Here is a 51045-nt window from a genome sequence, read left to right as displayed (position 1 = left end):
CACGCGCCGCACCACCGTCTCATGGACCTGCCGACACTTCGATCCGCATTCCTCGCAGTACATTACCTTGCTGACCGGCTTCAGGTACAGCGCCAGCGTACGGCTTTCCCCTTCTGGCCATACCACCAGATCCAGCTTGTAGCCATCCCAGCAGCCCAACGCCTGCAGCGTCTTCCGATCCAGCATCCCGTTCCCTATGACCGTCTTAACGGCCATTAGGATACGGAATGTGGCAAATCAGGCCCCGGAATTCTTCGAAGAACCTTTTTTTTGGGGCGTTGTCTTGGCTGTGTCTTTGCGGAACTTCGTTGACGCTCCGGCCCTCACCCCGACCCTCTCCCGCAAGCGGGAGAGGGAGCAGGCAATCGGTGTCGAAAGGGCTGCGGTATTTCGCCTTGCCGCAATTCGATGGCGCTCGCGGTGGCCCTTACGAAGCGGCAAGCGCACGCCGGCTGGCCCTGCCGCGCCACACCAGCAGCAATCCGGCCGCGGCCAGCAGGGCACCGGCGACCGGCACGGCACCATAGCCGAGTCCCAGGCTGATGACCCCGCCCCCGAGCGCGGCGCCGAGCGCATTGCCGAGGTTGAAGGCGCCGACGTTGATCGACGAGGCCAGTCCCGGCGCTTCCGCCGCGGCTTCCATCACCCGCATCTGCACCGGCGGCACCACGGCGAAGGTCGCGGCGCCCCACAGCAACAGCCCAAGCGCGGCGGTGACGTGGTGGGCGAAGGCGAAAGGCAGCACCAGCATGATGACCGCCAGCGCCGACAGCACGATCTTCGTCGCGCCATCGAGCGACCAGTCGGCAAGCCGTCCGCCCACATGGTTGCCAAGGGTGAAGCCAACCCCGATCAGCACCAGCGCGAAGGTGACAAAGCTGCCCGATGCGCCAGTGAGCTCCGCCAGCACCGGCGCGATATAGGTGTAGAGCGTGAACATCGCGCCCGCGCCCAGCACCGTTGTCGCCAGCGCCAGCAACACATTGGGACGGGTAAGCACGGCCAGTTCCCGGCGCACATCCGGCGGCGTGCCGCGCTCGCCTTGCGGCAGCGCCAGCCAGAGCGCGACGATGGCGACCAGCCCCAGCACGGCGGTGCCGGCGAACGCCAGGCGCCAGCCGACCTGCTGGCCGATCCAGGTTGCCGCCGGTACGCCGCCAATGTTGGCGATGGTCAGGCCCATGAACATGGTGGCCACGGCGCTGGCCTGCTTGTCCTTCGGCACTACGCTTGCCGCCACCACCGCGCCGAGCCCGAAGAAGGCGCCATGGTTCAGGCTGGTGACCAGGCGCGACGCAAGCAGCGTCGCGTATCCCGGCGCGAGCGCCGACAGCAGGTTGCCGATGGTGAAGATCGCCATCAGCGCCATCAGTGCGGCGCGCTTGCCGAAGCGGCTGAACAGCAAGGTCATCACCGGCGCGCCGACCATCACGCCCATCGCATACGCGGTAATCAGCATCCCCGCCGTGGGGATGCTGACGTCGACGCCTGCGGCGATCACGGGGAGCAAGCCCATCGGCGCGAACTCGGTGGTGCCGATGCCAAAGGCGCCGATCGCGAGCGCGAGCAGTGCGGTATTGGATTTCATCGTGGCAACCCGATCAGGCCGCGGCCCGGCCGTCGTAGGCGGGATAGTCGGTGTAGCCCTCGGCGCCGCCGCCGTAGTGGAGCGCGCGGTTCGACGCGGCCAGCGGCCAGTCGTTCTGCAGCCGTGCGACGAGGTCGGGGTTGGCAATGAAGGGTTCGCCGAATGCCGCCATGTCGATGACGCCGGCGGCGATCAGGTCCTCGGCGCGCGCGCGCGTCATGCCGCCCGCAAGGATCAGCACGCCCTGGAAGCGGCGGCGGAATCTGGCGAGGAAATCCTCCGGCATGGCCGAGCTGCCGCGCGTGCTCTGGTCCATCAGGTGCACGTACGCAATATTGCGCCGCGAAAGCGCATCGGCGAGATGGAGGTAGGTGTCCTCGAGTTCGGCGTAGTGGCCCATGTCGCCCAGGCCGCCATAGGGAGACAGCCGGATGGCGGTGCGATGCGCACCGATGCGCGCCGCCACCGCATCGATGGCGGCCAGTGCGAAGCGGGTGCGGCTTGCCAGCGTGTCGCCGCGGAATTCATCGGTGCGGTCGTTCACGGTCGGGTTCAGGAACTGTTCGATCAGGTAGCCATTGGCGCCATGCAGCTCGACCCCGTCGAAGCCGGCCGCGACCGCATTGGCCGCGGCTTCGGCAAAATCGGCGATCACGCCATAGACCTCGCCGGTCGTCAGAGCGCGCGGCACGGAGGCATCGACCGCACCGGGCGTGCCGTCGGCGGTATAGCCCCAGGCCTTGGTGTCTTTCGCGACCTGGCTGGTGGCACTGACGGGCTGGATGCCGCCGGGCTGGATCGACACATGGCTCACGCGGCCGACATGCCAGAGCTGGGTGAAGATGGTGCCGCCCCTGGCATGGACGGCGTCCGTGACCTTGCGCCAGCCTTGCACCTGCTGCGGGGTGTAAAGGCCGGGATTGAACAGGAAGCCCTGCGCGCTGGGAGAGATCACCGTACCTTCGGTCACGATCAGTCCGGCGTCGGCGCGCTGGCTGTAATAGAGCGCGTTGAGGTCGTTGGGCACCCCGTCCGGGTTGCGGGAGCGGGTCAGCGGTGCCATGGCGATCCGGTTGGCGAGCTGGCGCTCGCCCAGGGCGAAGGGCTTGAACAGCAGAGTCATTGGAGAACCTCGATCAGGAAAGGCACGGCCCGCCGGCCACGTGGCCGCGGGTCCCGGGCGTTCATCAACAGACCGAAGTTTGCGCGGTTTATATTTGTTGAGTAAGCCTCGTATCGGTCAAATACTTTTGAATTCGCCGCAAAAGTAGACCCCCTTCCTCCAGCTGCGTGGCCATGCGTTTCAACTCGGATACATACTTTTTCCGGCCGTTCTCACGGGCCTGGCTTGCCGCTGGTTGGACCAGAATCTTCCGCGGGCCTGGACCGTTTGCCCCAACGTCGGCCTTGCCTCGCTGGCCAGCGCGCGCAGCGTCCGGCCGCGGCATTTGAAAGGCCGGCGCCCCTTGCCACACAAGCCTTTGCAGGTTTTCCGCGCTAGCGTGGCGCCGATCGTTCCTCGCTTCGCGCGGATGCGTCGAACCCCCTGCGCAAGCGCTGACGCAGTGCAAGGCTACCCGCGCGCGGAGGCAACGCTTCGATCCGGCGGGTCATCCATCGAGCCGATTTTCCATTCCATTTCCGACAACTAGATTGGGTGCATCGATGGCGCCTTCGCCGCCGTCGACCTTTACGACCGCAGAGTCCGAGGAAGGGGAGCCCATGAAAATCGCCCACATCAGAATGGCCGCCGTGCCATACGCCTGCCTTGTCATCATGCTCGCCGGCTGCGGCGGTGGCGGAGGGGGCGACGCCCCGTCCACCAGCGCCGCCGCCAGCCCGGGCACATCGACTGGCACTTCGACAGGCACGTCGCCAGGCACAACCACCGCGCCGACTACGCCCGCGCCGGCCGCGGCGACCAGCAGTGCCATGCTGTCCGGCACCACCGATCCGGGGCCCGAGATCGGCAAGGACGGCGACTACTACCTGAACACCGTGACGTGGATGATGTTCGGGCCCAAGGCCAATGGTGTATGGCCCGCGGGGGTTTCGCTGGCGGGTCCGGGCGGCAATACCGGTGCGGCGGGGAGCACCATCCTGTCCGGCTCGGTCGATCCGACCGACAGCGTCGGCAACAACGGCGATTACTACATCAACACCTCGACCTCGACGCTGTTCGGCCCCAAGGCCAACGGCACGTGGCCGGCGGGCGTGCCGCTCGGCAGCGCCACCGGCACGCCGCCCCCCAGCGGCGGCACGGTGCTGTCGGGAACCGGCGCGCCGGACAACAGCCTCGGCAACAACGGCGACTACTACCTCGACACCAGCACCTGGACGCTGTACGGGCCGAAGGCTGACGGCGTATGGCCGGCCGGGGTCTCGCTGGTCAGCCAGCCAGGCGGCAGTGGCGGCACGGGCGGCACCGGTGGCACCACGGTCGGCAATGGCGGCCATGTCCTGTACGGCAGCGGCGCACCGACCGACGACATCGGCGTGGACGGCGACTTCTATTTCGACACCACCACGTGGACGATGTACGGGCCCAAGCAGGACGGCAAGTGGCCAACCACGGGTGTGACCATGGCAAACGGCACCGTCTACAACGGCAACTTCAACGTGCCGGATACGCTCAGCCGCGGCCGCTATGCCATGACCGGCGCCGGCGGAGCGGTAGCGTTGCCGTCGGACTTCGGAGTCGTGATTCCCTACGATTGCACGCGCGTCACGCTCACGGCGAGCACGCTGGGCAAGGTGCAGGGCACGCTCGACATCTCGGTGCACAAGGTGAGCGGCTCCGGTGCCGCCGTGACGCTCGCACCGGTCAACGACCTGAGCTGCAAGATCACCAATGGCCAGCAGCATTGCAGCAAGGAAGTGCCGGCCGGGACGGTCACGCATGGCGACAAGCTGCAGGTACAGGTCGACAACAACCAGGCTACCGACTGGGGCGGCCTTGCCGTGAACCTCGCCTGCATCAAGTAGGCGGGACCCGGCGGCGGGGGCATGGGCTCCCGCCGCCATCCCCTGCGCAGACCCCAGGCGGCCTGAATTCAGTGAAGGCGTGGCCAGCTGGCGCCATGCCGGCAGCTCACGCCGCTTCTGCACGCCGATCCGCGCCCGGGCGGCGAAGCGCGCTTCGCCTGATCCCGCACGCCAGGCCGGCCCCGCGCGAAGCGCGGTTCGCCGCCGGCCCCGGAGGACTTTCCCAATATCTCGCCTTTTCAGGGACTTAGACGTTCTGTGCGGGGTGGCACGCCGCGTGCACAAGGTGGGCACGCGAGTTCCGCTGCGGCTCGCCAACCTAACCTGAAAGGAGCTGCAAATGCACGATATCGGGACTTCCAGGCCGGGCGGTTGGGGCACCGGCTACAACGAGCTCGAACAGGAGCTGGCCTCGGAGCTGATGGAGGCTGGCGAGCTGGGCCAGGAACTCGGCGGCATGGCGACCGAGTTCGAAGGCGAATTCGAGGGCGAGGGGGAATTCGAGAACGAGTTCGAGCAAGAGGTCTCCGGCGAGATGCAGGAGATGGAACTGGCGGCCGAGCTGCTGGCCGTCAACAGCGAACAGGAAATGGAGCAGTTCCTGGGCGGCCTGGTGCGTTCGGTGGGACGCGCCGCCAGCAGCTTTGCCAGGTCGTCGGCGGGCAAGGCGCTGGGCGGCATCCTGCGTTCGGCGGCCAAGGCGGCACTGCCGGTGGTCGGCAGCGCGCTCGGCAACCTGGTGGTGCCCGGCGCGGGCGGCGCGATCGGCGGCAAGCTGGCCAGCATGGCCGGCAGCGCGCTCGGCCTCGAGCTGGAGGGCCTGAGCAACGAGGACCGCGAGTTCGAGGTGGCGCGCCGCGTGGTGCGCATCGGCCAGCAGGCAACCCGCAACCTGCTGACCATGCCGCGCAACGTGCCGCCGTCGCGCGCCGCGCGCGCGGCGTTCCTGCAGGCTGCGCGCCAGGTGGCGCCGGGCCTGCTGCCCGCGATGCGCACGATTTCGCAGAACGGCGTGGCGGCGGCGCGGCAGATGGGTACGCCGATCTTCGGGCCGGCCGCCAGCGGCGCCGCCGCGGCGCAGCCGGTGGCCAGCCTGGCCGCGGCGGTGCGCGCTCCGTATGCGGGCTATGCCAACGGTGGTACGGCGCCGTGCCCGTCATGCGGCAATGGCGTGGCCGCGCAAGGCGGCCCGGGCGCGGCGGCGCTGCCGATGGGCGGGCAGTGGCGGCGCTCGCGCAACGGGCGCGCGCTGATCCTGTACCTGGCACCGCCGCGGCCGATGTTCTGAGCCGCCCCCCGTCTGCTTTCGACATTCGCGCTACCACTCCGAGGCCGCCGCCATGAACGCTTGCGCCCACGCCCTGCGGTTGCTGGAACAGGAGGTGCTCGGCATCCGCGCCCGCCTGGACGCGCAGCTGCCCTACGCGCTGCAGATGCCGATGGTCCCCGCCGCCAATATCAGCGACGAGGCCATGGGCGCCATCGAGCGGCACATGCAGGCGGCACGGCACCAGCTGCGCCGGCGCATCGCGCGCTTTCTTGGCGCACTGCGCGGCGCGCGGCCCGAGCCCGCCGCGGTGGCGCGCGCCCAGCAGCGCTACGCCATGCTCAAGCTGTATTTCCACGCCGCGCTCACGCATTTCGAGATCTTTGCCGAAGTGCTGACGCAACGCAGCCAGCATGGCACCGGCGTCTGGCTGGCGGGGCTGGACGTGGCCGCGCGCGACGGCCTGCGCCAGCGCGGCGTGGCGATCGACTTGCCGCAGGTGATCTGCTATGTCGAGCGCGGCCATGGCGGCGCGATCCGACGGGCGCGCACGCGCTTGCCCGGTGGCGGCGCCAATCCGGTGGCGGTGATCCGCATGCCGCGCGAGCGCATGGTCGGCACCGGCCTGGCGGCGTCACTGTTCCACGAGGTGGGGCACCAGGCGGCGGCGCTGCTGGACCTGGCCAATGCGTACCGCCGTGCCGCCGCAGGCGACGGCCAGCGGAGGCTGCTGCTGGTGTCGGGCGGCGCCGGCGCGACGCCTGCCGCGATGGCTGCGGCGCCGGCGCCACCGCAGGTCTGGCGCGCGTGGGAGCGCTGGATCAGCGAGATCGTCGCCGACCTGTGGGCGGTGTCGCGGGTGGGCATCACCGCCACCTGCGGGCTGATGAGCGTGGTCAGCCTGCCGCGCGCGTTCGTGCTGCGCATCAACCTCGACGACCCGCATCCGGCGCCGTGGATCCGCGTGAAGCTGTCGGTGGCGATGGGGCGGGCGCTGTATCCGCATCCGCAATGGGATGCGCTCGAGCAGGTGTGGGAACGGCTCTACCCGCGCTGGCAGATGAGCGCGGCGCAACGGCGCGCGTTCGCGCAGCTGGACCAGTCGATCCCGGCGTTCGTGGCCAGGCTGCTGGCGTTGCGGGCGCCACGGCTGGGCGGGCGCACGCTGGGCCAGGCGCTGCGGCTGCCCGGTCGCGATCCCGCCAGCCTGTTGCGGCTCTGGCGCCTGGTGCGGTCGCGCCCGCACCAGTACCTGGCCGATACCCCGACGCTGGCGTTCGCGGTGCTGGGGCAGGCCCGCTACAGCGGCCTGCTGGCGCCCGACGTCGAATTGCGCACCATCTCGGCCTTGCTGCAGCGCTGGGCACTGGCCGGCTATCTGCCCTGGAGTGCCGGCAGCGCGCAGCTGAGCGAGGCGCTCAACCAGCGACGGCAGCCGCTGCGCATGCCGGTCGCGGCCTACGCGTGATTTGCTGAAGGAGAACGTGATGAACACGAACACGGAGTCGGGTCGCGTGGAATACGCGCTGGTGCCGACGGGCAATACCGACGGTGACTGGCACTATGACTTCACCAGGCTGACCGAAGGCCACAAATTCCTGAAGCTGGCGGTCTACGCCCGCGAAGGCGAGCCGCGCGAGATGGAGCAGCTGCGCCTCAAGCCCGGCACCGAGGCCAGGCTGGAGATCCGCGTCGGGCCTTCGGACGCCTGGAGCCAGAGGGAAGACGGTCTGTCCGCGGCGCTCGCCGAGGTGGCGCGCACCATGCGCAAGCTGGCGGCGCTGGGCATTCCCGACGATGTGCTGTTCGACGCTGCCGCGAAGCTGGGCGGCCGGCGCGAAGTCACCGTGCCGGGCCGACTGAAGGCGCCGCCGTACCCTGACGCCGGCGAGGACGCCGAACCGCAAGGCGACGATGCGAGCGTCGCCGAGGTCGACCCCATCGGGGCGCGTTCCGGCCCGGTGGGCGTGAAGGATTACCACGAGCCCTCATTCAGCCTCAAGCGCACCTCGCGCGACCTGACGGGGGACTGGGCGCTGTGGCTGCTGATCAAGCGCAACGCCGACATGCTGAGCTGGGACAACTATGCGCGCCAGGTGGACCTGCTGTTCTTTGGCACCAGCCCGCTGCCGGCCCGCGCCGGCGCACCCGGCGGCCCGGCGCTGTACGACGAGGCCGCGCGGCTGAGCCGGCGCCGCTTCCTGCCGTTCTCGGACACCGATGCCTACCGCGCGCTGAAGGTGGCCACCGAGGCCTTCGTGGTGACGTGGGGCGCCGTGGTGCCGTCCCCGCACGACAGCGGCGCCATCGCCAGGCTGCTGCGGACCGATGAAGCGGCGATCCGGCTGGCCAACGAACGGCTGGGGCTGCGGCTGGAGCCGGCACAGGTCGAGGACGTCGCCAGCCAGTATTTCGGCAAGAACGGGTCGCCCACGCTGCCCTACCTGGAGCGCGTGGTGCAGGGCCTGCAGGGCACCGACGCGGGGCGTGCCGTCGACGGCATGCGCGAGTCCATCGCGCGCTCCGGCGCCACGGAACATCCCGCCACGCATCCCGCCGAGCCGCTGTCGAGCTCGCGCGAGCTGGTGCCGCGCGACGACGGCCCATGCGGCGACGGCTGCCTGTGGCTGCAGCACTGGAACAACGACATCTCGGCCAAGCTGAGCGCGCCGCCGCTGATCGAACTGATCTGGAGCTACTGGATGGAGGAGCTGCAGCTGGTGCAGACCATGAACGCCATCTCGCGCCGCTTCCAGAATCTCTCCGGCGGGCCCGGCGATCCGCTCAACCAGCTCGAGCTGGATCCGCTGCGGCCGGTGAGCAACATCATCTGGGGCTGGGTCCAGGATGAGCAGCACCGGCTGCCGATCGAGCGGCGCGCGGCCGAGTACCTGCATGAGTATGGCTTCCGCCTGTTCGGGCGCGCGGTGCCGCGCATCCAGCCGGCCGACAGCCGCAGCAAGTTCCTGGGCGCGTTCCATACGCTGCTGAACCTGTGCGTGCCGTTCTTCCGGCAGGCCGACGATACCACCGTGGTGCCGGATGGCTTCCCGCTGCTGAACGCACTGCGCGAGGTGCACCTGATCCTGTCGGAGGGCGCGCATAACCAGTTCGGCGACCTGCCGACCACCTCGCGCATCGAGATGATGATGCAGCAGTGGATCCTGGCGCGGCCCGAGTTCCGCGAGTTCCTGCCGCGGCGCTCGATGATCGCGTATCCCGAGCCGTGGATGCACTCGGTGGAAAGCATGCGCAAGCTGCAGGGATGGGGCGACACCAATACCTACCAGTTCTGGCAACTGGCCACCACCGGCGAACAGATCGTGTCGTCGATCCGCTGGAGCGACTGGAATTCGGTCACCGATCCGTCCAACGCGGCGAACTGGGCGGCGTATTTCCGCCCCGAGATCCAGACCTATATCCATTCGTACCGGGCCGTCACCGGGGTCGACATCGGTGCCGAGCCGGTCGATGTGCAGGTGCCGGGCATGCACCTGCTGCGCCGGCTGCAAGAGCACCGAGGTGCGCGGGTGGCCTGAGCGTGGCACGGCGCGAGCGGCAGGGACAGCGGGCACAGGGGAGAGGAGGGGCAGGCGGCCATGATCGATTTCGCGTCGGCGCTCTACCTGGGCATGTCGCATCCCGCCGCGCAACTGGGCAGCTATGCGGCGCTCACGACCGGCACGCCCGCCGCGCTGGCGGTGTCGCCGCTGGCCGGCACGCTGGCGGCCCAGGCCGCGGCGCTGCAGGGTTGCGAGGCCGGCCTGGCCGGGCCGTCGACGCTGCACCTGTCGCTCGACCTGTTCGACCGGCTCGGGCGCACCCATGCGCTGGTAGCCGATGACACCCTCTATCCGGTGATGCGCTGGGGGCTCGAGCGGGTGCGCGGGCTCGGTGCGCCGGTCACGCTGTTCCGCCATGCCGACCTGGCCGACCTGGCGCGGCGATTGCGCCAGGGCACCGGCACCCGTCCGCCGGCGGTGGTGACCGACGGCACGCGCCGCGAAGGCGCGCCGGTGGCGCTGCGCCGCTATCTGGCGCTGGTGCGCGAGCGTGGCGGCCTGGTGGTGGTCGACCACACGCAGCTGCTGGGACTGGCCGGCGCGCAGCCGGGGCCGGGACGGCCGTGGGGCAGCGGCGGGGGCGGGCTGCTGCGCTACGCGGGCCTGGCGCCCGCCGAGCCGGTGCTGCTGCTGGCATCGTGGGCCAAGGCCTTCGGCGCGCCGCTGGCCACCTTGTGCGGCCCCGCCGCGCTGGTGGGCGAGATCGCCCGCGACGGCCCGACCCAGGCCCATTGCAGCGCGGCATCCCAGGCCGCGCTGCTGGCCGGCCTGAACGCGCTGGCGCGCAACGGTTGCGACGGCGACGCGCTGCGGGCGGCGCTGCTCGAGCGCGTGCGGCGCCTGCGGCGGGGTTTGCGCTGGCTGGCGCAGCACCGCTTGCCGGACCTGCAGGTCAGCGTGCCGCTGCATCCCATGCAGCAATTGCGGCTGGGGTCTGCCGGGCGCACCCGTGCGCTGCACGCGGGGCTGCGCGCCGCGGGCTTCCGCACCGCGTTGCTGCGGCAGGCCGAAGGGCGCTGCGCGGTGGCGGTGGTGGTGCGTGCCAGCCATGCGCCGCAAGAGATTGACGGCCTGCTGGCGGCGCTTGCCGCGCTGGCGGGCCAACCGGCCGTGCCGCGCGGGCGGGCGCCGCCGGCCTATCGGGAGAGCTTCCATGTTCAAGACTGCGGAAGGTGAAACACTGGAACTGGCGCCATGGCGCATGCGCCGGCTGCTGCGGCTGCTGGCGGAGGTGCGCCGCTATCCGGCCGGCACGCCGCCGCAGGCACTGCTGACCGACCTGCGCCAGCTGGTGGCGCGCGCACGGCGCATCGGCACGCCCTCTCGCCGCGGCACGGCGCGCTACGAGAGCCGGCTGGAGAGCGGCAACGCTTACGGCGGCGCGTGCTGCCGCGCCTGTCTGCTGGCCCGGCGCCAGGCGGGGCGCCTGTCGCTGGTGGGTCTCAGCCTGGAGCGGTGGCGCGCGCCGGCAAGCCGGTATGAGGGCGGGCCTGCGCTTGCCGAGCTGGCGTTCGAGTCCGCGCCCAAATCCGCCGACCTGACGCTGCAATGGCGGCGCTGGCCCAGCCTGGACGCCGCCGCGCGCGCCACGCGCGGCGGCGGCGTCTACCTGTTCCAGCGCGGCGCGACGCCGGTCTATGTCGGCACGGCAGCCAGCCTGCCGGCGCGGCTGGGCGTGCATGGCTGGTACCACGCGCGCCAGGGCAGCGCGCGCGCCGGGGCCTCGTGCGCTTGCGCGCCGCCGCTGACGGTTTGGACGGCCAACGTGGCCAGCGCCGGCGAACGCGCGGCGGTCGAGCACGCCATCGTGCGCACGCTAGCCAGCAAGGGCTTCGCGCTGGCCAACGACAAGCTGCGCGGCACGGTCACCGTCGGCAGCGGCCTGTCGATCCGCAACCTGGTCCCGGCTGGGATCCTCGGCGCCGTCAATGACCTGAACTACGGCCCCGGCCAGCGCTTCGAGCTGTCGCGATGATCGTCGATTTCCATGTCCATGCCGGGCAGGGCGACGGCATGACGGGCCCGTGGGACACCACCGCGCCGCTGGCCGACTATGTCCGGCGCGCGCGGCAGGCCGGCATCGCGCATGCGGTGCTGCTGCCCGTGTTCCAGTCGGACTACCTGCGCGGCAACCGCGACGTGGCGGCGCTGGCGCGCGCCGATCCCGGGCGCTTCACCGGCTTCGCCATGATCCATGCCGAGCGCGACCGCGACCGCGTGCATCGCATGATCGACGAAGCCGTGCTGCGGCTCGGCCTGCGCGGCATCAAGGTGCACCGGCACGATGCCCCGATCCACCGGCAGGTCTGCGATGCCGCGCGCCGCTGGCGGCTGCCGGTGCTGTACGACCCCGGCGGCGAGACCGGCGCGCTGCGCCTGCTGGCACAGACGCATCCCGAGGTCGCGTTCGTGTTCGCGCACCTGGGCAGCTTTGCCGACGACTGGGCGGCGCAGCGCCAGGTGGTGGACCTGATCGCGCGCTATCCCAACCTGTTTGCCGATACCTCGGGCGTGCGGCGTTTCGACGTGCTGGAGGAAGCGTTCCGGCGCGCCGGCCCCGGCAAGCTGCTGTTCGGTTCCGACGGGCCGTGGCTGCACCCCGGCCTGGAGCTGGCCAAGCTGCGCGCCCTGCGCCCCACGCCCGCGGCCTTTGCGCGCATGGCAGGTGGCAATGCCTTGCGCCTGCTGGCGCGGGTAGCGTTGCCGCCGCCCACGCCGGCCAGGAACAGCGCGCGCATCGGCCCGCGCATCACGCCGGCGGCGCGGGCCGCACCTGCCGCCGCAACTGCAGCGCCCGCGGCGTGACCTGCAGCAGCTCCGCCGCGCGGCTGGTGCACCCGTGGCGGCCCTCGGCCACCTGCACCGCCATGGATTCGGCGACCTGGCCGATATGCTTCAGGCCGAGGCCGGCGTCGAGCGCGCCTTCGATGGCATGCCGCAGCGCTTCCGGCCACGGGTTGACGATGTCCGTCGCGAGCCCGTTGCGCATCTCGGGCACGGGGCCGTCGAGCCCGAAGGTGCTGATCACCTGGAAGCCGCGCTGGCGCTCGGCCAGGCGCGACACCACATTGCGCAGTTCTCGCACATTGCCCTGGTAAGCGCGCGTCACCAGGTAATGCATGACCTCCGGCATCACCAGCGGCAGGCCCGGCCCGCTGCCGGCCAGGCTCTCGGCAAGGAAATGCCGCACCAGCAGCGGGATATCCGCGCGGCGCTCGGCCAGCGTGGGCGCCCGCACGGTCCACTGGGTAATGCGGAAGTACAGGTCGCTGCGGAACCGGCCGGCCTGCACCTCGGCCTCGAGGTCGCGGTTGGTGGCGCAAGTCAGCCGGAAATCCGACTTGCGCCAGGTATCCTCGCCCACGCGCTTGTACATGCGCTCCTGGATCACGCGCAGCAGGCGCGCCTGCAACGGCAATTGCAGCTCGCCCACTTCATCCAGGAACAACGTGCCGCCATCGGCCATTGCCACCGCACCGTCGCGTGCCGATACGGCGTGGGTGAAAGCGCCCTTGGCGTGGCCGAACAGTTCGCTGCCCGACAGCTCCGGACTGAGCGTGGTGCAATCCACCACCACGAACGGAGCGCGATGGCGCTCGGGGTCGAGATCGTGGATCAGCCGTGCCAGCAGCTCCTTGCCGCAGCCGCTTTCGCCAAGCAGCAGGCAGGTGCCGCGGCCATAGCGGCCCACCTGCGCCACCGCGCGCAAGGTGGCGCGCCAGGCCGGCGAGTCGCCGACGGCGCGCTCGCGCAACCATTGCGCGTCCAGCACATCCTCGATTTCGGCCAGGCGGCGCAGCCGCAAGGCCAGTTCCGTGAGCAGCGCCTCATGGTCCGGCGCGCAAACCAGGTCGTACAGCGCGGCCGGCCACCACGCCTCGGGGATGCAATGGCAACGGGTGGCGGCAGTGCACCCGGCAATAAAGGCGTCGGCGCGCGGCTCGGCGCGCAGCCAGCGCTGCGCCGCCTCGGTGACGCGATTGCCGTCCGCCACTACCAGCACCGCCAGCATGCCGCGCGCGCTTTCGTCGAGCGACACCTGGTCGGGCAGGCCATGCTCGTGCAAATCGCGCTCGAGCCTGGCACGGTCGTCGTGATACAGCACTACGCGCATCTTGCCCCCGCACGAAAGGGAGATCATCGGCAGCGGGGCTGCGGTGCCGGCGCGCTATCTGCGCATGCCATGCGCCGCGGCGCTGCCGGCCCGGATCAGGCGGCGGGCAGGGGATGTCGGTAGCGTTGAGGCCGTCGGCGGCGTGACGCCGCGGACGCGTCGGAGAGGATCGGCGGGACGTGGCGAACCTGTGCATGCAACCAGTTGCCGGAGCATCGCCTGCCTGCGAGGGAAAGCTGGTATGGCCGCATGGAATCCCCCCTTGGTTTTTTGTCTCAGAATACTAGTCAGCGGCGGCGGGGCAGGCAATATGAACTTAATTTAAGACTGAGATGCCGCGGCGTTACTGGCGCGCGCAGATGCGCAGTGCCGTGGTGGCCGGACCGGCGTTCGTTGCCACCTGCAATGCCTACGGCAACCGCAGATCCCACAACACCTCCAGTACGTGTTGCGTGGAACGCTCAACGTGCCCCGCACGATAGGCAATACCGAGCCGTCGCCACAACGCCGGACGCAGCGCACGCATGACAATGCGACTGTCGGGCAAGGGCGTGGTGGCCTCATGAGGCAGCAGCGCGGCGCCGTAACCTGCCGCTACCAGGCTCTTGATCGCGTCGTTGTAGTTCAGCTCGATGCGCGCCGCGGGGTGATGCCCTGCGCTCGCGAACCACTCCGCGGTCAGGCGCGACAGGCGCGTGGTCGTGTCATTGAGAATAAGCGGTCGCGTAGCGAGCCATTCAGGGGTAACGCGGGCCGGACAGCGCCAATGCGCCGGCACGAAGGCCATCACGGGGTCGCGGCGCCAGGGCTTTATCACCAGTCCGGCCACCGGGGGCTGAGGCAGCGCGACCACCCCGACATCCAGCCTTCCATCCCCCAGCCGGGCCAGGGTTTCTGCCGAGGTATGCACGGCAATCTGGATGTCGATGGCGGGATGGCGCTCGCGCAGGGTCTGGAGCGCTTGCGGCAGCAGGTGCGCGATCACGCCCGTCGACGCGCCCAGACGCGCACGCCCTTCCAGCCCGTCTACCTGCCGTTGGATATCGTCCAGCGCCTGCTCCGCGTCGGCCAGCAGCCGGCGCGCGCGTTCCACCAGCACCGCGCCGATCGGCGTCGGCCCCACCTGGCCGCGCTTGCGCAACAGCAGTGGAGCCCCGATGCGGCCTTCGAGTTCGGCGATGTGGAGGCTGACCGTCGGCGGCGCCAGGTGCAAGGCGCGCGCTGCCTCGGCAAAGGAGCCCAGGTCGGTAACGGCGACCAGGGTGCGCAGTCGGTCCAGGCTGATCTCTCGCATGACGAAATCCTGATTCAGGAAAACTGAATATCGGCGTTATGAAATTCAACTTTCTCTATTCTAGTCCTGGGCGCAACATAGGGTTTCGATTTACCCGTTCAACCCCACAGTCAGCGGAGACTTAAACACATGAGCGCTCCCGTAGTTTTCATCGACGGCGACCAGGGCACCACCGGGCTGCAAATCCATGACCGGCTGCGCGACCGGACCGACATCCGGCTGTTCACGCTTGCCGCTGCGGAGCGCAAGGATGCGCGGCGGCGCGCGGAAGCCATCAACGCCTGCGACATCGCCATCCTCTGCTTGCCCGACGCCGCCGCGCGCGAGGCAGTGAGTGCGATTGTCAATCCCGCCGTCCGGGTGATCGACGCCAGTTCCGCCCACCGCACCCGGCCGGGCTGGACTTACGGTTTTCCGGAAATGGCGCCGGAGCAGGCCGGGCAGATTGCGAACGCATCCCGGGTCAGCAATCCCGGTTGCTATCCGACCGGTGCCGTCGGCCTGCTGCGTCCGCTGGCGCAGGCCGGACTGATACCGGCCGATTACGCGATCAGCATCCATGCGGTATCCGGCTACTCCGGACGCGGGCGTGCCGGCGTGGAGGAATACGAGGGGCCGGGCGCCGCCAATGCGCCTGCATACCAGGTCTATGGCCTGGAACTAGCGCACAAGCACGCGCCCGAGATCCAGCAGCACGCCTGCCTTGCGCAGCGTCCCATCTTCGTCCCCGCGTACGGAGCGTTCCGCCAGGGCATCGTGCTGACGGTGCCGCTGGCGTTGCGGCAGCTGGCCCCCGGCGTGGACGGCGCCACGGTGCATGCCTGCCTCGCACGCCACTATGCCGGGGCCAGGCACGTACGGGTCTTGCCGCTGCACGAATCGGCCGCGCTGACACATCTGGATCCGCAAGCGCTGAACGGGACCAACGACATGCACCTGGGCGTATTTCACCACGTTGAAAACGGGCAGGTGCTGCTGTCCGCGGTGTTCGATAACCTTGGCAAGGGCGCATCCGGAGCTGCGGTGCAGAACCTGGACCTGATGCTCGCGCGGCAATAGTGGCCGGTGTGGTCGAGTCGGCGTTCGGTGCACGGGTGCCGGATGCGTAGGCAATCATGATCTTTGGAAGGTACCTGGGCCGCGGCGGGCCGTGACGACCGCGCAGCGGTCCGGTGGCGCCCGGAAAAAGGTCAACAGCGGGGCATTGCGCCGGAAATGCTTGCATGCCCATGTTGGCCTGCTAGCGTAGAGATACCGTACAACGCTCTGCGTGCACGGCGGCAATCCTGCCGCTGCCATAGCGCCGAAAGCACTCCATGAGGTGATGCACCATGCCGGTTTCAATGGCTGTCCACGCTCACGCCGATGACCTGCCCATTGTGGCGGTGGGCGCGTCTGCCGGCGGTATTGGTGCCTTGCGGAAACTGGTCGGATCGCTGCGGGGAGACGTTCCGTATGCCATGGTCGTGCTGCAGCACTTGCCCCCGAATCACCCGAGCCGCCTGGCCGACCTGCTGCGCGTATGGACACACCTGCCCGTACTGGAGGCGCGCGAGGGATTGCAACCCGAGCCCGGCCACATTTATGTACCGTCGCCCGACAGTATCCTCATGCTCGAGGCCGGGGTGTTCTGCACGCGACCGGCCGCTGGCGGCGCAAGGCGCCCCGGCATCGATACGATCGATGCGTTCTTTGAAAGCGTCGCGGCCCGGCACAGCCCGCGCGCCGTCGCGGTGGTGCTGTCGGGAACGGGCATGGACGGGACCGCCGGCGCAGTGAGCATCCGCCAGGCTGGCGGTGTGGTCATCGTTCAAGATCCGCTGACGGCGCAGCATGACAGCATGCCGACATCCGTGATCCAGCGGGGTATCCACGATCACGTGCTGCCGGTGAGTGCGATCGGGCGACAACTGCTGGCCTGCTTTGAAGAGGGCTATACGAGACCGGCAGCGTCCCAGAACTGGGAGTCCACCGTTTCCGCCACGCTGGATCGCATCTTGTCGCTGATTCGCCGCGAGGCTGGCTTCGATCTGAGCGGGTACAGGCCATCCCCGTTGCTATGGCGGATCCAGCAGCGCATGGACGTGCGGCGCGTCCGTTCGTTTGAAGACTACGCGTGGCTGGTCGAGGATGAACCGGTCGAGCTCGAATCATTGGTACGTGGTCTGCCCATTCACGTCACTGAATTCTTTCGTGACGCCGACGCATGGACCGCTTTCAGACACGAGGTTCTCGAGCCATTGATAGATGAAAACAATGGCACGCCGCTGCGCTTCTGGACCCCCGCTTGTGCGACTGGCGAAGAGGCATACTCCTTGGCGATCCTGCTGGACGAAATTGCCCATGAGAGCGGTCATGATGTCAATTACCAGATTTTTGCGACGGACGCCGCGCCCGAGGCAGTAGTACGAGCGAGCCGGGGTTGCTACCGGGCTGAAACCTGCTCCACCATGGATCCGTCGCGGTTGTCACGTTACTTTTATACCGTCGACGGCCGCTGTCGCATCAAACGCTTCCTGCGCGAACGCATGGTATTCGCGGTACAGGACGTCATATCGGATCCTCCCATTGCGGCGGTAGATGTGGTGACCTGCCGCAATCTGCTGATTTATCTGGAACCCGACACCATCAGGAAGGTTCTGCGCACGCTCAACAGCGCCTTGCGTATGGGCGGCTACCTGTTCCTGGGAGCCAGTGAAACCCATGCCGCGGACAAGCTCGGCTTCGCCGTCGTCTCCAGAAGGTGGAATATCCACCGGAAAGTCGAGAGCCTGGGGGCGCTCAAACAGAACCCCGCGCCGAGCAGGGGCACCGTCCTGGCTTCATTGGTTCGGACGGCGGCAGAGCGCAACCATGTTCCCGCGGTGCTTATCGACGAGGAATGCAATCTGCTCCGTCTGTATGGAGATACGGCGGGCATTCTTCATCTTCCTGCCGGAGAGCCCAGCCTCAATCTTCTTCGGCTGGTCGACCGCAGCTGGATCGGCCAGCTCAGGGCAGCGGTAAGTCAGGCGCTCGGCTCCGCGCAGGCGTGTGCTTTTGACGGTGGCGTAACGCGCGACGGCAATCTTTCACACGTCACCGTGAGCGTGACGCCGCTGGAACCCGCCTCCGATGGAACCCTTAACCGGGCACTGGTGTCGTTCAGCACCCGCGATAACGGGGGCGAGCACCCGGTTCCGGCCAATCTCGGTGACGCAGGCCTCCACGAAGGCCAACGCCCATGGACAGAGTGGGAGGAGGACCTGCGCATCTCGCGCGAAGAGCTGGATGCCTCACGCGAGGAACTGCAGGCGCTTAACGAAGAACTCAAGGCTGCGAACGCCGACTTGAATGCGAGCAACCAGGAGCTTAATGAAGCGAACGTAGATCTCAAGGAGAAGATCGCCGAAATCAAGATGCAAAGCGATGTATTGTCTTCCGGCGCGGTCATGACCGTGTTCCTGGACCGGGACCAGAAGATACGCTGGTTCACGCCTGCGATCTCACAGGTCATCCCCATTCAGCCCAAGGATGTCGGACGATGCGTCTCCGATCTGGCCCCGTCCTTTCACGATCCGCTCTTTGCATCGGATATACACGCCGTTCTGGCTACCGGCGCTCAAAGCGATGCAGTCGTCAGCCGCAGCGGGGATCGCTGGCTACTGCGGCGCATCTACCCGCATCGCTCGTCCGAAGGCGTGATGCTTGGCGTCGCCATCACGTTTGCCGATGTGACAGACCGGACCCGGGCCGAGCATGGCCTTGAGCGCAGCAAGATCTGGCTTTCCGCCCAGAAAGAAGCGTTCCAGTCGGCCATGAACGGCGACTCGCTGGAAACCTCCCTCGGCTTCCTGCTTCAGAGCTTGCTGGACCAGGCCGAGGACGACCGGCGCTGCGCGTTCTACATTGCCCAAGGGAAAACATTGCACCATGTAGTGGGCATGCCCGAGGAATATGCGAAATGCGTGAACGGATTCGAGATCTCGCCGGAATCGATAGCATGCGGTCTTGCGGTAGCGACCGGGATGCCGGTCATCACCCCGGATGTGCTGCAGGAACCCAGGTGGCAGCCGTGGACCTGGCTGGCGCTCCGCTTCAACTATCGCGGTTGCTGGTCGTTTCCGGTGGAGACGTCCGCGGGCCATCTGGTCGGGTCATTGGCGATGTACTTTGAGCGGCCGCGCGAACCCACGGCGCTGGACCTCGAGCTGGCAACCGCCTTCACCCACACAGCGGGCATCATCATGTCGCAGCATTACCGGGCCGAACCCGGCGCCTCGTGATGGCATGCGGCACGCCGGCCACCACCCCGGTAGTCTGCCGGGTGCCGCGACTCCTGCGGACATTCGAGCCGGCGTCAGCGGATGAGGCGGTTATCACCACTTTTTCCCCGGGACGCCCGCATGACCTGGTCAGGTCGTTGCAACGATTTGCGTTTTGACGCCGACGGTTCCCCTGGGGGCCGTGCCGATGCCAGCGCCGCAACTTGATGCCGATGCTAGTAGCGGCTGGCGACGGCCGCGTTGATTCGCGCTGCCTCGGCGCGTGCGTCGGGCACGCCGATCACCAGGCGGGCCCATTCATTTCGGGCCAGCTCGATCACGATGGTCTGCAGCTTGCGCGAGGTGTAGACGAACTGCCTGTCGCCGCCTTTGATAAAGGTGCCGGCGGCGATCAGGCCCGGGAAGTAGGTGCCCGGCAGGCGCAGGCCTAGCGCCTTGCCATCGAAGCCATTGTCTTCGGTAGCGCCGCGAACCTGCGCAAGCGGCACGCGAAAGCCGCGGCGCAGCGACCAGATCGATTCCCACGGGCTCAGGTGGACAACGAGTTCGCGGTCGGTCAGTTCGAGTCGAGGCATCGCTACTCCTTGTGGGAATCGTGCGTGGGCAGATGATCGAGCAGACGCGCGCCGAGCAGTTCGGCAGCGTCGTCCCCATAAGCCTGCAAGGCGGCGCGGCAACGGGCAGCGACCGGCAGATCCGTTGGCGCGAGTTCGCGCAGGGCGGTGATAAGGAGGTCGAGCGCGGCCGGGTCCCGGTACCATGCGCCGACAAGGACTCGGTCCAGCACCTGTTCGAACAGACCGCGCTTGGAACCGAATGCCTTGTACAGACTGCCGCGATGCAAGGCCGTTGCCTCTACCAGGTCGTCGACCGAGCAGGCGTTGTAGCCAATGCGAGCGAAAACCTCCGCCGCGCGGGCAATGACAACGTCTTCGTCGAACGTCCTTGGCCTTGCCATGCGACTCTCATTCGCCAGTTATGGAACGATTGTTCAATAACGCCAGTGTGCAGGTTTTTGAACGACCAGTCAACAATGCTGCGAGCGAATGCTATCGTCTCGGGCGAAGCGTGTATGTTGAAGGTCCGGGCATGGCCGTGCTATGCCACCGACTTCTCCGCGGCTGTGGCATGCTTTCGTTTCGAATAAGAAAAGCAAGGTGGGGTCAACATGTACAAGAGCTTGCTCCTTGTCGGAGCTGCCGCGGCGGCTTTCCTCTACTACAAAACGCACGCGCCGCTGAAGAATCCGGTAGCTGACGCCGAGCCACCGCCCATCGCGGTTTCCGTTGTGACAACAACGCCGGAATCAGTATTCCGCTGCGAGGGCAAGCAACACTGCAGCCAGATGGCTTCCTGCGCGGAAGCCCGCTTTTACCTGAAGCACTGTCCGGCTGTGAAGATGGATGGCGATGGCGACGGTATTCCGTGTGAGACGCCGCCTCTGCAGTGTGCGTTTTGACGCGCTGGCAAGGGCCGTCGAGCGGGGTAGAAGGCGGCGAGCGCCCCTACACCATCTCGCCAGCAGGCTTTCAGCGGCGCATGCCGCTCAACGCCCTTCTTCGATGTTGAGGATTTTCCCCAGGCCCAGAAAATAGTTCGCAAAGGCAAGCACGCTGGCGGTCACTGCAATATAGACGACTGACAGTGCGGCCAGCGTCGGATCCGCGAACTCCCGGACATAGTTGTACATGGAAACGGGCAGGGTCTGCGTGTCTTGCGTGGTGACGAAAAGCGATGCGGTGAATTCACTGAACGACATGATCGCCGCAAACAGCCAGCCGCCAAACAGCCCCGGCGCGAGCAGCGGAATCGTAATCGTGAAAAGCACCTTCAGCGGCGGCGCACCGAGGCTTGCTGCCGCCTGTTCCAGCCTTGCGTCCAGGTTCTCCATGGAAACATAGACGCTCTTCAGCACGAACGGCAGCACCAGCATCACGTGACACAGGATGACGACGTCATATGAGCGGTGTATTGAGGCCTGTGACACCAGGATCAGCAGGCCCAGCCCCAGCGTGAAGTGCGGCACCACGAGCGGAGAATGCAGGATGGCCAGCAGCGTCTGCTTGCCGCGGAATTCCAGCCGTTTGACGGCAATCGACAGGCAGGTCCCGATCACCAGCGCAATGAACGAGGACCATCCGGTGATGACGAGGCTGGCGCGGAATCCATCCTGGAAATCCGGATAACTGAAGACGCGTGCAAACCATGTCAGCGAATAGGATTCAGGCGGGAATGTGATGATCGCCTTTTCATTGAAGGCGGCGATCGTCACCACCACGACCGGCAGCAGCACGAATGCAAGCAGGATGGCGACGAGCAGCGGGCCCGCGACGCGCAGCGGCAAGGGCAGAGCGCTTTTGATTCTCATTTTAGTGTCCTCCCACGGCTTTCAGCCGCTTGGTGAACAGCCCCAGGGAAAAGAGCGCTGCGGCCGTCAGCAGCAGGCCCATCACACTCAGGCTGGCCGCCAGCGGGAAATTCATGGAAGCAAAGCCAAGCTGGTACACCAGCGTCGAGACCGTCGGCACACGGCCTCCGCCAATCATCTGCGGCGTCGCAAAGGCGCTGAAGGTCCAGGCGAACGCAGTTGTGATGCCAGCCAGAATACCCGGCATCGAAAGCGGAAGCGTGACCGTGAGGAAGGTCCTGACCGGGCCGGCACCCAGGCTCTGGGCGGCTTTTTCGTAGTCGCGGTCAATATGCGAGATTGCCGTGGCCAGCATCAGGACCACGACGGGAATCGTCACGTGCACCAGCGCGACCAGCACGCCCAGGTGTGTGAACATGAGTTCCAGTGGCCAGTCGATCAGGCCGAGCTTTCGCAGCGTGCCATTGATGAAGCCATTGCTGCCCAGGACGGCGATCCACGAGTAGGTCCTGACGATTTCCCCCAGAAACAGGGGCGTAATGGACACCACGAGGATGAAGGACTTGAGCGCCCGGCTCCTTACGCGCACCAGGGCATAGGCCAGCGGGTACGCAACGAGCAGCGAAAACACGGTCGTCTCGACGCTCAGCCACAAGGTGTTGGAGAACGCGTCGAGATAAATCGACTTGGTCAAGTCGCTGAAGTTGGCGAACGTGAATCCGCCGACATCGAGCGAGCCGGGCACATACGCCCGGAAGCTGAACTGCAGGACCGCAATCAACGATACTGCAATGCACAGCGCGACAAGTACTGCCGGGGAGACCAGCCAGGCTCGTGAATCGGGGCGCATTCTTAAACCTTATTCCAGATGCTCAATCGGCGAGGGAGGATCGGCGCGATGCATGGCCGCGGCGACCCTCCCTCCATACGCTTACGGTCCGGTTCAGTTCATGACGTTTTCAGTGAACCACTTGCGCCATTCCGCGGTCTTCTCGGCGCGCAGCTTGTGGTCCACGAGGATGGCCTTGTCCCACTGCTCCTTGGTCGTGAACACGCCGGGCAGCCTGGCGTCTTCAGGCGAAACCTTGGCGTCGTCGACGACGGGGCTGGCCTTCTTCAAGGCCACGATCTTCGACTGGACCTCCGGTGACAAGGCGATGTTCATGAACTTGTAAGCCAGATCGGCCTTGGTGGAGCCCTTCGTGATGGCCATGGTATCGATGCCGAGCACGGCGCCTTCCCTGGGCGTGGCCAACTTGACCGGCACGCCCTGGCTGATCATGTGATAGGCGTTGATCGACAGGATGACCTGCACGGGCGTTTCGCCGGTGGCGATCAACTGCTGCGCATTGGCGTCATTGGTATAGAACGCCTTGAAGTTGGGCTTGAGCGCCTTGAGCTTGTCCTGCCCCTTTTCCCAGCTTTGCGCGTCGCCACCCGACAGCATGGCGGAAACCGCGACCACGTGGCTCGGATCGAAATCAGGCACGCCGATCTTGCCTTTCAGCGCCGGGCTCCACAGGTCGTTCCAGCTGTCGAACTTGACGCTGGGCGGCACCAGGTCGGCGCGATAACCGATGGTATAGACATAGGCCCAGCTGCCGATGTGATACGGACTGATCCTGGCGCGCTCGACCAGATGCTTGTAATTCGGAATCTTGCTCGTATCCAGCTTTTCAAAGAGATTGCCGTTGGCGTAGAGCCAGCCGACGTGGGAAGTCGTGAAGGTAACGTCGCTCTCGGGCTTGGAGGCAAGCTTCGCCTTGTTCAGGCGGTCGATGGTACCGCCCGTGATGTACTTGACCGGCACGCCGGTTTGCCGCGTGAACTCCTTGCCGATGCTTTCATCGATGAGGTCGCGGAAACTGCCGCCCCAGGTGCTCACCACCAGGGCTTCCTGGGCCCATGCCGCGGTACTGCCAAGCGTGGCGGAGAGCGCGCAAAGTGCCAAAAGCTTGCGAATCGTCATTTACTAAAAACCCCCTATCGAAAAGATAAACATCTGATAGAACTGGAAATACGCTGGAACGTGCCCCGGGAAATGCAATCACAAGCAGCGCCAGGTTGCTGAGGCAACGACGTTGATGCAATGACGTCGAATTACGGAGCCTATGATGTGAAAGTCGTACCAGGCGGCCAAGTCGGCTTTTTCGTAGGGGTGCCTCACATTTCCCGATGGGGGTGTGGATGGTTCCGCCGTCTGGAGCAGGTTAGCGGCCGTGTGAGGTTCGGTGGTATTCGGAAATTCCTAAACGGCCGGCAGGAAAATACAAATGGCGCCGCCAGCGGCTGCACCTGACCATGCAGTCGGGTGCATCGCCCCCATCTTCCGCCACCTGCCGAATCGATCCGAATCGACCATGAAGCATACCCGCATCCGTACCTTCAACACCAAAGTCACCTACCCGGAACAGAACCTGGACAACGACCTTTGCCAGGCCGTTGTCGCGCGCGGCCGTACCGTTTTTCTGCGAGGGCAGATCGGCCAGAACCTCGACACCTCGGAGAGCGTGTGCATCGGGGACGTCGCCGGGCAGGCGGAGCAGGCCATGGCCAATATCGCGATGCTGCTCGGGGAAGCCGGGGGCGAGCTGGAGGACATCTGCAAGATCACGATCTACATCATCGACCCGCGCTACCGCGAGGCGGTGTATCGCGTCGTGGGCCGCTGGCTGAAGGGTGTCTTCCCGGTTTCGACCGGCATCGTCGTATCGGCTCTGGCCCGCCCCGAGTGGCTGGTAGAGATCGACGCCACCGCTGTCATCCCCGACTGAGCTGCCATGACCTTTTCCATCATTGCACGGTGCCCCGCCACCGGCCAGTTCGGCGCCGCCGTGGCGTCCTCGTCACCGGCGGTTGCCTCGCGCTGTATCCGCGGCCGCAAAGGGGTCGGCGCAGCTGCGAGCCAGAACATTACCGACCCGGACCTGGGGCCCCTCGCCCTGGACCTGATGGCCAGCGGCCTGACGCCGGAACGCGCCCTCGCGGAACTCCAGCAGCGCCCCCATATCGAGTATCGCCAGCTCATGGCCATCGACGCGCACAACCCGCCAGCGGTTTTCACGGGCGCCAGGGCGCTGGGCACCCTGGCCAGCGTGGTCGGCACCCATGCCGCATGCGCGGGCAATATGCTGGCGACGCGTGACGTGCCCCAGGCCATGCTGTCGGCTTTCGAGCAGACCGAAGGCGCGCTCGCGCAACGGCTGATGCAGGCCATGCTCGCCGGCCAGGCCGCCGGCGGCGAGGAGGGCCCGGTGCATTCGGCAGGCCTGTTGGTGTACGACGCACAAAACTGGCCTGTCGTGGATCTGCGCCTGGACTGGATAGAAAGCGATCCGGTCGGGGCTCTCCATGCCGCCTGGCAGGTCTATGCGCCGCAGCTGAAGGACTATGTCAAGCGGGCGCTCGATCCCCGTGCGGCGCCCAGCTTTGGCGTTCCCGGAAACCTGTGACCAGTCCGACGCATCGAATGAAGCGTGGCAGCGCCGGTCAGGCGGCCGGCACTCGAAAGGGCAAACCTTCTCCAGTACACTGGACCGTTCCCCTTTTCCTGATCTCGACATGCTCAATCGCATTTCCCTGCGCCAGATGGAGTATTTCGTCGCAACGGCGAAGCATGGCAGCATCGCCGCTGCGTCGACGCAAATCCACATCTCCTCGCCCTCGATCTCCGCAGCGATTGCCCATATCGAGGCCGAACTGGGCGTGCAGTTGTTCGTGCGCCATCCTTCCAAGGGCATTGGCCTGACCACCATCGGCAAGCTGGTCCTGCAACACTGCGAAGACATGCTCGGACGGTCGTCCCAACTCTATGAAATCGCCTCCGATTCGGGCGACGTCATCCAGGGCACCTTGCGGGTGGGAAGCTTCCAGTCGCTCACGGCCATGATTGCGCCCGAGGTCATCTTCGGCTTTGCGCGCGCGTTCAAGAAAATCGAGCTGCAGATGGTCGAAGGCGACCAGGAGGTCTTGATGAACAAGCTCCATGCACTCGAGATTGACCTGGCAATCACCTACGACCTGCACCTTGACGATGACATCCAGTTCGAGAGCCTGGCGACGATGCCGCCCTATGTGCTGGTGAGCGAGGTCCATCCGCTGGCGCAGCAGAAAGTCGTCTCCTTCGAGGAGCTGGCGCCCGAACCCTACGTCCTGCTCGATATGCCGATGAGCCGTGACTATTTCACCTCCCTGTTTGAAAAGGCCGGTGTGACGCCGAACATCGCGGCGCGTTCCCAGTCCACGGAAGTGGTCCGGTCCATGGTCGCCAACGGCATTGGCTACGCACTCTTCAATGTGCGCCCCAAATCCGATCAGTCGCTCGATGGAAAGCGCCTGGTGCGGGTCCGCCTTGCCGGTACCCATCGGCCCATGTTGCTCGGGCTGGCGACTTACAAGCCGATGAAACAGTCAAGACTGACGAGAATTTTCATGGAACGCTGCCGCGCTTATATCTCCGACCAATACATCCCCGGGATGAGCGCGCCAAGCTTCTTCGATCCCCATATCGCAGCGCCGCTGAAATCGGCGTCCTGAAACGCCCGCGGCATCGGTCATGCCGTGTTTCGGCAATGCCCCATCAAGAAGGGCCAGAGATGGAAAATCAAGCCTCCTCCGCAAGCGTCTCTCTCCTGGAAACGCTCGTTTCTTTCGCATCGGTTTCCCTGACGCCAAACATCGCGCTGATCCACAAGGTCCGGGACATCCTGGCGGAAGCCGGCATCGAATCGATGCTCGCGCCCGACCCGCAGGATCCCAGCCGCTCCAATCTGTTTGCGACGGTCGGTCCGGTGGGCGTTCCGGGCGTCCTGCTCTCCGGCCATACCGATGTGGTGCCGGTGGAAGGCCAGCCCTGGACGTCACCCCCTTTTGAGGCAACGCACCGGGATGGCCGCGTCTACGGACGCGGCACAGCCGACATGAAAGGCTTCGTGGCCTGCGCCGTCACCGCCATGGTGGCAGCCGCCCGGCAGCCGCTCCAGCGTCCCTTGCAGCTGGCGCTGTCCTTCGATGAGGAAATCGGTTGCGTTGGCGTGCGCCACCTGCTGCGCCGCCTGGAGAACAGCCTTCCTGCACCCTACCTGTGCATTGTCGGCGAGCCGACCCTGATGCGGATCGGCACCGGTCACAAGGGCAAGGCTGCCTACCGGGCGGTCTGCTGTGGCCAGGCCGGCCACTCAGGCCTGGCGCCCAGGTTCTTCAACGCCATCCACATGGCCAGCGACCTCGTCGCATCCCTGCGGGACGTGCAGCGTGAACTGGCGCAAAGCGGTCCGCGCGAGGCGGGCTACGGCGTGCCCTACAGCACTGTCCACGCCGGCGTCATCCACGGCGGGCGCGCCTTGAACATCGTGCCCAGCGAATGTGAAGTCAGTTTCGAAATTCGCAACGTCTCGGAAGACAAGCCGGAGGAGATCCTGAAGCGCGTCCTGGAACGCCTGGCCGAGCGCGTCAGGAATGAGGCGCTGGATCCTGCGGCGCCGTTACCAGACATCCAGATGACGAACAGCTATCCCAGCCTGAACACGCGCGAGGATTCGCCTGCTGTCGGCCTGCTCGCCTCGCTGCTCCCCGCGGGCACCCCATGCGCCAGGGTGGACTATGGCAGCGAGGGGGGATTGTTCCGGCAGAGCTGGAACGAAACGCCAGTGCTGATCTGCGGGCCCGGGAGCATTGAAGTCGCGCACAAGGCCGACGAGTATGTGGAGCTGGCGCAGATCGAAGCCTGCGACCGCATGCTGGGCGGCCTCGTCGAATTTCTCTGTCGATAAGTCCCGGCGTCCTGCCGGCCTCGGCCCGGACGCCACAGGGGCGTTCTCAGAATGAAGTCAGCAGGATGCTGCGGTCGACCGACTGGATATCCGTCTTGCCGCAAAACGCCATGGAGAGATCGAGCTCGTTCTGAATGATGTTCAAGGCCGTGGACACGCCTGGCTCGCCGAGGGCGCCCAGGCCATACATCATGGCGCGACCGATATACGTGCCACGTGCCCCGAGCGCGATGGCCTTGAGCACATCCTGGCCCGAGCGGATGCCACCATCCATATGGACTTCCACCCGATCCCCGACCGCTTCCACGATGCGCGGCAATGTGGAGATCGATGACGCGGCCCCGTCCAGCTGGCGCCCGCCATGGTTGGACACGATGATGGCATCGGCGCCGCTTGCCACCGCCAGTCGCGCATCCTCGGGGTCCTGGATGCCCTTGACGATCAGCTTCCCATCCCACCGCTTCTTGATCCATTCGACATCCTGCCAGGACAGGCGCGGATCGAACTGTTCCCGAGTCCACTCCACCAGCGATCCGATACTGTCGACGCCCCTGGCATGCCCGACGATATTGCCGAACTGACGGTGTCTGGTACCCAGCATGCCCATGCACCAGCGCGGCTTGCTCGCCATGTTCACAAGGTTGCGCAGCGTCGGCCTGGGCGGCGTGGACAGGCCGTTTTTCTTGTCCTTGTGCCGCTGGCCGAAGACCTGCAGGTCCATCGTGACCACGAGCGCCGAACAGTTGGCATTCCTGGCGCGGTCGATCAGGCTCTCGACAAAGGTCCGGTCGCGCAGCACATAGAGCTGGAACCAGAACGGATGGCGCCCGGTCGCTTCCGCCACCGCCTCGATCGGGCAGATGCTCATGGTGGACAAGGTGAAAGGGATGCCGTGCCGCTTCGCCGCGCGCGCGGCCAGAATTTCTCCGTCGGCGTGCTGCATGCCGGTCAACCCGGTGGGCGCGATCGCCAACGGCATGCTGACCGGCTGACCCACCATGGTGCTGGCGGTACTGCGCTCGGTAATGTCGACCGCCACGCGCTGGCGGAATTCGATACGCTGAAAATCCGCCTCGTTGGCACGGTAGGTATATTCGGTCCACGAACCGCCGTCGACATAGTCATAGAACATGCGCGGCACGCGCTTTCTCGCCAGCCGGCGCAGGTCTTCGATGCACGTGATCTCGGTCATCGGAACTCCTGGAAAAAACAATGAGCTGCCGGATCACCCGATCCGGCAGCTCGCGCGTGCGACCTCGTTACCAATGACAGGTCACCGTGCCGCCTCGAGCACAGGCTCAAGACCGCTCATACGTCATATATCCGTTCTGGAGCACGATATGGTCAGCGATGTATTTGGCATCGTGCCAGACGCCATAGATGAAGGACGACGCCCGGTTGACCAGATTCGGCAAGCCCAGGAAATAGATGCCGCTTTCGGCGGAGATGCCGCGCTTGTGGAACGGGTCTCCCTTCTCGTCGAAGGCATTCTTCACGTTCAGCCAGTTGAAATCGAACTTGAAACCGGTCGCCCACAGAATCGTGGTGATGCCGGCTTCAGCCAGGTCGAGGCTGAGGATCGGGTGCTTCAGGCATTCCGGGTCCGGCAGCAGCTCCCAGGCCTCGGGTTCCGGCGGAAACGGCAGGCCGTTCTCTTCGATGTAGGCATCCGCTTCGCGCAGCACGTCGAAGTAGGCGCGGTCGCCTTCGGCGATGTTCTCGGGCAGGCCTGGCTCGAACGTCATGACGCCATCGTTGTAGGCCTGGGTCAGGCCGACCAGGTTGATGCCCGCGTGCGCCAGGCGCCGGAAATCGACGGTCTTGCCGCCTTCATAGCCGCTCACGGCGAAAGCGACGTGCGCCTTCTTGGGCCGGATCCTCACTTCATCCCACAGCCCGAGCGCGCCCAGCCACCAGCAGTAGTCACGGCCACGGTACGCGCGCGGGGGGCGGTAATGCTCGCCGACCGAGAGATAAACCGTCTTGCCGGCCTGGCGCAGCTCTTCGGCGATCTGTGAGCCGGAAGCGCCCGCGCCCACCACGAGCACTCCGCCATCCGCCAGCTGGCCCGGATTCTTGTAGGCCGAGGAATGCAGCTGCCGGATCTTTTCGCTCTCAGGCACGATCTTCGGATAGGCCGGCGTCTGGAACGGGCCGGTTGCGGCAACGACGTTGTTTGCCTCGATGATGCCGTCGGAGGTCGTCACCCTGAAACCGGGACGCCCTCGATGCCGTTCCACCTGCCTGACTTCCACGCCGGTACGGACCGGCGCCTTCAGCATGGCGGCATAGTTCTCGAAATACTGGGCCATGCGCTCTTTTGACGGAAAGGTCTCCGGCGAAATGCCTTCGAACTTCATCCCGGGAAAACGGTCATGCCAGGCCGGTCCATTCGCGACCAGAGAATCCCAACGTTCCGAACGCCAGCGTTCTGCGATGCGGCTGCGTTCCAGCACGACATGCTGCACACCCATGTGCGCGAGATGCTCACTCATCGCGATGCCCGCCTGGCCAGCACCGACCACCACGGTGTTGAATTTTTCCACTGACATTTGAATTTCCCAAGAATGATCGCCCCGGTCAGTCGCCCAGGCACGGAAGCTTCGACGGCAAGGCGTACTGGCGCCCTGGAGACATCGCTCATCGACGGTGGCCAGTTTGATGAAGCCCACCTGGTTTGGAAATCACGTTTTTCAGACTCAGGACTTAGGAAAAAGTAAAGCGCCCGCCGAAGCGCGCCGCACCGCCGCTCGCACCCGCGCACCACAAGGCGTTCCCGGCCAGCGCCTGCGCGCCGCCTGCACCTGCAAACGGCCATTTCGTTTTTTCCGAGGGACCGCATCAGTTTCGGCAAAGTCCCGATACTGGCGGATTGACTTATCCTGCTTGCCAGTACCAGCTCGGCCTCGATGTCATTGGGCCCAAGCCTGGAGCACGGCATACTCCTCAATCTCCGTACCACCATGAACGTAGCCAACTCCGAGCCTGCCGCACAGCAACACCACGCACAGCCCGATACCGCAGTCAGCCTGGAAAGGGTGGTCAAGAGGTATCACGACCACACCGTGCTGCACGAGCTCTCGCTGAAGATTCGACGCGGGGAATTCCTCACCCTGCTGGGCCCGTCCGGTTGCGGCAAGACGACGCTCCTCAATCTCATCGCCGGCTTTGCGGAAGCCGACACCGGCGAGATCTTCATCGATGGCCAGCCGGTGACCTGCGAGCCGCCGCACAAGCGGCAGATCGGCATCGTCTTCCAGAATTACGCGCTCTTTCCTCACATGACCGTCGAGCGCAATATCGGCTATGGCCTGCGCATGCGGGGCGTGGGCAAGGATGAGATCGCACAGCGCGTGAAGCAGGTGATGGACCTGGTGAAGCTGGACGGCCTCGGGCACCGCAAACCGCGCGAACTATCGGGCGGCCAGCAGCAGCGCGTGGCCCTGGCGCGGGCGCTGGTGATCCAGCCCAAGGTACTGCTGCTGGACGAGCCCTTCTCGGCCCTGGACAAGAACCTGCGCGGCGCCATGCAGGTAGAAATCCGGGAAATCCAGCGCCGCTTGCGCCTGACCACAGTGTTCGTCACCCACGACCAGGGCGAGGCGCTGGCCATGTCCGACCGGATCGCGGTGATGTCGAACGGCATCATTCGGCAGATCGCGTCGCCGGCCGATCTGTATCAGAACCCGCAGGATCCGTTCGTGGCGTCCTTCCTGGGCGACGTGAATATCCTGCCGGCGCATTATCACGGCCAGACGGCCACGGATGTGCAACTGCGCCTGGGCTCGGGACTCATCAGCTTCCCGCATGCCCGCCTGGCCGACGCATCGCACGACGGGGAACGGCTGGACGTGTACGTGCGCCCGGAGCACATCAAGCTTGAGAATCTGCATGCCGAGTCGGTGTTGAGCGGCACCGTGATCCATCACGTCTACCAGGGCGATCACATCAATACGTTCATCGACGTGGACATTCCGATGACGGCCCGTCAGGTCGTCACGGTGCGCAGTGCGGGCCTGGGCGCCATGCAGCAATGGCCCATCGGCTCGGTCGCGGGACTTGCGCTGCCCGATGAGGGCGTCAGCATTTTCAGTCCGCAGAAGCGGACGTAAGAACAGATGCAGGTTCGCAACGCGAAGGCATGACACAGTGCGCCAGACAACGCAGCCAGAGAGGGTACACCCATGACCAGTCTTCCCCGCTCCATGCAAGCCATCATCGCCCGTGAACCCGGCGACGCGGGTGTGCTGACGCTGGCAGAGCGGCCCATGCCCGAGCCCGGTGCTGGCGAAGTCCTGCTGCGCGTGCTCGCCGCCGGCGTCAACCGGCCCGACATCATGCAGCGCCAGGGTATCGCCAAGCCGGCGCCCGGCATCACCGACGTGCTCGGCCTGGAAGTCTGCGGCGAAGTGGTCGACTGCGGTCCCGGTGTGGACCGCCAGCTGATGGGCCAGCGGCTGATGAGCCTGGTGCCAGGCGGCGGCTATGCGCCGTGGTGCACGGCGCCGGTCGATCAGTCCTTCATCGTGCCCGGCACGCTTTCCGAGGTCGAGGCAGCTGCCTTGCCCGAGGGGCTGTTCACCGTATGGCACAACCTGTTCGAGCTGGGCCGCCTGGCCATGGGCGAAACCGTCCTGATCCATGGCGCGGCCGGCGGCATCGGCACGCTTACGATCCGGATGGCGCATGCCGCGGGCGCAACCGTGATCGTCACCGACAACGACGAAAGCCGTTTTCCGGAACTGCGCGCCATGGGCGCCGATGCGACGATCTGCTGGCCCACCACCGATTTCACCAAGGCCTGCCTGGAGTACACCGACGGGCGCGGGGTCGACGTGGTCATCGATATCGTCGGCGGCGACTATGTCCGCCGCAATCTTGCCGCCATGGCCTTCGGCGGCCGCCATGTCAGCCTGTCCTTCATGCAGGGTTCGGCGGTCAATGTCGAGCTGCTGACGCTGATGCAGCGCCAGGTGAGCCTGCACTCGTCCACCATGCGCCCCCAGAGCCATTACGAAAAGACACGGATGGCCCAGAGCATTGCCCGCCATGTCATGCCGCTGCTGAAAAACGGACGGATCAAGCCGCGCATCCACGCCGCCTTCCCGCTCGCGCAGGCGGTCGCGTCCCACCAGATGCTGGAAAGCGGCAAGGTCTTCGGCAAGCTGGTCCTGATTCCCTAGCATCCACACAAGCCATGCTGAAACTTCTTTTCGCTCCGACCTCGCCATTCGTGCGCAAGGTCATGGTCTGCGCGCACCTGACGGGGCAGGCCGAATCCATCGAGCTGCTGGACAGCGCCGCCCATCCGGTGCGGCGCGACCCGCGCATCGCGGCCCACAACCCGCTCGCCAAAGTCCCGACGCTGATTCTGGAGAATGGCCAGGCCATCTATGACAGCCGGGTGATTTGCGAGTACCTGGCCAGCCGCGCAGACGCGGCGGACATCTTTCCCGCCTCCGGCCCGGCGCGCTGGACGGCCCTGACCCGTCAGGCGCTCGGCGATGGCCTGCTCGACGCCGCGCTGCTCGCGCGCTACGAACGGACGGCGCGCCCCGAAGAAGTCCAGTGGCCCACGTGGCGCGAAGCGCTGCTGACGAAAGTCAGCGCCTGTCTCGAATCAATCGACGCCATCGCACCGGACCTCGCGGAAGAACAGCCAACCATCGGTGAAATCACCATCGGTTGCGCGCTGGGGTATCTGGACTTCCGGTTTCCGGAGCTCGACTGGCGCGCCCGGTACCGCAACGCGGCACGCTGGAATGAGGCTTTCCAAAGCCTGCCGGCCATGCAGGCCACGCGCCCCCACGAAGGTTGACATACAGAGGTCAGAACATGAGCGAGAAGATCACGATCTGGTTCCTGAACGGCCCCAACGCCAATCTTTATGGCCTGGACGCCAACAAGACGTATGGCAGCGACAGCTTTCCGGTGTTGCAGTCACGATGCGAGCAAAAGGCAGCGTCCCTGAATGCCGACCTGCGCTTCCTGCAGTCAAACTACGAGGGACAGCTGGTCGACTGGATCCAGGAGTCGCGCGGCGTGGCGGACGGCATCATCATCAATGCGGCCGGCCTGACCTACTCGTCGATTCCGATCCTCGATGCCTTGCTGTCTTTCCCCGGCAAGATCATCGAAGCCCATATGAGCAACATCTGGAAGCGCGAGCCGTTCCGCCACCACTCCTACATCTCGAAGGTGGCGGATGGCGTAATCGCCGGGCTGGGCGGCGACGGCTACGAATTTGCCATCGAGGCCGTCACGCGGCTGGTGCAGAAGGGCAGAGCAGCGGTTTGATTCCATGCGCAAGCGGGACGGCAGCAGGATGTACTGTCGCTGCCGTGCTTGCCATTATTCTCAAGGCAGTTGCCACGATGCCAATTTCTGAAGACACTCCCTCGGGCGCGTTGGCCTTCTACAGCGCATTCGACGATTTCGACACGTGGAAGCGCGCGCTCCAGGCCCAGCTCCCGAATCTGAAGGTCATTCACTCCAGCGACATCACCCGGCCGGCCGACATCCACTACGCGCTCGCCTGGAAACCGCCGGAGAATTTTTTTGCCGGGATGACTAACCTGCGCCTGATCGTCAATCTGGGGGCGGGGGTCGATTCACTGGTCCGGCGGCAGGATCTTCCGCAAGGCATTCCGATCACGCGGCTCACGGACCCGCAGATGGCGCGCATGATGGCGGGGTACGTGCTGTTCGCAGTGCTGCGGCACGCCCGCGACATTCCGTACTTCGAGCAGGCGCAGCGGCGGGGTGAATGGGCGTACCGTCATCCCCGTTCACCCGAAGACATCCGCGTGGCGGTCCTGGGGCTCGGTCAGCTGGGCGCGAAAGCGGCCCACGAACTGCAGCGCCAGGGGCTCAAGGTGATCGGCTGGTCGCGCAGCCCGGCGCGGATCGACGGCGTGGCATGCTTTGCCGGCCTGGAAACGCTCGACACAGTGCTCGGACAGGCGGACATTGTCGTCGTGATGCTGCCGCTCACGCCGCAGACGGCTGGCATCCTGGATCGGTCGCGACTCGAGCGGCTGCCGCGAGGCGCTGCCTTTATCAACGTTGCGCGGGGCGCACTGGTCGATCAGGGGGCGCTTACAGACCTGCTCCAAAGCGGCCACATCGGCGCGGCAACCCTTGACGTTTTCGAGCGCGAACCTTTGCCTGCCGGGGATCCGCTGTGGAGCATGCCCAATGTACTGATCACACCCCACCTGGCTTCGGTGGCGATTCCGTCGTCTGCGGCAACACAGATTGCGGAGAATATTGTTCGGGTTTCCGCCGGCGGAGCGCCAGACAACATCATCGATCCAGCACGTGGATACTGAGGTATGGACTACGTCTGGCGCAATGCGCCGGGCACCTGGAAGGGACAAGAGACGCGATCAGAATGGGGCGAAGCGGTGCACGACCCCATCTCGGATGGTTTCCAGTATCTGACTGAACGTTCGCGTAGGCTACGCACCAACCGTGCGAGTGAGGTCACCTATGGCCTTCTCCGGGCGGGAACCCCGTCATTCTCGAGCCCCGCGCTATGATTTCGCGGGTGCGACGGACGCGCCCTCGATCCCGTGACGCCTGAGAGCCGCCGAAACGAAGCCGGAGGCCTTCATCTCCTCGACGAACCGCCGTAGCAATGCGAAAGCTTCAGCACTGCGGGCTTTGGGGAGGCCCATGGCCTGCCGTATGACCATAAACCTGCCCGGCAGCAACCTCAGGCCCGCAGTGCGCTTGGCATCTGCTTCCAATTGCTGTCGAACCCCTGCAGCCACGTCCGCATCCTGTTCCAAAAAGGTTTGCACAACGGATGGAGACGTCGGGGCGCGCACGATGTGTGCATGTTGCAGCGTACGAGTGAGGTGAAGGTCGTAGGCGCTCCCCTTTCCTACGACGACGCGGTGTCCGGCAAGGTCGACTTCATCGTTGGCCTTGACGGGGGATTCGTTCTTTACCAGGTATGCGCCCTCGATCAGCACGTAGGGTTCAGAGAAGGCGATGCCGGCCCCCCGGACCGGGTCGACGGCAAAGAAGCCGAAGTCTGCCTGCCCTGCCGTGACGGCATCGACCGACTTTCCCGCGGAATCGAACACGACAAGCTCAAGCGGAAAACCAAGGCGATGGGCAAACTCGCCGGCCAGGTCTACTGAAACGCCGAATGGATTTCCCTCGGCATCGAGGTTTGCGAGGATAGGATTGCCCACATTAATGGATGCGCGAAGGATTCCCGTCGGCGCAAGCTCGAGCCGTGCATTGTCATTTGTCATGGTGCTTCCGAAGGGTGCAATCTCAGTTTGTCTTGGCGTTCGCATGTCGATCCAGTAATGCTTTCACTGCGGGGTCCATGGCGATGCCCTTTTCGCGCTGCTGCGTCAGCTTGTCGAGTTCGATCTCTCCGGGAACAATGACCGGCTGGCCGGGCTCGGCCGGTGCGCTACCGTGAAGGATGGCTGTAAAGTCTTTCATGCGAGCCGTCAGCCATTGCGCCGATCCCAGTCGCCTGGTATCAACCAGGATAAAGAAATGGCCCAGGTTCTGGGGCTCGGCAGGTGCATCGACCCAAGACTTGACGTGCGTCAGGTATGCCGCATCCGAGAGCAATCCAGCGAAGAGATCGACCATCAGTGCCAGCCCATAGCCCTTGTGCCCGCCAATAGGCAGCAGGAAGCCATCGAGGGCGGCTTTGGGGTCGGTGGTTCGTCGTCCTTGCGCGTCGGTGGCCCACGAATCCGGAATCGGTTGTCCTGCCTTGAGTGCATTGCGAATCTTGGCGCGCGCGGCCACGCTCATGGCCATGTCCAGCAGGAAGTGGCGGCCGTCATGCCCCGGTACGCCGAAGCCCAAAGGGCTGTTGCCAAGGCGTGCATCGCTGCCGCCCCATGGCGCGATGGTCGTCGTGGCATTGCTGCCAATCATGCTGGCGAATCCTGCTTGCGCCGCAATGTAGCTGTACGGCGAAACCGGCCCGAAATGATTGCTGCCCCGGACGAAGGCCATGCCAATGCCGAATTCCTGGGCGACGTCCATGGCGGCGCGCAGCGCCTTCATGCCAGCGAGCGGACCGACCGCGTTGCCACCATCGACCTTTACCAGCGCCGGCGCGACGCGTTCGACGGTAATGGTGGGGCGTGCCGCGATACCGCCGGACTGGAGTCGTTCGCCATAGGATTCAATGCGGGACAGGCCATGGGTGCTGAGCCCGAAGAGGTCTGCGAGTACGAGGATGTCAACGACATCGCTGGCGTCACCTTCGGCCAGGCCGAGGCCCTGGAACGCGCGTGTTCCGAGCTGACGGAGTTCGGCTTCGGATACCGTGATTCGATCTTGTTGCATGCTGGATATTCTCTGAAAGATTTAGTTGGCCTGGATACCCGCGCTGCGGATGACGGTGCCCCAGCGTTGTTGCTCGGTACGAATGAATGACGCAAATTCGGCGCTGCCCCCACCGACAGGCGTGCTTGCGTCCTCTGCAAGTCGTTGTCGCACCAGTGGGGTGGACAGGGCCTTTACTGCCTCGGCATGCAGGCGACTGACAACCGGCGTGGGCGTGCGCGCAGGCGCCATCAGCCCAAACCATTGAGAGCTTTCGAATCCGGGATAGCCTTCCTCGGCAATGGTGGGAACGCTGGGAATCGGCGCGAGCCGCTGTGACGATCCGACCGCGAGGATGCGCAGCTTGCCTGCCTTGGCATGTTGCAGGATCCCTGCCAGGCCCGCCGATGCGGCGTCAATGTTTCCGGCGAGCAAGTCGGTGATCTGGGCGCCGGTGCCCTTGTAAGGCACGTGCACAAGATCGATACGCGCGGTCTGCTTGAGCATCTCGAAGGCGACGTTGCCGGCGCTGCCGTTGCCCGCCGATCCGTATGTCATGGCGCCAGGCTTCGCCCTGGCCTGGGCGATGAATGCCTTGATGGAATCGCTGTGGACGGTAGGCCCGACCGCGAACACCATCGGCACTTTCGCGAGCAATGTCACCGGCGTGAAGTCCTTCAGAGGATCGTAGGGAAGCTTGCGCATCATGGCGGGATTGACGGCAAGCGTACCAACGTGACCAAGAACCAGTGTGTATCCGTCAGGCGCGGCGCGCGCGGTTTCCTGCATGGCGATGACACCCTGGCCGCCGCCCTTGTTGTCCACGACGACCTGTTGGCCCAGGCCCTTCGACATTTCTGCCGCGATGACACGGGCAATGGCATCCGAGCTTCCGCCGGGTCCGTACGGGACGATCAGCCGGATCGGCCTGACGGGTGTCCAGGTCTGCGCATGTGCGGGAATCAGTGAAGCGGCTAGCGGGATTGCGAGCGCGGCAAGGGCGGCACGGCGCGCGATGCGCCGTACCGGCTCTCGTACTTTGTTGGGCATTGTGTCTCCTGCTTGGTCAGGACAGCGTCTTGTACTGTCCGTGCCGCGAATGATCGCGCTCACCGAATTCCGGTGTAAAGTGCAAATATCACAAGTATTCGTGCGTTCAACACATGAATTTCGATCTCGCGGATTTGCGGGCGTTTCTGGCGGTAGCCGATCTGGGCAGCTTCAAGGCAGCATCCGAGGCGATGTTCTTGTCGCAGTCGGCACTGTCGCGTCGCGTCGACAAACTGGAAGAAGCGCTTGGCGTCGCGCTTTTCACACGGACAACGCGGAAGGTCGAATTGACCACTTTGGGCCGCATGTTCGTGCACAAGGCACGAAACGTCATCAACGAGCTGGAAGAGGCGATGCTCGGCATTCAGACCGTTGCCGAGCGGCTGTCGGGCGAGGTGACGCTAGCCTGCGTACCGTCTGCGGTTGGCCATTTCCTACCCTCTGTCGTGGGGCCGTACCACGAGCGCTATCCGGGGATACGACTCCGCATCATTGACGAGTCTTCGGGGGATGTCCTCCTCGCAGTCACGCGCGGCGATGCGGATTTCGGTCTGACCTATATCGGGACGCAGGAGCCCGACATCGAATTCTGCCCTTTGATTGAAGAGGCCTTTGTTGTCGCCTGTCGCAAGGGGCATCCGTTAGCTGCGCGAAAAAGCGTCAAATGGAAAGACCTTGGAGGTTTTGACTACATTACGCTCGCGCAAGGCAGCGGCAATCGCTTCCTGATTGACCAGGCCCTTGCGCGGCTGCAGGTAAGGCCGCGTTGGTACTGCGAGGTAAATCATGTTCCCGCCTTGGTAAGCCTGATCCAGGCCGGCCTGGGCATCGGTGTTGTGCCGCGAATGGCTTTGCCGCCGAAGTCCAGCAATGGCCTGCTTGCGATCCCGCTGACGGACCCGGCCATAACGCGAACGTTGGGATTGATCTCTCGACGAGGACGCCCGTTGGCGCCGGCCGCGCAGATTCTCTTTGACTTGCTGATCCGAAGAGGAACAGCAAAACGCTAGGCGCGTGGCATCGAAGTTACTGCGGTGCAGGTGACCGGTGCTTCATCGCATTCCATTGCGGACTTCCTGCAACACCTGATCGAAAGCATCAACGCGGATCAGGCCTAGCCGCGGAAACTCCAAGTCGATGATGACATAGAGTGTCGCCGTCAGCGAGGCCACGAAGAAAAGCGCATGCAACCAGTTTCGAGTACTGCGGCTGGCCATGCCATAGCCCGCAAACAAGGCCCCAACCCAGCAAAGCGCGAAAAGCATGCCGAAGATGACGCCGGGCGGATGTTCCCTTGTTGCGGCGAGTCGGGTCGATGCCGTGTCGAATGCTGCATTGAGCGCTGGTAACAGAAGCATGGTGGCCGTCGTACTAGCGGTTCGCTGGGACTCCGTTACGGACCTTGTCCAGAGGCGTTCACGCAGCACGTCCGAACGTACCAAGAAAGCCTCGACGCGTTTGCGGTCAGGGACGGCTCGATAGGCGTCAAGCCGGGCATCGAGATATTGCCGGAATATCTCCTGCAACTCACCACGTGCTGGTTGCGGCAGCAGATCCAGACGCAGGTAAGCAGTACCGATATCGTTGGCTTCCTGGACGATCAGCGTACGCCGCATATCAAAGCGGCTTGCGGCCCCGGAAAAGGTGAAGGCAATCAATAGCCCAAGCAGTGCGAATATCGCGCTTGCGACCGCGCTGACGCCCGTTGTCTCCGGTTCGCGACCGGCGGCAACCTGCCATTGCCACACGGTCCGGCCGAGCTCTAGGGCGATCAGGATACTTGTGAATATTCCGACGGCCAACACCAGCCCGCCGGCCCAACCGGCACCATAAAGTAGTGATGCCAAAATCGTCTCCGGTCCATTGTCGCGATGCGCGCTTTCAACGTTGAAGACGGTATGGAAAAGTTTCGCCACAGTATGTGCGCTGCCGAACAGGTGTCCGGCAGCTGGGTGGAACTGCGCAGATGGCCGACAACTGACCGCCGTCGTGACAGTGATCCAACAACGCTAACGGCACCATGGCTGACGCTACACCGCCTGCGATACCCGCCATGTCAAAATTCGTCCACTTGATCCGCTCCATCGCCCCATGTTCGAGAATGGTTTGTCGCCAGACCAACGGCGACCAGGTTTAGCAGCCTGCGCACCAATCAGGACCGCACACGTAGCATTCCCGTCGCCGCAGCTCATCCAATCCCCTCGTCCTTCAACGCCCGCTTCACCGCCGGCCGCTCCCCAACCCTCGCCCGATACGTCAGCAGCGCAGGCCAGCGGTCAAGCGACAGCTTGAAATGATCCGGCCATCTCAGGATGGTGAACAGGTAGGCGTCCGCGACACTGAACTCTCCCATCAGGTAATCCTTGTCCGCCAGCTGCGGAGCCAGCCAGTCGAAGCGCTGTGACAGCCGCGTCCACGTCGCTTCTTTCTGTTCCTGCGGCGTGCCGGGTTTCCAGAACGGCGCGAAACTCTTGTGCAGTTCCGACGAAATGAAGTTCAGCCATTCCTGCAGGCGATAGCGCTCCAGCGTATTGCACGCCGGAGCAAGTCCTTTTTCCGGGGCCTGGTCGGCAATGTACTGGACCACCACGGCCGCCTCGGTCAGCCGTTCGCCGCTCCCGAGCTCAAGCGTCGGCACATAGCCCTTGGCATTGATGGTCTTGTAGTCGGCGCCGCTCTCGGTTTTATGCGGCTCGGCGCGCAAGTCGACGCGCTCGGTGGAGAAGGGAAGGCCGGCCTCGACGAGGGCGATATGTGCCGCCAGGGAACATGCGCCGGGAGCGTAGTAGAGCTTCATGATGGGTGCCTCCTTGGTAATGTGCGCCACCTTGAGGACGTCAGCTGAGATTTAGCAATCGACATGCCCAAGCCGTTTCTCTCCGCCTGGTTGCCGAAGTCGGAAGCGCGCAATCACGGCGGCGCGGCGCGTCCGATGCCCTTGGCGCCCGGTGCCGGCGCGCCGGAATGGATTGCAAGGCGCGTAGCAGAAATTGCCAGGCGGGCGCTTCCCAGCCTCGTTTTCCCGGCGCCGGCGCTGGCCGACCCGTTGGGAATGTTCCTTGCAGCAGTGGTACTCCGACTGACCTCGCCGGAGGTGGCTCCGGCTTCATGTGGAGGACACCATGAAAGCGGTTGTATTTCACGGTATCGGCGACATCCGGCTGGATGACGTACCGGAGCCGGTGATCGAGCAGGACACCGACGCCATCGTGCGCCTGACCGCCAGTGCCATTTGCGGCACCGACCTGCACTTCGTGCGCGGCACCATGGAAGGGCTGGCGCCGGGCACGGTACTGGGCCACGAAGGCGTGGGCGTGGTCGAGGCCCTCGGCAACGGCGTGCGCAACCTCAGCGTGGGCGACCGGGTCGTGATCCCGTCCACCATTGCCTGCGGCTATTGCTCGTACTGCCGCGCCGGCTACTACGCCCAGTGCGACAACGCCAACCCGCACGGCAAGCAGGCCGGCACCGCCTTCTACGGCGGGCCCGAGCAGACCGGACCGTTCCAGGGGCTGCAAGCCGAAAAGGCACGGGTGCCGTTCGCCCACGTCAACCTGGTCAAGCTGCCGGACAATATCAGCGACGAGCAGGCGATCATGCTCTCCGACATCTTCCCGACCGGCTATTTCGGTGCCGACCTCGCCAGCATCCATCCCGGCCACACGGTAGCGGTGTTCGGCTGCGGCCCGGTGGGGCAGTTCGTGATCGCGTCGGCGAAGCTGATGGGCGCGGGCCGCATCTTTGCCGTGGATGCGGTGGCCGACCGGCTCGACATGGCGCGCGCGCAGGGCGCCGAGGTGGTGAACTTCGATGCCGAAGACCCGGTGCAGACCATCGTGGAGCTGACCGGCGGCATCGGCGTGGACCGGGCCATCGATGCGGTCGGCGTCGACGCCATGCACGCGCACCACGGCCCGGCGGCGCAGGACCCGTCCATCCCCGAAAGCGAGCAGGAGGCCGCCCGCCTGGCGCCGCACGCCCACCCCACGGAGCAGGGCAACTGGGTTCCGGGCGACGCGCCGGCCCAGGCACTGGACTGGGCCATTCGCGCGCTGGCCAAGGCCGGCACGCTGTCGATCATCGGCGTGTATCCACCCACCGACCGCAGTTTCCCGATCGGTGCGGCGATGAACAAGAACCTGACGGTGCGCATGGGCAACTGCAACCACCGCGCCTATATCCCGCGGCTGGTCGAGCTGGTGCGCACCGGTGCGGTGGACCCGGCCGCGATCCTGACGCGGCGCGAGCCGATGACCTCGGCGATCGAGGCCTACCAGGCCTTCGACCGGCGCCAGCCTGGCTGGATCAAGGTCGAACTGCAGCCTGGGTCGGTCCACTAGCCGCCGGGCCAGCCGAGTGTCTGGCATGGCATGCCGCCGTCGGGAGCGGCGACATGCGGCCAGGCGCTCCTACTTGCGCTGCATGTCGATGACGGTCGGCTTGCCGTCGACCTTGTCGAACGTGACGGAAACCGAGTCGCCTTCCTTGAAGTTCTTCAGCGAGGCGCGGTCCTTGACCGGGAACGCCATGGTCATGGCGGACATGCCAAGGTTCTCGATGGGGCCGTGCTTGAGCGTCACCTTGCCGGCCGACGCATCGATCTTCCTGATCTCGGCCGGCACAGGTCGGGAGGCCTGCTTCGACGCGGCGGCTGCCTTGTTGTCCATGCCGTGCATATCATGGCCGTCCATGGATCCCGCTGCGAATGCGGTGGAGGCGTTGCAGGCGGCGACGATGGTGAGCGCGAGTGCGAGAGTCTTGCCGGGTTTCATTGCGATTCGTCCTGATGTGAAGGTTGGGTAGGGACAGGGGGAACTCGGGACCGCCGTCGGCGCATCAGCCAATACACCGCCGGTACGACAAAGAGGGACAGCAATGGGGCGGTCACCATGCCGCCGACCATTGGCGCGGCGATGCGCTGCATCAGTTCCGATCCGGTGCCATGCGACCACATGATGGGGATCAGGCCGCCGAGGATTACCGCGACCGTCATGGCCTTGGGCCGCACGCGCTGAACCGCCCCTTCCTGGATCGCGTCGAGAAGTGCCCGCTGCGTGGTCTCGCCGCGTTCTTCGCGCTCGCTCCAGGCTTGTTTCAGATAGAGCAGCATGATGACACCGAACTCCGCCGCCACGCCGGCCAGCGCAATGAAGCCGACGACGCCAGCCACGGAGAGGTTGTAGCCGAGCAGATAGAGCAGCCAGAAGCCGCCAATCAGCGAAAGTGGCAGCGTGCCCATGATCAGCAGCGCCTCATCCAGGCGGCCGAAAACCATATAGAGCAGCACGAAGATGATCAGCAGCGTGAACGGCACCACGACCTTGAGCCTGGCCGTGGCCCGTTCCAGGTACTCGAACTGCCCCGACCAGCTCAGCGAATACCCCGCGGTCATCGGCACTGTCTTTGCCACCACGGCCTGCATCTCGCGCACGACTGAACGGAGATCCCGTCCGCGAATGTCGACATAGATCCAGCCGGACAAGCGCGCATTCTCGCTGCGCAACATCGGCGGGCCTTGCACGACCCCGATGCGCGCCACGTCCGCAAGCGTGATCTGCAGGCCCTTGTCGGTGACGATGGGCAGGGCACGCATTTGCTCGAGGGAATCACGATAGTCGCGCGGATAGCGGACGTTGATCGGAAAACGCGCCAGCCCGTCGACCACTTCACCGACATTCTCGCCCCCGATCGCCGATGACACGATACTCTGCACATCCTCGATGTTGAGACCGTACCGGCCAGCGGCTCCGCGGTCGATATCCACATCGATATAGCGGCCGCCGGTGAGACGTTCGGCCAGCGCCGATGTGACTCCCGGTACTGTCCTGACCGCCTCTTCTATCCTTGTGGCGAGCCTGTCGATCTCTTTCAGGTCCGTGCCGGCCAACTTGATGCCGACCGGGCTCTTGATCCCCGTGGCGAGCATGTCGATGCGGTTGCGTATCGGTGGTACCCAGACGTTCGACAAGCCAGGCACGCTGACCACGCGATCCAGTTCCTCCACCAGCTTGTCGGTCGTCATGCCCGCCCGCCACTGGTCCCGCGGCTTGAACTGGATGGTGGTCTCGAACATCTCGATGGGCGCCGGATCGGTGGCGGTATCGGCCCGGCCGGCCTTGCCGAATACTGTCGCCACCTCAGGCACGGTCTTGATGAGCCGATCGGTCTGCTGCAACAGCTGCGCCGCCTTGCCGGCGGAGAGGCCCGGCAGCGCCGATGGCATGTACAGCAGGTCTCCCTCGTCGAGCGGGGGCATGAACTCCCCGCCGATACGCATGATGGGCCAGGCGGTTGCCGCCAGCAGCAGTACCGCGATCGCGATGGTGGTCTTGGGATAGGCAAGCACCCTGGCCAGCAATGGCTGGTAGCCGCGGATCAACCACCGGCTGAGCGGATTGGCCTGTTCCGACGGAATCCTGCCGCGAATCATGTAGCCCATCAGGACGGGTACCAGCGTGACCGACAGGCCGGCCGCGGCCGCCATGGAATAGGTCTTGGTGAACGCCAGCGGCGAGAACAGCCGCCCCTCCTGCGCCTCCAGGGTGAATACGGGAATGAACGAGAGCGTGATGATCAGCAGCGAGAAGAACAGGGCCGGCCCCACCTCCGCCGCGGACTCGCCCGTGACGCGCCATCGCTGCTGCGTGGTCAGTTGCCGTCCGGGATTGTCGGCGTGCCAGCGTTCCAGGTGCTTGTGGGCGTTCTCGATCATCACCACCGCCGCGTCGACCATTGCGCCAATGGCGATGGCGATACCGCCAAGCGACATGATGTTGGCGTTCACGCCCTGGTAGCGCATCACCAGGAACGCTGCCAGCACGCCGAGCGGCAGCGAGACAATGGCAACCAGCGCGGACCGCAAATGAAACAGGAACACCAGGCACACCAGCGCCACCACGATGAATTCCTCGATGAGCCTGGCTGTCAGGTTATCCACGGCACGCTTGATCAGCGCTGAACGGTCGTAGGTCGTCACCACCTCCACGCCCTCGGGCAGGCTCGCTTGCAAGGTGGCGAGCCTGGCCTTGACCGCGTCGATGGTCTCCAGCGCATTCTTGCCCGAACGCATCACAATGACGCCGCCCGCGACTTCGCCCTGGCCGTCGAGTTCCGCGATGCCGCGCCGCATTTCCGGCCCCAGCTGAATGGTGGCAACGTCTCCCAGCCGTACCGGGATGCCGGTATCGCTGGTGGCCAGCGGAATCTGGCGGAAGTCGTCAAGCGTCTTCAGGTAGCCGCTGGCACGTACCATGTACTCGGCTTCGCCCAGTTCCAGCACCGAGCCGCCGGTTTCCCGGTTCGCTCCCCTGAGCGCCGCCAGCACCTTGGCCTGCGACAGGTTATAGGCACGCAGCCGGTCCGGCATCAGGACGATCTGGTACTGCCTGACCATGCCGCCCAGCGAAGCGACTTCGGCCACATTGGGCAGCGACTTGAGCTCGAAGCGCAGGAACCAGTCCTGCAACGCGCGCAACTGGCTGAGATCGTGCTGGCCGGTCTTGTCGACCAGGGCGTACTCGTAGATCCAGCCTACGCCGGTCGCGTCCGGGCCAAGCGCGGGCCTGGCCGCGGCGGGCAGGCGCGACTGCACCTGGTTCAGGTATTCCAGCACGCGCGAGCGCGCCCAGTAGAGGTCCGTGTCGTCCTCGAACAACACATAGACATAGGAGTCACCGAAGAACGAATAGCCGCGCACGGTCCTGGCACCGGGCACGGACAGCATCGTCGTGGTGAGAGGATAGGTGACCAGGTTTTCGACGATCTGCGGGGCCTGGCCGGGAAATGGCGTGCGGATGATGACCTGCACGTCGGACAGGTCCGGCAGCGCGTCGAGCGGCGTGCTGCGCGCGGCCCACAAGCCCCACGCGGTCAGCACGAGCGTGGCCAGCAGCACCAGGACGCGGTTGCGGATCGAAGCCAGGATCAGCTGCGCGATCATGGCCTGGCTCCCGATGCAGGCGCTGCGCGTTCCACCGATGACAGCGTCGCCGCGCCGTCGCGGTCCAGGTGAAAGCGGAAGCGGATGCGGTCGCCGGGCTTGAATCCTTGCGGCATGCCGGAAGCGGGTGCGGCAAAGTCCATGGTCATGGCGCCCCACCTGGCCGACGGGATCGGCTCGTGGGAAATCGTCATGCTTTGCGCGCTGACCGCCTCCACGCGTCCGTTGCCTTCGTGCTCAGGCCCTGCGGCGGCAACCGCGGGCGCGGCCGGCGCTGCGGCCATGCGCTGCGCGGTACCCCGCAGGCTGGCTTCGGAATCGATCAGGAACTGGCCGGAGACCACGACCTTCTGTCCGGCTTCGAGGCCTTCGGTCACTTCGGTCTGTCCGCCCGCGGTGGCGCCGGTCCTGACCTCGACGGGGCTGAACCCACCGGGTGCGGTCTCCACCATGACGATCGTGCGCGTTCCGGTGTGGATCAGCGACTCGGTCGGGACCAGCAGCCTGTCCGGGCCCGGCGCGGCATCGAAGCGGACAGTCACGAACATGCCTGGCAACAACTGCCGGCCCTTGTTCTGCAGTTCCATCCGGACTCTGACAGTGCGGGTGCTGGCGTTGATGTCTGGCAGGACCGCGTCGACCTTGCCGCTCAGCGTTTGTCCAGGCAGGGCGGCCGCCAGCGCGGACACCGCCTGTCCAGGCCGTAGCCGCGAGACATAGGTCTCCGGCACCTCGGCCAGTACCCATACCGTCGCCAGGCTGGCAAGGCGAAAGAGTGTCGTGCCGGGGGAGACCGTCATGCCGTCGCGCGCGCCGATCTCGGTGACGATGCCGTCGACGGGGCTGGTGATGGCAAGCCGCGGCTGCAGCTTGCCGGTGTCCTGCACCAGGCGGATGTGGCTGTCGGTCATGCCGGCCTGCCGCATGCGGGCCAGCGCGGCCTCGCGCAAATCGCCCTGCAAGGTTGCGCCCATGCGCACCACCGCCAGGTATTCCTCTTGCGCGGTGACCCATTCCGGCGAATAGATCTGCGCCAGCGGCTGGCCTTTGCGAACCGGATCCAGTGTCGTCCTGGCATACGCATGCTCGACGAACCCGCTGCTACGGGCCTGCAGCACTTCGATGCCGCGCTCGTTGATCGCAATATTGCCCGGGACTTCGAATGCGGAGGCCAGCCGGCCCGTCTTTACCTCTGCCGTGCGAACACCAAGGTTCTGCGCCACGCGGTTGTCGACCGTCACGGTTGCGCCGCCGCCGGCTTCCTCGTACACGGGCGACAACGGCATATCCATGAAGGGCGACTTGCCGGGCTTGTCGAAGCGCTGGCCCGGCACCATCGGATCATGCCAGTAGAGGATGCGCTTGCCCGTGCCCGGATCGATATCGCCGGCCTTCAGATTCGCCCCACCGGTGCCGCTCGCCGGCGTGTCCGGCGCGGCGATCTGCCGGCGACCCTGTTGATGGCCGAGGTAATAGGCAGCGCCTGCGCTCGCCAGCACCAGCAGGACCACCAGGGTTCGTGCCATCGTGGTTTGCTTCATGGTTGGGCTCCTTGCGGCGGCATCGCTTGCGCGGCGGTCGGCAACGGCATCAGGAACGTGAGCTCGGCCCACAGCCTGGCGGTCGCCGCCTCCAGCCTGAGCCGTTCGAGCGAGAGATCGAGCGCCTTGCGGCTGGCGTCCGCCACGGCTGCCAGGCTGCCGGCGCCAGTGCGATAGGCGGTCAGGGCCGCCTCGGTTTGTGCCTGCGCCAGCGGTAACGTGGCATTGCGATAGCGCTCCAGGCGCGTCTGGCTGAGTTGCAGTTCGGCCTGCTTGCCGCGCAGCTGTCCAATCAGGCCACGGCGTACCGATTCGGCTTGCGCCCGCGCGGCATTGGCCTGCGCGACCCTGGCGGACAGTTCGCGGTCCTGGCGGTTGCGCTGGTCCCAGGGCACCGGCAGCGAGACGTTCAGCGACACCATATTCGAGTAGGCGGGGCCGCGCTGGCTGTACATCAGCTCGACGCTGACATCGGGCACCTTGTTCTCTCGCGCGACGCGGCTCTCGGCCTCGGCCACGCCGGCTTGCGCCTGCGCGGCAACGACGTCCGGCAGTTGCGTGGCGTCGGCCGCATCCAGGGTATCGAGCCAGGCCGGAGCATCGAACGCGGGGCGCTCGGCCAGCGGCAACGCTGCGGCGTCGCCGACCCACCGGCGCAGCGTCGCCCGGGACGAGGCGACCGCGGCGCGGGCTTCGTCTTCGCGATCCTGCAGTTGCTGCGATTCGATCCGGGCGGCCAGGATCTCGGCGCGTGAGCCGCGGTTGCCTCGATAGGCAGCCTGTGCCGCATCGATCAACAACCTGACCGATTGCGCCTGTTCGGCGAGCAGCTCGTGCGCGCGCTCCGCATACCAGCGCTCCAGCCACGCCGTGGCGGTGCCGCGCTGCACGTTGGCCAGCGCCACCATACGTTGGGCCTCGGCCGACGACGCCTCGGCCTCGAAGCGCTCTGCGCGGGCCTGCCGCTTCGCCGGGCGCGTGAATTCCTGCATGAGGCTGATCGACCTCATCGTCATCGAATCGGTGCCCAGCGAGAACCGGTCCGGGCCATTCGCCGGGACGTTGTTGACGCCGACCTTCAGGACCGGATCCGGCATCTGCCTGCCAGCCACTGCCATCTCGACGGCCGACTGTACTGCCGAGCGCGAGGTCTCGGCATCGGCCGAACGCGACGTGGCGAGCGCGAGCGCTTCCTGCAAGGAAAGGGTCGGCGCGGACTGCGCCCACGCCGGACGGATCACGGCAAGCAGCGTGAGGACGAGCGCCAGCCGGCGCCCGCACTGGATGGGTAAGCGCAAATGCATAAAGCCTCCGCAAAGCAACGACCACCCTGGAGACCATGGCTCAGGGCAGGACAACAGGCGTTGCTTCGGAGGCTACGTGCGGAAACAGCAGTGAAGGATGGGAAGCGGGCGTGGCGGGGCCCGGGGAATCGCATCGCGGGGAGTGGCTATGCGATGCGCGAGTACCGGTATCGGCGCGGGCACCACGACATTGACCAGCACCGGGTGAAATGCAGGAGTCTGGGGCGTGGCATGGTCGGCCGATTTCGAGCCGAGCTGGCAATGTTCCTGGCAAAGACCATCATGTACGGCAGGCCCGGCGTGTTCGTTTGCCATGTCGGGGCAGGCTTCGGTCATGCCCGCCATCTCTTGCGTCGCGGCCAACGAATACCGGCTGCCGTCGCAGGCGTACGCCGCCGCTGCCAGTTGCACTGTCAGGAAAGCGCTCAGCAGGAAGGCGGCAAGCCAGAGCCGACGGAAAATAGTACGCACAGGAGATGCCCAGGTTGCGTGAATGGTAGCAGCAGTTTGACTGCTTGCGGCATATGCCGGTTGGGGGCATCCTGCCGTACTTCCGCCCGTCATCATCGCCGCCCGGCCATTGGCGCCGTGGGAAGACATCCAGGACCCGACCGAAAAAGATCGTTGCAGCTTACCGGGATGTCATGGTTGCGTAATGTTTTGGTGAGAGACGGGTTCATACCATCTTTGATGGGCCAGGGTCCGCCAGCTATGCGGGCAGTCCGGCCGAAGGCGCCTACCTGTCTGGTATCCGGGCTGGGGCAACTGCTGGAACTGAAGGCCCGCTCCCAGACCTCGGCCGCCATCAGGGCGCTGCTGGGGCTGGCGCCCAAGACGGCTAGGCGCATCGGTCCCGGCGGGATCGAGGAAGACGTGCCCCTTGCCCATGTGCATGTCGGCGACCTGCTGCGCGTGCGGCCCGGCGAGAAGGTGCCGGTCGACGGTGTCGTGACCGAAGGCAGCAGCGCCGTCGACGAGTCGATGATCACCGGCGAGCCCATGCCGACCACCAAGCGCGTCGGCGACCGTGTCATCGGCGCCACCATGAACACTTCGGGCAGCCTCGTGATCCAGTCCGAAAAAGTCGGCTCGCAGACCGTGCTGTCGCAGATCGTCCAGATGGTGGCGCAGGCGCAGCGCTCGAAGGCGCCGATGCAGCGGATGGCGGACCAGGTTGCCGGCGTCTTCGTCGTCGGTGTGATCGGCATCGCGGTGCTGACCCTGGTCGCGTGGGGGCTGTTCGGTCCCGAGCCGAGCTGGGTGTTCGGGCTGATCAATGCCGTCGCGGTGCTGATCATCGCCTGTCCTTGCGCGCTGGGCCTGGCTACGCCGATGTCGATCATGGTGGCAAGCGGCAAGGGGGCATCCGGCGGCGTGCTGTTCCGCGACGCCGCGGCGATCGAGAACCTGCGCAAGGTCGACACCCTGATTGTCGACAAGACCGGGACGCTCACCGAAGGCAGGCCGGTCTTCGAGCGCGCCATCGGCGCCGGGGGCTTTACCGAGGATGACGTGCTGCGCCTGGCTGCCAGCGTGGATCAGGGCAGCGAACATCCACTGGCCGCCGCGATCGTCGAGGCAGCCCGTAGTCGCGGCCTGCCGTTGGACAAGCCAGGGCGCTTCGAGTCGAGTTCGGGGATCGGCGTCAGGGGCACGCTGGGCGGCAGCAAGATCGCGATCGGAAACACCGCGCTGATGCAGGGCGAGGGCGTGGACACCGATCCGCTGGTGGCGCAGGCGGACGCATTGCGTGCACAAGGCGCCAGCGTGATGTATCTCGCCGTCGACAACAGGCTTGCGGGCCTGCTCGCCGTCTCCGACCCGCTCAAGGCCACCACGCCCGAAGCGCTGTCGCGTCTGCGGGATGACGGCATCCGTGTCGTCATGGCGACCGGCGATGGCATCGCAACGGCCAGGGCGGTGGCGGCAAAACTTGGCGTGGACGAATTCCACGGCGAGGTCAAGCCGGCGGACAAGCTGGAACTTGTCAGTGCCCTGCAACACGCGGGCGCGGTGGTCGCCATGGCGGGGGACGGCATCAATGACGCGCCGGCGCTGGCGCAGGCGGATGTCGGTATCGCCATGGGCACCGGCACCGATGTCGCGATGAACAGCGCGCAGGTCACGCTGGTCAAGGGGGATCTGCGCGGCATCGCCCGCGCCCGGCGACTGTCGCGCGCGACCATTCGAAACATGAAGCAGAATCTCGGTTTTGCCTTCATTTACAACGCCCTCGGCGTGCCGCTGGCGGCCGGCGTGCTGTATCCCGCGACGGGCCTGCTGCTGTCGCCGATGATCGCGGCGCTGGCGATGAGCCTGAGCTCGGCCTCGGTCATCGCCAATGCGCTGCGTCTCAGGAGCGCTGCTTCGTAAGGCGGACGCGGGTGGGAGACGGGGGGTGACCCTAATTTTTGGTTCAACGAGGAATTCCGGGGAAGGCAGCCTTGATCTTCAGGAAGAAGTATTCCTCGTCACGGTAGCCATAGGCTCGGCGCTTGATGACTTTGATGGTGTTGTTGATGCCCTCAACGACGCTGGTATTCAGCGGATGGCGGCATCGGGCAAGGATGCCGTGCCAATACGCTTTCAGGCGCTGGGCGAACAGTTCGAGGGCAGGTATTCGGCTCTGCCTTGCTTGTTCGCACCAATGCTCCCACGCCTTTTGCGCCCATCCCGGGCGGCGA

Annotated in this window: 44 protein-coding genes and 2 pseudogenes; 22 read left to right on the top strand and 24 right to left on the bottom strand. The window is 65.6% G+C overall.

Going from position 1 to position 51045, the window contains the following annotated elements:
* From A3AG_RS0103840 to A3AG_RS34490, 4 genes and pseudogenes are all read right to left on the bottom strand, one after another.
* Window positions 1-186: pseudogene (locus A3AG_RS0103840) on the bottom strand (ISL3 family transposase); the annotation flags it as partial.
* A 241-nt stretch (window positions 187-427) separates the two neighbouring features.
* Window positions 428-1588, bottom strand: a complete 1161-nt coding sequence (locus A3AG_RS0103835) for an MFS transporter (protein ID WP_018004143.1) — start codon at window positions 1586-1588, stop codon at window positions 428-430.
* A gap of 13 nt (window positions 1589-1601) precedes the next feature.
* The gene (locus A3AG_RS0103830) at window positions 1602-2711 is read right to left on the bottom strand and encodes an alkene reductase (protein WP_018004142.1); all 1110 of its coding nucleotides are present in this window, start codon (window positions 2709-2711) and stop codon (window positions 1602-1604) included.
* Between the two features lie 487 nt (window positions 2712-3198).
* The gene (locus tag A3AG_RS34490) at window positions 3199-3522 is read right to left on the bottom strand and encodes a hypothetical protein (RefSeq protein ID WP_240619786.1); all 324 of its coding nucleotides are present in this window, start codon (window positions 3520-3522) and stop codon (window positions 3199-3201) included.
* Between A3AG_RS34490 and A3AG_RS0103825 the strand changes: the two genes are divergently transcribed.
* The 7 genes from A3AG_RS0103825 to A3AG_RS0103795 all read left to right on the top strand — a co-directional run bounded on the left by A3AG_RS0103825 (window position 3521) and on the right by A3AG_RS0103795 (window position 12208).
* On the top strand, window positions 3521-4573 hold the full coding sequence (locus A3AG_RS0103825; protein WP_240619785.1) for a hypothetical protein: 1053 nt from the start codon (window positions 3521-3523) through the stop codon (window positions 4571-4573). The two genes, A3AG_RS34490 and A3AG_RS0103825, sit on opposite strands and share 2 nt — an antisense overlap.
* Window positions 4574-4913: 340 nt before the next feature.
* Window positions 4914-5861, top strand: a complete 948-nt coding sequence (locus A3AG_RS0103820; RefSeq protein ID WP_018004140.1) for a hypothetical protein — start codon at window positions 4914-4916, stop codon at window positions 5859-5861.
* 52 nt (window positions 5862-5913) lie between these two features.
* Complete coding sequence (locus tag A3AG_RS0103815) at window positions 5914-7308, top strand: hypothetical protein (RefSeq protein WP_018004139.1); 1395 nt, start codon at window positions 5914-5916, stop codon at window positions 7306-7308.
* A 19-nt stretch (window positions 7309-7327) separates the two neighbouring features.
* Window positions 7328-9379 carry an 8-amino-7-oxononanoate synthase gene (locus A3AG_RS0103810; protein ID WP_018004138.1) on the top strand — a complete coding sequence of 684 codons (2052 nt, stop codon included), beginning with the start codon at window positions 7328-7330 and terminating at the stop codon, window positions 9377-9379.
* 60 nt (window positions 9380-9439) lie between these two features.
* The gene (locus A3AG_RS0103805; protein WP_018004137.1) at window positions 9440-10579 is read left to right on the top strand and encodes an aminotransferase class I/II-fold pyridoxal phosphate-dependent enzyme; all 1140 of its coding nucleotides are present in this window, start codon (window positions 9440-9442) and stop codon (window positions 10577-10579) included.
* Complete coding sequence (locus A3AG_RS0103800) at window positions 10557-11378, top strand: hypothetical protein (RefSeq protein ID WP_018004136.1); 822 nt, start codon at window positions 10557-10559, stop codon at window positions 11376-11378. Before A3AG_RS0103805 ends, A3AG_RS0103800 begins: the two co-directional genes overlap by 23 nt.
* Entirely contained in the window at window positions 11375-12208 is an 834-nt protein-coding gene (locus A3AG_RS0103795; RefSeq protein ID WP_018004135.1) for an amidohydrolase family protein, read from the top strand. Before A3AG_RS0103800 ends, A3AG_RS0103795 begins: the two co-directional genes overlap by 4 nt.
* Here A3AG_RS0103795 and A3AG_RS0103790 read toward each other — a convergent pair.
* A complete protein-coding gene (locus A3AG_RS0103790) occupies window positions 12153-13544 on the bottom strand; it encodes a sigma 54-interacting transcriptional regulator (protein WP_018004134.1) in 1392 nt (463 codons plus the stop codon). The two genes, A3AG_RS0103795 and A3AG_RS0103790, sit on opposite strands and share 56 nt — an antisense overlap.
* 382 nt (window positions 13545-13926) lie before the next feature.
* Window positions 13927-14811: a LysR family transcriptional regulator gene (locus A3AG_RS0103785; protein ID WP_018004133.1), complete on the bottom strand. Its 885-nt coding sequence runs from the start codon at window positions 14809-14811 to the stop codon at window positions 13927-13929.
* 129 nt (window positions 14812-14940) lie between these two features.
* Between A3AG_RS0103785 and argC the strand changes: the two genes are divergently transcribed.
* The gene (gene argC / locus A3AG_RS0103780; RefSeq protein ID WP_018004132.1) at window positions 14941-15870 is read left to right on the top strand and encodes an N-acetyl-gamma-glutamyl-phosphate reductase; all 930 of its coding nucleotides are present in this window, start codon (window positions 14941-14943) and stop codon (window positions 15868-15870) included.
* Window positions 15871-16142: 272 nt separating this feature from the next.
* Window positions 16143-19076, top strand: coding sequence for a chemotaxis protein CheB (locus A3AG_RS0103775; protein ID WP_204321161.1), 2934 nt, complete (start codon window positions 16143-16145; stop codon window positions 19074-19076).
* A 215-nt stretch (window positions 19077-19291) separates the two neighbouring features.
* Here the strand turns inward: A3AG_RS0103775 and A3AG_RS0103770 are convergent, their stop codons facing one another.
* Window positions 19292-19651: a hypothetical protein gene (locus A3AG_RS0103770; RefSeq protein ID WP_018004130.1), complete on the bottom strand. Its 360-nt coding sequence runs from the start codon at window positions 19649-19651 to the stop codon at window positions 19292-19294.
* 2 nt (window positions 19652-19653) lie between these two features.
* On the bottom strand, window positions 19654-20034 hold the full coding sequence (locus A3AG_RS0103765; RefSeq protein ID WP_018004129.1) for a helix-turn-helix domain-containing protein: 381 nt from the start codon (window positions 20032-20034) through the stop codon (window positions 19654-19656).
* 210 nt (window positions 20035-20244) lie between these two features.
* Between A3AG_RS0103765 and A3AG_RS33130 the strand changes: the two genes are divergently transcribed.
* Complete coding sequence (locus A3AG_RS33130; RefSeq protein WP_081610676.1) at window positions 20245-20535, top strand: excalibur calcium-binding domain-containing protein; 291 nt, start codon at window positions 20245-20247, stop codon at window positions 20533-20535.
* A gap of 87 nt (window positions 20536-20622) precedes the next feature.
* Here A3AG_RS33130 and A3AG_RS0103760 read toward each other — a convergent pair whose 3' ends face one another.
* The 3 genes from A3AG_RS0103760 to A3AG_RS0103750 all read right to left on the bottom strand — a co-directional run bounded on the left by A3AG_RS0103760 (window position 20623) and on the right by A3AG_RS0103750 (window position 23413).
* Window positions 20623-21444: an ABC transporter permease gene (locus A3AG_RS0103760; RefSeq protein WP_026163915.1), complete on the bottom strand. Its 822-nt coding sequence runs from the start codon at window positions 21442-21444 to the stop codon at window positions 20623-20625.
* A 1-nt stretch (window position 21445) separates the two neighbouring features.
* The gene (locus A3AG_RS0103755; RefSeq protein WP_026163914.1) at window positions 21446-22294 is read right to left on the bottom strand and encodes an ABC transporter permease; all 849 of its coding nucleotides are present in this window, start codon (window positions 22292-22294) and stop codon (window positions 21446-21448) included.
* Between the two features lie 93 nt (window positions 22295-22387).
* Window positions 22388-23413: an ABC transporter substrate-binding protein gene (locus tag A3AG_RS0103750; RefSeq protein ID WP_026163913.1), complete on the bottom strand. Its 1026-nt coding sequence runs from the start codon at window positions 23411-23413 to the stop codon at window positions 22388-22390.
* A 391-nt stretch (window positions 23414-23804) separates the two neighbouring features.
* Here A3AG_RS0103750 and A3AG_RS0103745 point away from each other — a divergent pair, with 391 nt between their 5' ends.
* From A3AG_RS0103745 to argE, 4 genes are all read left to right on the top strand, one after another.
* Window positions 23805-24218, top strand: a complete 414-nt coding sequence (locus A3AG_RS0103745) for a RidA family protein (protein WP_018004125.1) — start codon at window positions 23805-23807, stop codon at window positions 24216-24218.
* 6 nt (window positions 24219-24224) lie between these two features.
* Complete coding sequence (locus A3AG_RS0103740) at window positions 24225-24896, top strand: DUF1028 domain-containing protein (RefSeq protein WP_018004124.1); 672 nt, start codon at window positions 24225-24227, stop codon at window positions 24894-24896.
* A gap of 109 nt (window positions 24897-25005) precedes the next feature.
* Entirely contained in the window at window positions 25006-25980 is a 975-nt protein-coding gene (locus tag A3AG_RS0103735) for a LysR family transcriptional regulator (protein ID WP_018004123.1), read from the top strand.
* A gap of 59 nt (window positions 25981-26039) precedes the next feature.
* Window positions 26040-27215, top strand: a complete 1176-nt coding sequence (gene argE / locus A3AG_RS0103730; protein ID WP_018004122.1) for an acetylornithine deacetylase — start codon at window positions 26040-26042, stop codon at window positions 27213-27215.
* A gap of 46 nt (window positions 27216-27261) precedes the next feature.
* Here argE and A3AG_RS0103725 read toward each other — a convergent pair whose 3' ends face one another.
* Both A3AG_RS0103725 and A3AG_RS0103720 read right to left on the bottom strand, forming a co-directional pair.
* Window positions 27262-28407, bottom strand: coding sequence for an alpha-hydroxy acid oxidase (locus A3AG_RS0103725; protein WP_018004121.1), 1146 nt, complete (start codon window positions 28405-28407; stop codon window positions 27262-27264).
* Between the two features lie 106 nt (window positions 28408-28513).
* The gene (locus A3AG_RS0103720; protein WP_018004120.1) at window positions 28514-29767 is read right to left on the bottom strand and encodes a flavin-containing monooxygenase; all 1254 of its coding nucleotides are present in this window, start codon (window positions 29765-29767) and stop codon (window positions 28514-28516) included.
* Between the two features lie 411 nt (window positions 29768-30178).
* Here A3AG_RS0103720 and A3AG_RS0103715 point away from each other — a divergent pair, with 411 nt between their 5' ends.
* The 5 genes from A3AG_RS0103715 to A3AG_RS0103695 all read left to right on the top strand — a co-directional run bounded on the left by A3AG_RS0103715 (window position 30179) and on the right by A3AG_RS0103695 (window position 34546).
* Window positions 30179-31327 carry an ABC transporter ATP-binding protein gene (locus A3AG_RS0103715; RefSeq protein ID WP_018004119.1) on the top strand — a complete coding sequence of 383 codons (1149 nt, stop codon included), beginning with the start codon at window positions 30179-30181 and terminating at the stop codon, window positions 31325-31327.
* A 72-nt stretch (window positions 31328-31399) separates the two neighbouring features.
* A complete protein-coding gene (locus tag A3AG_RS0103710) occupies window positions 31400-32398 on the top strand; it encodes an NAD(P)H-quinone oxidoreductase (protein WP_026163912.1) in 999 nt (332 codons plus the stop codon).
* A gap of 14 nt (window positions 32399-32412) precedes the next feature.
* Window positions 32413-33033 (top strand): glutathione S-transferase, encoded by a 621-nt coding sequence (locus tag A3AG_RS0103705; protein ID WP_020384429.1) that lies wholly within the window; start codon window positions 32413-32415, stop codon window positions 33031-33033.
* 17 nt (window positions 33034-33050) lie between these two features.
* Entirely contained in the window at window positions 33051-33512 is a 462-nt protein-coding gene (locus A3AG_RS0103700) for a type II 3-dehydroquinate dehydratase (RefSeq protein WP_018004116.1), read from the top strand.
* A 77-nt stretch (window positions 33513-33589) separates the two neighbouring features.
* Entirely contained in the window at window positions 33590-34546 is a 957-nt protein-coding gene (locus A3AG_RS0103695; protein ID WP_018004115.1) for a 2-hydroxyacid dehydrogenase, read from the top strand.
* Between the two features lie 204 nt (window positions 34547-34750).
* Here A3AG_RS0103695 and A3AG_RS31315 read toward each other — a convergent pair whose 3' ends face one another.
* Genes A3AG_RS31315 through A3AG_RS0103675 form a run of 3 tightly spaced genes read right to left on the bottom strand, consistent with a single transcriptional unit; the run spans window position 34751 to window position 37577 of the window.
* A complete protein-coding gene (locus A3AG_RS31315; RefSeq protein WP_035847765.1) occupies window positions 34751-35482 on the bottom strand; it encodes an ABC transporter substrate-binding protein in 732 nt (243 codons plus the stop codon).
* A gap of 22 nt (window positions 35483-35504) precedes the next feature.
* On the bottom strand, window positions 35505-36548 hold the full coding sequence (locus A3AG_RS0103680; RefSeq protein ID WP_018004112.1) for an Ldh family oxidoreductase: 1044 nt from the start codon (window positions 36546-36548) through the stop codon (window positions 35505-35507).
* A 21-nt stretch (window positions 36549-36569) separates the two neighbouring features.
* On the bottom strand, window positions 36570-37577 hold the full coding sequence (locus tag A3AG_RS0103675; RefSeq protein WP_018004111.1) for a Bug family tripartite tricarboxylate transporter substrate binding protein: 1008 nt from the start codon (window positions 37575-37577) through the stop codon (window positions 36570-36572).
* A 113-nt stretch (window positions 37578-37690) separates the two neighbouring features.
* Between A3AG_RS0103675 and A3AG_RS0103670 the strand changes: the two genes are divergently transcribed.
* On the top strand, window positions 37691-38587 hold the full coding sequence (locus A3AG_RS0103670) for a LysR family transcriptional regulator (protein ID WP_018004110.1): 897 nt from the start codon (window positions 37691-37693) through the stop codon (window positions 38585-38587).
* Window positions 38588-38629: 42 nt separating this feature from the next.
* Here A3AG_RS0103670 and A3AG_RS0103665 read toward each other — a convergent pair whose 3' ends face one another.
* Together A3AG_RS0103665 and gstA are read right to left on the bottom strand one after the other, a co-directional pair.
* Complete coding sequence (locus tag A3AG_RS0103665) at window positions 38630-39493, bottom strand: bestrophin-like domain (protein WP_240619783.1); 864 nt, start codon at window positions 39491-39493, stop codon at window positions 38630-38632.
* 272 nt (window positions 39494-39765) lie between these two features.
* Window positions 39766-40374, bottom strand: coding sequence for a glutathione transferase GstA (gstA, locus tag A3AG_RS0103660; RefSeq protein ID WP_018004108.1), 609 nt, complete (start codon window positions 40372-40374; stop codon window positions 39766-39768).
* 325 nt (window positions 40375-40699) lie between these two features.
* Between gstA and A3AG_RS0103655 the strand changes: the two genes are divergently transcribed.
* The gene (locus tag A3AG_RS0103655; protein ID WP_018004107.1) at window positions 40700-41917 is read left to right on the top strand and encodes a zinc-dependent alcohol dehydrogenase; all 1218 of its coding nucleotides are present in this window, start codon (window positions 40700-40702) and stop codon (window positions 41915-41917) included.
* A 69-nt stretch (window positions 41918-41986) separates the two neighbouring features.
* Here the strand turns inward: A3AG_RS0103655 and A3AG_RS0103650 are convergent, their stop codons facing one another.
* The 5 genes from A3AG_RS0103650 to A3AG_RS33125 form a co-directional block, all read right to left on the bottom strand.
* Window positions 41987-42349, bottom strand: a complete 363-nt coding sequence (locus A3AG_RS0103650) for a copper-binding protein (protein WP_018004106.1) — start codon at window positions 42347-42349, stop codon at window positions 41987-41989.
* Window positions 42346-45516 carry an efflux RND transporter permease subunit gene (locus tag A3AG_RS0103645; protein WP_018004105.1) on the bottom strand — a complete coding sequence of 1057 codons (3171 nt, stop codon included), beginning with the start codon at window positions 45514-45516 and terminating at the stop codon, window positions 42346-42348. Before A3AG_RS0103645 ends, A3AG_RS0103650 begins: the two co-directional genes overlap by 4 nt.
* Complete coding sequence (locus tag A3AG_RS0103640) at window positions 45513-47057, bottom strand: efflux RND transporter periplasmic adaptor subunit (protein ID WP_018004104.1); 1545 nt, start codon at window positions 47055-47057, stop codon at window positions 45513-45515. The genes A3AG_RS0103645 and A3AG_RS0103640 overlap by 4 nt, the downstream gene beginning before the upstream one ends.
* The gene (locus A3AG_RS0103635) at window positions 47054-48361 is read right to left on the bottom strand and encodes a TolC family protein (RefSeq protein WP_018004103.1); all 1308 of its coding nucleotides are present in this window, start codon (window positions 48359-48361) and stop codon (window positions 47054-47056) included. The genes A3AG_RS0103640 and A3AG_RS0103635 overlap by 4 nt, the downstream gene beginning before the upstream one ends.
* 72 nt (window positions 48362-48433) lie before the next feature.
* The gene (locus A3AG_RS33125; protein ID WP_018004102.1) at window positions 48434-48832 is read right to left on the bottom strand and encodes a hypothetical protein; all 399 of its coding nucleotides are present in this window, start codon (window positions 48830-48832) and stop codon (window positions 48434-48436) included.
* Between the two features lie 285 nt (window positions 48833-49117).
* On the opposite strand from A3AG_RS33125, the pseudogene A3AG_RS31310 reads away from it, so the two are divergent.
* Window positions 49118-50734, top strand: a pseudogene (locus tag A3AG_RS31310) (copper-translocating P-type ATPase); the annotation flags it as partial.
* 43 nt (window positions 50735-50777) lie between these two features.
* On the opposite strand, the gene A3AG_RS31305 reads toward A3AG_RS31310, so the two are convergent.
* A partial coding sequence (locus A3AG_RS31305) for an ISL3 family transposase (protein WP_018004100.1) occupies window positions 50778-51045 on the bottom strand: 268 nt, incomplete at its 5' end.

This window comes from Cupriavidus neocaledonicus, assembly GCF_000372525.1.
In the GTDB taxonomy this organism is placed as follows: Bacteria; Pseudomonadota; Gammaproteobacteria; order Burkholderiales; family Burkholderiaceae; genus Cupriavidus; species Cupriavidus neocaledonicus.
The sequence above is the reverse complement of the archived record's forward strand: the minus strand, read 5'-3'. Positions and strand labels throughout refer to the sequence as shown.

Excerpts from the sequence above, each read along its gene's own strand:
- A3AG_RS0103825 (WP_240619785.1), top strand. The coding sequence starts at position 3,521 with ATGCTGTCCGGCACCACCGATCCGGGGCCCGAGATCGGCAAGGACGGC.
- A3AG_RS0103635 (WP_018004103.1), bottom strand. The coding sequence starts at position 48,361 with ATGCATTTGCGCTTACCCATCCAGTGCGGGCGCCGGCTGGCGCTCGTC.
- argE (WP_018004122.1), top strand. The coding sequence starts at position 26,040 with ATGGAAAATCAAGCCTCCTCCGCAAGCGTCTCTCTCCTGGAAACGCTC.
- A3AG_RS0103770 (WP_018004130.1), bottom strand. The coding sequence starts at position 19,651 with ATGCCTCGACTCGAACTGACCGACCGCGAACTCGTTGTCCACCTGAGC.
- A3AG_RS0103740 (WP_018004124.1), top strand. The coding sequence starts at position 24,225 with ATGACCTTTTCCATCATTGCACGGTGCCCCGCCACCGGCCAGTTCGGC.
- A3AG_RS0103650 (WP_018004106.1), bottom strand. The coding sequence starts at position 42,349 with ATGAAACCCGGCAAGACTCTCGCACTCGCGCTCACCATCGTCGCCGCC.
- A3AG_RS0103785 (WP_018004133.1), bottom strand. The coding sequence starts at position 14,811 with ATGCGAGAGATCAGCCTGGACCGACTGCGCACCCTGGTCGCCGTTACC.
- A3AG_RS0103815 (WP_018004139.1), top strand. The coding sequence starts at position 5,914 with ATGAACGCTTGCGCCCACGCCCTGCGGTTGCTGGAACAGGAGGTGCTC.
- argC (WP_018004132.1), top strand. The coding sequence starts at position 14,941 with ATGAGCGCTCCCGTAGTTTTCATCGACGGCGACCAGGGCACCACCGGG.
- A3AG_RS0103765 (WP_018004129.1), bottom strand. The coding sequence starts at position 20,034 with ATGGCAAGGCCAAGGACGTTCGACGAAGACGTTGTCATTGCCCGCGCG.
- A3AG_RS0103680 (WP_018004112.1), bottom strand. The coding sequence starts at position 36,548 with ATGCAACAAGATCGAATCACGGTATCCGAAGCCGAACTCCGTCAGCTC.
- A3AG_RS0103720 (WP_018004120.1), bottom strand. The coding sequence starts at position 29,767 with ATGTCAGTGGAAAAATTCAACACCGTGGTGGTCGGTGCTGGCCAGGCG.
- A3AG_RS0103760 (WP_026163915.1), bottom strand. The coding sequence starts at position 21,444 with ATGAGAATCAAAAGCGCTCTGCCCTTGCCGCTGCGCGTCGCGGGCCCG.
- A3AG_RS0103715 (WP_018004119.1), top strand. The coding sequence starts at position 30,179 with ATGAACGTAGCCAACTCCGAGCCTGCCGCACAGCAACACCACGCACAG.
- A3AG_RS0103795 (WP_018004135.1), top strand. The coding sequence starts at position 11,375 with ATGATCGTCGATTTCCATGTCCATGCCGGGCAGGGCGACGGCATGACG.
- A3AG_RS0103655 (WP_018004107.1), top strand. The coding sequence starts at position 40,700 with ATGAAAGCGGTTGTATTTCACGGTATCGGCGACATCCGGCTGGATGAC.
- A3AG_RS0103745 (WP_018004125.1), top strand. The coding sequence starts at position 23,805 with ATGAAGCATACCCGCATCCGTACCTTCAACACCAAAGTCACCTACCCG.
- A3AG_RS0103640 (WP_018004104.1), bottom strand. The coding sequence starts at position 47,057 with ATGAAGCAAACCACGATGGCACGAACCCTGGTGGTCCTGCTGGTGCTG.
- A3AG_RS0103800 (WP_018004136.1), top strand. The coding sequence starts at position 10,557 with ATGTTCAAGACTGCGGAAGGTGAAACACTGGAACTGGCGCCATGGCGC.
- A3AG_RS0103705 (WP_020384429.1), top strand. The coding sequence starts at position 32,413 with ATGCTGAAACTTCTTTTCGCTCCGACCTCGCCATTCGTGCGCAAGGTC.
- A3AG_RS0103725 (WP_018004121.1), bottom strand. The coding sequence starts at position 28,407 with ATGACCGAGATCACGTGCATCGAAGACCTGCGCCGGCTGGCGAGAAAG.
- A3AG_RS0103810 (WP_018004138.1), top strand. The coding sequence starts at position 7,328 with ATGAACACGAACACGGAGTCGGGTCGCGTGGAATACGCGCTGGTGCCG.
- A3AG_RS0103775 (WP_204321161.1), top strand. The coding sequence starts at position 16,143 with ATGCCGGTTTCAATGGCTGTCCACGCTCACGCCGATGACCTGCCCATT.
- gstA (WP_018004108.1), bottom strand. The coding sequence starts at position 40,374 with ATGAAGCTCTACTACGCTCCCGGCGCATGTTCCCTGGCGGCACATATC.
- A3AG_RS0103755 (WP_026163914.1), bottom strand. The coding sequence starts at position 22,294 with ATGCGCCCCGATTCACGAGCCTGGCTGGTCTCCCCGGCAGTACTTGTC.
- A3AG_RS0103645 (WP_018004105.1), bottom strand. The coding sequence starts at position 45,516 with ATGATCGCGCAGCTGATCCTGGCTTCGATCCGCAACCGCGTCCTGGTG.
- A3AG_RS34490 (WP_240619786.1), bottom strand. The coding sequence starts at position 3,522 with ATGGCACTGCTGGTCGCCGCGGCCGGCGCGGGCGTAGTCGGCGCGGTG.
- A3AG_RS33130 (WP_081610676.1), top strand. The coding sequence starts at position 20,245 with ATGTACAAGAGCTTGCTCCTTGTCGGAGCTGCCGCGGCGGCTTTCCTC.
- A3AG_RS0103835 (WP_018004143.1), bottom strand. The coding sequence starts at position 1,588 with ATGAAATCCAATACCGCACTGCTCGCGCTCGCGATCGGCGCCTTTGGC.
- A3AG_RS0103750 (WP_026163913.1), bottom strand. The coding sequence starts at position 23,413 with ATGACGATTCGCAAGCTTTTGGCACTTTGCGCGCTCTCCGCCACGCTT.
- A3AG_RS0103700 (WP_018004116.1), top strand. The coding sequence starts at position 33,051 with ATGAGCGAGAAGATCACGATCTGGTTCCTGAACGGCCCCAACGCCAAT.
- A3AG_RS0103735 (WP_018004123.1), top strand. The coding sequence starts at position 25,006 with ATGCTCAATCGCATTTCCCTGCGCCAGATGGAGTATTTCGTCGCAACG.
- A3AG_RS0103790 (WP_018004134.1), bottom strand. The coding sequence starts at position 13,544 with ATGATCTCCCTTTCGTGCGGGGGCAAGATGCGCGTAGTGCTGTATCAC.
- A3AG_RS0103820 (WP_018004140.1), top strand. The coding sequence starts at position 4,914 with ATGCACGATATCGGGACTTCCAGGCCGGGCGGTTGGGGCACCGGCTAC.
- A3AG_RS0103805 (WP_018004137.1), top strand. The coding sequence starts at position 9,440 with ATGATCGATTTCGCGTCGGCGCTCTACCTGGGCATGTCGCATCCCGCC.
- A3AG_RS0103675 (WP_018004111.1), bottom strand. The coding sequence starts at position 37,577 with ATGCCCAACAAAGTACGAGAGCCGGTACGGCGCATCGCGCGCCGTGCC.
- A3AG_RS0103710 (WP_026163912.1), top strand. The coding sequence starts at position 31,400 with ATGACCAGTCTTCCCCGCTCCATGCAAGCCATCATCGCCCGTGAACCC.
- A3AG_RS0103670 (WP_018004110.1), top strand. The coding sequence starts at position 37,691 with ATGAATTTCGATCTCGCGGATTTGCGGGCGTTTCTGGCGGTAGCCGAT.
- A3AG_RS0103695 (WP_018004115.1), top strand. The coding sequence starts at position 33,590 with ATGCCAATTTCTGAAGACACTCCCTCGGGCGCGTTGGCCTTCTACAGC.
- A3AG_RS0103830 (WP_018004142.1), bottom strand. The coding sequence starts at position 2,711 with ATGACTCTGCTGTTCAAGCCCTTCGCCCTGGGCGAGCGCCAGCTCGCC.
- A3AG_RS31315 (WP_035847765.1), bottom strand. The coding sequence starts at position 35,482 with ATGACAAATGACAATGCACGGCTCGAGCTTGCGCCGACGGGAATCCTT.